We start from the raw sequence: 51,797 nt of genomic DNA on the forward strand, positions 1-51,797 counted from the left end.
CAACCGCTCGCGGCGCCAGCGCCCCGTCAGGGGACGGCTCCGGCCCGGCGCGGTTCCACCGGAGGGCAGACCGCCGGTCTCCCTGGGGGTGGTGGTCGCCATCGGCCTGCTGCTGGCTGGCGTGCCGCTGCTGCTCTTCAACCAGCAGCACTCCGGCGATCAGCTGAAGATCCGCCGCGAACTTCGCAAGTTCTGAGCCCAACGCCCCGTGACCCTCTCCCGCAGCCGCCGCTGGTTCCTGCTCCTGCTGGGGGGCCTGCTCGCCACCACCCTGCTGGCCGCCATGGCGGGCTGGGCGGGCACCACCGCCCGCCCGGCCGATCCGCTGCCCTCCTGGAATCCGGGGGCGGCCCGCGACGGCATCGTCCGCTTCGTCCGCCAGACCACGGACCCCGCCAGCCCCGGCTTCGTGCCCCCTGCCGAGCGCATCGCCACCTTCGACCAGGACGGCACCCTGTGGGTGGAGCAGCCGGTCTACCCGCAGGTGCGCTTCATCCTGGAGAAGGTGCCCGGGGCGGTGACCACCCGCCAGGAGCTGGAGCGGCTGGCCGCCACGGCCCTCAGCGGCATGCCCCTGGACACCTTCAAGGCCGATGTGCGCCAGTGGCTGGCTACGGCCCGCCACCCCCGCTGGCAGCGCCCCTACACCGCGCTCACCTACCAGCCGATGCAGGAGCTGCTCCGCTACCTGCGCGCCAATGGCTACAAGACCTACATCGTCACCGGCGGCGGCCAGGACTTCGTGCGCGTCTATGCGGAGGAGGTGTATGGCATCCCGCCGGAGCAGGTGATCGGCAGTGCCGGCGCCACCCGCTACGGCTACGACAGCTCGGGCCGGCCCTTCCTGACCAAGGAGCCACGGCTGCTGCTCAATGACAACGACGCCGGCAAGCCCGAAGGCATCCAGCTGATGATCGGCCGGCGGCCCATCGCCGCCTTCGGCAACTCCACCGGCGACCGGCAGATGCTGGAGTACACCAAGGCCGGCGACGGCGCGCGCCTGGCGATGCTGGTGTTGCACGATGACGCCCGCCGCGAGTATGCCTACGGTCCGGCCCTGGGGCTGCCGGACACCAAGGTGGGGCCGTTCACCCAGGGCCTCCATGACGAGGCGGGACGGCAGGGGTGGATCGTGATCAGCATGAAGAACGACTGGAAGCGGATCTTTTCCTTCGAGCGTTGACGGGCGAACCTTGATGGCCGAGATCCCCACTGCGCTCTAGGGTCGAAGTCAGTCGATCCGCCGCCATGAAAGTCCTGGCCGTTTCCCTGCTCAGCGCCTCGCTCGCCCTCGGTGCCGGCTCCGCCGCCCAGGCCCAGCAGCGCTGCACTTTCCTGCAGCCGATCGGTGGCGATGGCACCTCCCCGATCGTTTCCAAGCGGGTCGGGGCTGCCAAGCTGCTTGGCAAGGAGAACTGGAACACCGACTTCATCGTCAACCAGCCCTACAGCAGCTTCAAGTTCTTCTTCACGGCCAACTCCTCCGACGCCAACGCCAAGTACCCGGTGAGTGGCTTCATGAAGTTCAGCGATGGCAGCAATCTGCAGGTGATCAACGAGGTCATGAACCCGCCGATCGGCACCGGTCGCATGTTCGGTCCCTTCCCTGCCATTCCGGGCAAGCAGGCCAGCCAGATGAACTTCAAGGTGGGAGCCAGCAGCGACCCCGGCGCCCTGGGCTTCAGCTACCGGATCTCGGTCCAGGGCTGCCTGTAGGTCCCATTCCGATGCTGCTCCCCCTGCTGCTGGCCCTCTCACCGGCTCCCGGCCCGGTGATCACCAACGGGCCTGTGGTGGCCGTGCTGGAGAACCGTCGCCAGCCCAAGCCGGATGGCATGGATGAGGTCCAGCCGGTGGCCACCGTCCGGGTGGAGGGGAAGGTGGTCGGTCAGCTGATGGGGGCCCTGCGGATCGGCCCCGGCAGCATCGATTCGGTGCTGCAGGTGGTGGAGATGGATCCCTCCAATCCCTACCCGGAGGTGCTGCTCTCCTCGTTCACGGGCGGCGCCCACTGCTGCAACGACACCCGCGTGCTCACCAGCAGCCCCGATGGCCGCCGCTGGTTTGAGGTGCGCCGCGACCCGGTCAACGGTGGGCCCAACGGCGCCAGCGACCCGCTCGGCAACGGCCGCTACCTGCTGGTGGACGTGGACAACCGCTTTCTCTACCAGTTCGCCAGCTACGCCGGCAGCAGCGCCCCCAGCCAGATCTGGCAGCTGAACGGACCCCGCTTCGTCGACATCAGCCATCGCCCCCAGGTGCTGCCGTTGCACCGGCGCCGGCTGCAGGAGATGGAGAGTTGGTTCAAGCAGCCGGCCGATCAACGCACCGAGGCCAATGGTTTCCTGGCCGCCTGGGTGGCCACCAAGGCGCTGGTGGGGGAATTCGACAGCGGCTGGAAACGGATGCTGGGCCTCTACGACCGCAGCTCCGACTGGGGGCTGACCTCCTGCGAGGCCGGCTACAACGACAAGGGGGAGTGCCGGCAACCGGAACGGCGCTATGCCAGTTACCCCGAGGCGCTGCGGGCCTTCCTGCGCCGCACCGGTTACCTGCCGGCGGCGCCCTGACTCAGCCCAGGAAGGTCATGGTCAGGCTCACCAGGGCCAGGCCGGTGAGGCCGGTGGCGGTCAGCAGTCCGATGGATCGGTGCACGGGCGTCTCCCTCATGGGCAGAAATCTAGAGCAATCCTTAAGACGCGCAATCGCTCCGTCCTGGCTCGCAGCAATCCGTCATGGAACCGAGCCTCGCGGTGGCTCCCCCGCCCCTGCCAGGCTGACCGTCCCGGCGACGCACCATGGCGGGCGGCCCCACCATCGCCCTGGCCCTGGAGGGCCAGCTGCGCCTCGATGACCAGCCCGCCCTGCACAGGGCCTTGGCGCTGGCGCGCCAGCGCGGCGGGCGCCTGCTGGTGCTGGCCTGCCGGCCGCAAGCCCAGCGGCTGAGGGGCCCCCACCAGCGGCGCCTGGAGGCCCAGGCCCTCGCCGCACTGCACGCCCGCCTGGCGGCGGCGGGGATCCCCCTGCTGGCCTTTCCGCAGCACACCACCGCGGCCGCCCTCGCCGAGCTCCGTCCCCTGGTGCAACCCGAAGCGGTGCTGCAGGCGGAGGAGAGCCGCCTGTTCGACACCTGGCCGGTGGCGGCCGAGCGTTTTCCCTTGGTGTTCAGCCCGTTCCGGCGCGGCCTCGAGCGCGACCCGGAACCGCCACTGCCCCCACCGGATCTCGCCGGGCTAGGGAACGCCTGGGACGAGCTCCCCCGGTCCTGGCTGGCCCCGCCGGTGGCGCCCGGGGCCGGGAGCGATGACCGCAGCGCCTTCCCCTTCCCCGGTGATGAACCCACGGCCCTGGCCCGGTTGCAGCACTACCTGTTCGGCTCCAGCGGGCTGCGCGATTACAAGGCCACCCGCAATGGGCTGGTGGGGACGGAGTTCTCCGCCAAGTTTTCCCCCTTCCTGGGGGTGGGCGCCCTCTCGGTGCGGCGGATCTGGCAGGAGGTGCTGCGCTACCAGGCGCTCCACGGCGCCGATGAAGGCTCGGAATGGATGAAGCAGGAACTGCTCTGGCGGGAGTTCTTCCTCTGGTCGGAGCAGAAGCACGGCGCTGCCTTCCACGCCCCCGGCGGCCTTCAGCAGCGCCCGCCGGACTGGGTGGAAGACCGGGAGCGCTTCGTCCGCTGGACCCGTGGCGACGCCGGCCATCCCCTGGTCGACGCCCAGCTGAGCGAACTGCTGGCCACCGGCTACCTCTCCAACCGCGGCCGCCAGTGGGTGGCCTCCCACTTCGTCAACGAGCTGCGGCTGCCCTGGATCTGGGGCGCCCGCTTCTTCGAGTGGGCCCTGATCGATGCCCACCCGGCCCTGAACACGGGCAACTGGGCCTACCTGGCCGGCGTCGGCTCCGACCCGCGCAGCTTCGGCGGCGCCCCCCGCCGCTTCGACCTGGAGCGCCAGGTGGGCCTTTACGACCCTGAGCGGCAGCACCTTCGCCTCTGGGGCCGATCGTCCCTGGAGCCGGCCGCACCAGCGTTGCCATGACCCTGACCCTGATCCTCGGCGACCAGCTCCATCCCGACTGGCTGAGCCCCTCCCCCCTGCAGCTTGCCCCCGGCCAGCGGGTGCTGATGATCGAGGACCTGGCCGTGGCCTCCACCTGGCGCTACCACCGTCTGCGGCTGCTGCACACCTTCGTGGCCATGCGCAGCTTCCGCGATGCGCTGGTCGCCCGCGGGGTGTTGGTGAGCTATTTCGAGCTGCCTTCCTCCCAGGAGATGCCGTTCTGGCAGCGGCTGGCGGCTGAGCTGGAGGGCGACCCCGCCAGCCGCGAGCTCCGTGTGGCCGAGGTGGCCGACCGCGGCTTCGAGTCGCGGCTGCAGCGCTTCTGCGCCGAGCAGGGCGTGCGGCTCAGCGTGCTGCCCTCACCGGCGTTCCTGGAATCGGTGGCCGAGAGCCGCAGCTGGTTCGAGGGCCGCCGCCGCCCGTTCATGAAGACCTTCTACGAGCGCCAGCGCCGCCGCCTCGGCCTGCTGCTGGAGCCCGATGGCAGCCCCACCGGCGGCCGCTGGAGCTTCGATGTGGAGAACCGCCGCAAGCTGCCTAAGGGTTACGTGGAGCCCACCCTGCTGGCGGTGCCGGTCAGCCCCCACGAGCCGGCGGTGCGGGCCCTGATCAGCCGCCATTTCCAGGACCACCCCGGCGCGCTGGGGCCCCTGTGGATCCCCTTCGATCAGGCCGGGGCCGAGGCCTGGTTGCAGCGCTTCCTGGCGGAGCGGCTCGACGGGTTCGGGCCGTATGAGGACGCCCTCAGCCAGCGGCACGCCACCCTGCACCACTCCCTGCTCTCGCCCCTGCTCAACATCGGGCTGCTCACCCCGGCGGCGGTGATCGCCGCCACCCTGGAGCACGCCCGGCGCCGCCAGGAGAGCGGCCAGCCGGTGCCGATTGCCTCGCTGGAGGGGTTCCTGCGCCAGGTGATCGGCTGGCGCGAGTTCGTGCGCGGCATCGACCGGGTGCATGGCGAGCGCCAGGCCGCCGCCAACTTCTGGAACCACCACCGCCGCCTTGCCCCCTGCTGGGACGACGGCAGCAGTGGCCTGCCGCCCCTGGATGCGGCGATCGAGCGGGTGAACCGCCTGGGCTACAACCACCACATCGAGCGGCTGATGGTGATCAGCAACCTGATGCTGCTGTGTGAGATCCACCCCGGCGAGGTGCACCGCTGGTTCATGGAGCGCTACCTGGATTCCTACGAGTGGGTGATGGGCCCGAACGTCCACGGCATGGGCCAGATGAGCGACGGCGGCCTGTTCGCCACCAAGCCCTACATCGGCGGCTCCAACTACATCCTCAAGATGGGCGACTACAAAAAGGGCCCCTGGTGCGAGATCTGGGACGGCCTTTACTGGCGCTTCATCGATCGCCACCGGGCCTTCTTCCAGGCCAACCCCCGCCTCTCGATGATGGTGAAACTGCTGGAGAAGATGGACCCCAAGCGGCGCGAGGCCCTGGAGGCCGCCGCCGAGGGGTTCCTGGCGCGGGCCACCCGCTAAGGGGCCTTGGGAACGACGACGCGGGGCGCCAGGTTGAGGTGGCGGATGCGCTGGGCGAAGCCGCGGTCGTCGAAAGAGGCGAGCGTGTCGCAGCCACGGCAGCTGGCGTGGTGCAGGGCATCGGCGAAGTCGAGCCCGGCGCGCAGCCCGGCGACGGCCTGCTCGAGGGCCGGGCGATCTTCCGCGTTCAGGCCAGGGTGGGCCAGCAGGTGATCGAACACCAGCAGCACCTGCTCGGCCCGGAAGCCGTAGTAGCCCCGCAGCACCCACTCCAGCTCCAGGGCCACGGTCTTGGGCAGGAACAGGGCCTGCCCCGATTCGATCAGCTGCCGGGCCGCCTGGCGCTGGCATTCGGTCGCGGCATCGGCCCCGTCCTCTGCGACGAAGTAGCGGGCCAGCACGTTGGTGTCGAGGCCGATCACGGCGTCAGCAGGCTGGCGGGGTCGAAGTCCGCCGGCACCGGCGGACGGGGGCTCCTGAGCAGGCCGAAGCCACTGGCCGGCAGTGGCTGCTCTGGCTTGCAGGAGCGCACTTCGATGTGATCGCCCACCAGCTGGAAACTGACCCGACCGCCCCGGGCCAGGCCGAGCTGCTGCCGCAGGGCCTTGGGGATGGTGACCTGTCCCTTGCTGGTGATCGAGCTGGTGGCGGCGTCTTCGGCTGGCATCGTCACCGCCTCCTTAAGCTGGGTCTTACCTGGTAAGGATACGTCGATCAGCGCCGATGGATGAGCATGGTCGCGCCCTGACCCACCCCTGCCCGTGACCGCCTCCGCCGCCGCCGCTGCCACCCGGCCGCCCGCCCCCGCCCTGCTGCTGGAGCGCCTGGCGGCGGTGGAGGGCATGGGGCCCGGCCGGCGGCGGCTGGTGGTGCTGCTCAGCCAGCTGGGCGACTTCGACAGCCTCGAGTACGCCCAGGCGCTGGCACCGGTGCTGCCGAAGCTGGAGGCCGCCGGCATCGCCGTGCTGGCGATCGGCATCGGCGACGCGGCCGGCCGCGAGCGCTTCTGCGCTTTCACCGGCTTCCCGCCCGATTGGCTGCTGGTGGACGCCGAACCCCATCTGCACCGCGACCTGGGGCTCTACGAGGGGCTGAAGCAGGCCGGCGGGCCCTGGCCCAACCTGCTGCTGATGTGCGCCGGCCTCGGTTCCCCCGGCACCCTGGCCGAGGTGCTGCGCGGCTACACCGGCGATCGCAGCGCCCCCCAGCGCATCGCCGACGACGAGACCATCCTGGCGGGCCCGCTGCCGCCGATCAAAGGGTCGTTCTTCGCACGGGCCGGCGGCCGCGGCTTCCAGCGCCCCTTCGAGCTGGCCACCGTGCGGCTGCGCAACATGGCCGAGGTGCTGGGCCATTGGCGCACCTACGTCCCCCGCGACGACTTCCTCACCCAGCGCGGCGGCACCTACCTGCTGGAGGTCGACGACACGCTGCTCTACAGCCACCGCGACCGGGGCATCCTCGGCTTCTCGGCCACCATGGCCCGGCCGCTGAGTTTCCTGGATCCGTATCTGGGCTGAGGGGGGCGCCGCAGGCAGAGACTTAGTCCATGACTAAGCTAAGCAAGAGTCCCGACCCGGCCCTGTGGAACGTCCAGCACCGGCACCCCGTCTGGTGAATGTGCACCAGGCCAAAACCCAGCTCTCGCGGTTGATCGATGACGCCCACGCCGGGGAGACCATCGTGCTGGCCAAGGCCGGCAAGCCCTGGGCACGGTTGATGCCCCTGGAGGCACCGGCTCCCCAGCGGCTCCCCGGTCGCCTGCGCCACCTGGGTCCCCTCAGCCGGCCCGACGCCCTGCTGGAGCCCATGGCGCCCGATCAGCTCGCCGACTGGGAAGCCAGCCCCCTGGTTCCGGCGTCAGCCCTGCCGTGACCTGCACCTCCGCCTACCTGCTCGACAGCCATGCCCTGTTGTGGTGGTGGTTCGATCCGGAGCGGCTTTCGGGTGCCGTCCTGGACCTTCTGGTGGATCCCACCAGCCGGATCCTGGTGAGTGCTGCATCGGTCTGGGAACTCAGCCTCAAGCACCATCAGGGCAAGCTGCCCGAGCTGGCTACAGCCATTGCTGATCTTCCTGGCCTGCTACAGGCCGATGGCTTCCTCCCCCTGCCGATCTCGCTGGCCCATGGCCTCAGGGCAGGCGGCTACAGCCAGCCCCACCGCGATCCCCTTGATCGGATGCTGGCGGCCCAGGCCGAGCTGGAGCGGCTGGTGCTGCTCACCGCTGATCCGCAGCTTTCCGCCTTTCCCTGTCAGACGTTCTGGTGAGAAGCGGGGCCGGCCAGAAGAGGCCAGCCAGAGCTACAGCCCCTCCAGCAGGGGGCGCAGCGCCTCGGCCGGTCCGCGTCCGGGCTCGAACAGGGGGCCATCGCCCTCGATGACCTGGCCGCCTGTCAGGACGATCCGGAAGAGGGCGTCACCCATGGAATCCACCACGATGCACTGGCGGGCCCGCTCGCTGACGATCGGCAGGAAGCCGGCGAGCCACTCCATGGTGCCTCTGATCCGGCGGGCGTCCCGTTCGTTGTCGTCGTCGAACCCCCCGTAGGCCAGCCGCAGGAACAGGCTGCCCCAGGGCTCGCGGCGCTGGTAGTAGAAGGCGTGGCTGTTGAGGCCATGGCCCCAGAAACCCACGCAGAAGGTGCCGAGGGGAGCGGCGCTCAGGAAGGCATCGATCGTGCTCTGCAGCAGGTAAAGCGGCTCCGTGCCCCGGGCCGTGCCGAACAGGGTCTGCCCCTGCCAGTGCAGCGGCCGATCGGGAGGCAGCAGGCTGAGGGGGAAGGGCCCACCGATCCGCTCGGCGTAGAAGGTCAGAAGGCTGTCGAGCGTTGGCTCCATCGGCGGGTCTGCGGCGGGATCCATCCTCCCCAGCTCGTCTGGATCGAGGCGATTTTCCCTGCGAAGGACCAGAGATGACGAGGCGCTGCTGGTGTCACAGAGCCCCCAGCCCCGCCTTCAGCCCCTCGGTGACGGCCGCCAGGAACGGCAGATCCAGCGTGTCGATCGTGTCGCTCATCTGGTGGTAATGCGGGTTGCGCATGAATGAGGTGTCGGTCACCATCACGGCGTCGTAGCCCGCATCCCAGAACGGGCTGTGGTCGCTGAGGCGCACGTCGGGAATCGCCCGGCCGGCATCGGGCACCGGCAGAACCTTTGTGATCACGTGCTCCCCCATGAGGCTGGCGAGGCCAGTCAGCATCTCGGCGACACCCTGATTGCCCACCACGGCGATGAAATCGCCCCGATCGCCATAGATCGCCTGCATTGCCGGGACTGGATAGATCTGGGTGGCGGCGGTGTAGGCGAGCATCTCCAGGCTCACCATGAGTTTCAACTTCTGGCCGCTGGCCTTGAGTTCACCGGCCAGGGCGGTGCTGCCGAGCATGCCCCATTCCTCCTGATCGAAGGCCACGATCCACACCGGCCGCCGGGGCGGCTCGGCTGCCCAGTGCTTGCCCAGCTCGATCAGGGCCGCCAAGCCGGAGGCGTTGTCGTCGGCGCCGATCGAGTGCAGGGGGCCGTCGTAGTGGGCCGCCACCAGCAGAGGGTCGAGCTCCGGGCGCTGGCCGGGGAGCTTGAGGATCAGGTTGGTGCCCGCATCGATGCCCTCACGGAAGTGGTGCTCCTCCACCGGCCCCAGGACGCCGAGCTGTTCGATCAGGTAGGCGCGCACCGCCATCAGACCGATGGGATCCCAGCGGGCGTGGCGGGGTCGGGCCAGGTGCTGCAGGTGCTCCAGCAGGGGCGCGGGGTCGGGGTGGTCGATGGCGGGGCGGCCGATGGGGCACGAAGCCTAATCGCTTGACACCTGCACTGCAAGTGTGGATAATTAGGGAATGGTCAAGGTCTTCGCCCCAGCTGACGCTCTCTACGGCCTCGAGGAGCTCCTCCTCGTCGCCGGCAAGCTGCTGGACGAGGAGATCTCGCCGCGCACGGTGCGTCTCTATGCCACCCAGGGGTTGATCGATCGCCCCGGCAAGGAGGGGCGCAGTGCGGTGTACGGCCACCGGCACCTGTTGCAACTGGTGCTTGTGCGCGCCCTGGCCCGGCGCGGCCTCAGTCTCTCCGCCATTGCTCCCTTCTGCGTTCTGGCCGACGCCGATCTGGAGCAACAGCTGGAGCAGCTCGATGGGGAGGGGGTGGCGGCCACCGCTCCCTCCGTCGCCACCGGCAACGAGGCCCTGCGGTACCTGCGGGATCTTTCGGAGCCGGCCGACGATACCGATGCTCCGGCCGACGGTTCTCCGTCCTTCGCACGAAAAGCCGCGGCCATGGGCTCCGTCCTTGGGATGCTCAACAAACCCCTGTCCTCCCGCCCCCGTTCCGACCGCACCCCCACCGGATCCCGCTCCAGCGACAACGGCAGCCGCTGGCTGCGTTTCACCCTCGCCCCAGGCATCGAAGTCCACGTCCGCGACTCCGTTCTGCCTCCTCCTGCCGGCCCTCGGCGCCAGCAATGGCTCCAGCACCTCCTGGACCGGCTCAACGCCCTGCTCGACGACGCCTCCCGCTGAACCATTCCCCCCGTCCCACCGCTTTCCCCAACCATGACCCGTCCCACCCTGCGCTTCCGGCCCCTGCGGCCGGCGGTGGCCTCCGATCGCCCCTCGATCCTCGATCTGCTGCTCACGATCACCCCGCCGCCGGTGGCCGCAGAAGCCAGCCTTCGCGAGCGGCCGCCGCTCAACCTGGCCCTGGTGATCGACCGCTCCGGCTCCATGAGCGGCACCAAGCTCAGCTACGCCCGCAAGGCGGCCCGCTTCCTAGCCGGCGAGCTCACCGGCCGCGATCGGCTCGCCATCGTCAGCTTCGACGACGAGATGAACGTGGTCGTGCCCTCACGGCCCGTGGCCGATCCCCAGCCCTTCATCGCCGCGATCAACACGATCCACAGCGGCGGCTGCACGGCCCTGTTCGATGGCTGGCGAGCCGGGGCCACCCAGGTGGCCGAGCACCTCGACCCCGGGGCGATGAACCGGGTGCTGCTGCTCTCCGATGGCCAGGCCAACGAGGGCCTCACCAACCAGGAGCAGATCGCCGCCAAGGTGGCGGGCCTCACCCAGCGGGGCATCAGCACCAGTGCCTTCGGCCTGGGGGATGACTTCGACGAAGACCTGATGGGGGCGATGGCCGCGGCGGGGGACGGCACCCTGGCCCACATCGAAACCCCCAGCCAGCTGGCCGACCTCTACGCCTCCGAGCTCCAGGGGCTGGCCAGCACCTTTGGGCGGCGCGTGAGCCTCGGGGTGCGCGGCAAGAACGGCGCCGAGGTGGTCGATCTGCTCAACGACCTCAAGTCCACCACCGCCGGCAACCACCAGTTGCCCAACCTGCGCGTCGGCCAGGAGCTCAACGTGGGCCTGCAGCTGAAGCTGCCCGCCTGGATCCCCAACCAGGAGATCCTCAGCGTGCGGCTGGCCTGGGAGGCCCCCGGAAGCAGCGACCGCCAGAGCCTGATCGAGCACCTGCAGTTGCCGGTGATGGAAAGCGAGGAGCTCAAGCAGCTGGAGCCCGATGACGCGGTGGCCGAACAGCTGGCGCTGCTGCGGGCCAACCGGGAACGCCGGCAAGTGATCGCGGATCTGGATCGAGGGGATGTCATCAGCGCCAGCGCCAGCCTGGGCAAGTTGTTCGTCGACCTGTCGGCGATGCCTGCCACCCCGAGGCTCACTCGGGAGCTCGACCTGCTCAGCGAAAAGCTGGCCCTGCTCAAGAGCGATCCCAAGCGCAGCCGCAAGCGCCTGCGCAACGAATCGCAGCGCTCCAGCCTCAACGTGTGGGAGAGCGAAGATGAACCCACCTGATGTGGTGGCGATCGGGGATGTGCACGGCTGCGCCTCCCTGCTGGAGCAGGAACTCACCCCGCATCTGGACACGGGTGCGGAGCTGATCTTCCCGGGGGACCTGATCGATCGGTCCCCCGAAGCCGACGGCGATCGGAGGGTGCTGGAGCGGGTGTGGCAGCTGCAGGAGAACCCCGGCGCCTACGGGCTGGCGGCGGTGACCGTGCTGCGAGGCAACCACGAGCAGATGCTGCTGAAGGCGATGGCACCGAGAGCGCCGGATGAGGACGTGGAGCTGTGGCTGTGCAACGGCGCCAACCCCGACCTCCTGCCCCTGGCCCGCGAGCGCCAGGCCTGGTTCGAGCAGCTGCCGTACACGGCAATCCGCGGCCGCTATCTGTTTGTCCATGCGGGCGTGCGCCCCGACATCCGCCTGGAGCACCAGGCCACAGACGATCTGATCTGGATCCGGCGGCCGTTTGTGAGCCGGCCCCATGGGTTGCCGTACACCGTGGTGCATGGGCACACGTTTCGGCATGACTTCAAGGTGACGCGGCTGCCGCATCGGATCGGGATTGATACGGGGGCTTATTTGAGTGGGGTGTTGACGTGTCTGGCTCTGAACCCAGACTCTGAATGACATTTATGATATAGTAATAATGAGCCCGATGAATTGGCGGCCTCAGTCTCAAAGCTTCTCTGAATCAAGTAAAATCCATATTTCTCAAGGCAAATTCTAGTCCAACTTTTTCTTCGTTCTCCATGACCGTTGATCTCAGTCTGATCACAAAAGTTCGCTACATCAAGCTTGGCAACAAAGGCGATCGAGAGTCGGATTGCATTGCGAAGAACCTTTGCTATATTGGGTTTTGCTCGTCGGACCCAGATTGCTTTCAGCTGATACTAGAAGCTCTGCGACCCAGTAACAATGAGACCAAGAAAGAGGCTTGGAAGAGGGTAAGGCAATTCCATAAAGATAGAGTGTCGGGGACTCCCCAAAAGTGCGAATCGGAAGCGACTAAGCAAGTAAACCAATTGAGAGAATTTTTTGAATCTGGAGAGAAAACACTTTGGGTGACTTTTCACGCGCGCAAGCTCTACTACGCAGTTCTTGATCCCGCTATTCAGCCGAGACGATCTGAGGAAGATGGCGGTAGTTATCGCTCAGTGGTCGACCAGTGGCGCTGTGTCGATATCGAAGGCAACGAGCTGTTGGAAGATAAGCTTTCTGGCCGAATAACTCAAACGAAGTCTTTTCGGGGCACTTCTTGTGCCGTCAAGGATGATGTAATGGATTATCTTAAAAGGAAGATCGGTTGTCAGCCGCACTCCTATCGGCTCGTGATTGACAACGCAATGGCGGCCCTTCAAAATGGTCTCTCCTCCGCCATCAAATCTCTTACGCCTGGCGACTTTGAGCTCCTTGTCGAACTCATCTTTTCGCGAACGCTTCGACGGATCAGCACAACTGGAAAGGTTCTGGAGTTCATTGATATTGCTTTTGAGAATCCCTTGAACGGAGACTTGGTAAGCGTTCAGGTTAAAGCGAGAACCAATCCAAGGGAGTTTAAGCGATACATGCAATCTGCTGATCGTGGTGTCTATGATGCCTTTTATTGGGTCTTCCATTCTTCTGGAAGTACTACCTTGGATGATTTTTATCGTGAGCTTGAGCCTGACGATTCCACTACCACCATTCTTGACATATCTAGAATTGCCTCCATGGCAATTGAGGCAGGCCTTGTCTCCTGGGTCATCGACAAAGCTGGCTGATCTAATCACATCTCGCGTTTATGACCTCTCGCCTGATCACCCCCAGCCAACTCGCCCTCTTCAGCCGCAGCCCGCGGATCGGCGCCTGGTGGGAGGAGCTCAAAGCAAGGGGTCTGTTCACGGGCGAGCAACCACCCCCCTCCAGCCTTGATGAGCAACTGTTCGCCGATGGCCTGCGTCTTGAGCAGGTGTTGCTCGACCAACTGGAAGCTGAGGGCTATAGCTTCGCCCGCCTCTCGGGCCAGCAGCTTGAGGCCGATTACGCCGCCACCAGGGCCGCCATGGCCGAGGGTTTCGACTTCATCCACCAGGCCTCGTTGAACAACGGAGAGATCCGCGGCTCGGCCGATGTCCTGCGCAGGATTCCCCAGCCCTCCGATCTCGGCGACTGGAGCTACATCCCGATCGAATGCAAGTTGGCCAGCAAGCCTCGCACCACCTTTGTGGTCCAGGCCTGTGCCTATTGCGAACTGCTCACTCCCCTGCTGGGACACCGGCCCGATCGCTTCGAGCTGTTTCTCGGTGGTGGCCGCTTCCAGTCTTTCGACACCGATCGTTTCTGGTCCTGGTACCAACAGCTCCGCCACCGCTACCGCGCTTTCCGCGCCGCCTTCGATCCCGCCTCACCGCCGGAGGATGAACCCGGTGATCACGGCAGCTGGGGCGCCTTCATCGAGGAGCGCCTGGCCGCCGAGCGGGATCTGGTGCTGGTGGCCAACCTGCGCCAGAGCCAGCGCCTCAAGCTCAAAGCCGCCGGCATCCACACGATCGAGCAGCTGAGTGCGCTGGCCCCAGGCACCACCATTCCTGGCCTGGCCCACGAGGCACTCCATGAACTGCAGCAACAGGCCGAACTGCAGCTCACACCAGCCGATGCCGCCGGCAGACCGGCCTATCGGGTACGGCCCCTGAGGCCGGGCAAGGGTCTATCCGCTCTCCCCGACGCCGATGCCGGCGACATCTGGTTCGACATGGAGGGGGTGCACGATGCCGTCGCCGCCAGGAAGCTCGAATACCTCTTTGGCGCCTGCTATCGCGATACACCCGGCGGCGCACCCCAGTTCAAAGCCTGGTGGGCGCACGCTCCACTGGAGGAAAAGAAGGCCTTCGAGGGATGGGTCGACTGGGTGGAGGAACGTCGCCGTCAGTTCCCTGGCCTGCGCATCTATCACTACGCCAGCTACGAGAAGACGGCCATGCGCCGGTTGGCCCAGCAGCACTCCATCCGGGAGGCCGTGATCGATGAATGGCTGCGCTCAGGGCTGCTGGTGGATCTGCTGCCGGTGGTCACCAACGCGATTGTGCTGGGCGAGGAGAGCTACTCGATCAAGAAGGTGGAGCACCTCTACATGGAGGCTCGCTCCGCGGAGGTCACCAACGCCGGGGACTCGGTGGTGGCCTACACCAACTGGCAGGCATCGGGAGAACCTCCCCGGCCGGGTCCAGCGCCAGAGGCCAGCCCGCAATTGCAGGCGATCGAGGACTACAACCGGGAGGACTGTGAATCCACCGTCTACCTCCATGACTGGCTGCTCCAGCTGCGCTCCGACCAGGGCCTGCCCGAGCAACCCCTGCAGCTGGAAGACCCAGAAAGGCCCGAGAAAGAACCCTGGCCCCTGGAGGCCCTTGCCGCAGCGCTGATCGCCGAGCTGCCGGAAACGCTCCAGAGCGATCCCGCCGCCGATGCACCAGAAGCACTGCTGCAGGAGCAGGAGCAACGCGGGCCCCGAGGCTTGAGCTGGCGGGTGCAGCGGCTGTTGGCCCAGTTGCTCCCCTTTCACCACCGGGAAGCCAAGGTGGCCTGGTGGGCGTACTTCGATCGCAGGCAGAAAGCGCTGGAGTCCCCAGGGGATCTGGAGAGCGACGGCGAGGCCATCGAAGGGGCCTTGTGGGAATCGATGGAGAGCCGCACCAGCGCCCGCACCGGCGCCGATTACCACAGCTTCCGCTTTGACCCCAGCCAACCGCTCAAGTTGCGCGCCCAACCTGGGCAAAACGGACTCAATCTCGAGATCCCGGAAGCAGGGCTGCAACTGGGGGTGGACGCACTTGATGCGGAGCAGGGTCTGGTGACGCTGAAGTTTCCCTGGAGCAAGCGGGACCGACGTCTGGCCGAGGGGCTCAGTGCAGACCTGCCCCGTACGCCGGTCGGCCTGATCAAGGTGCCCGCCGACATCACTGAAAGTCTGCGCGAGCGTCTCGATGAACAAGCTCAGGGCTGGGTCCACGATCAACAGCCCCTGCCCGAGCCGATCCGTCACCTGTTGGAGCGCGAACCTGTGGCCGAGTTGGTGGCGCTCAACGCATTCGTACGCGCCGAGCCCTCAGCGGTGGTGGAGCAGCTGGCCTCCTTCCTGGAAGCCAGCAGCGGCAAGACCCTCGCCCTGCAGGGTCCCCCCGGCACCGGCAAGACCACGGTCACGGCCCAGGTGATCGCCGAACTGGTGCGCCGTGGTCAGCGCGTCGCGATCAGTTCCAACAGCCATGCGGCCATCAACAACCTGCTGCTCAAGACCCAGGCCGTCATCAGCGAGCAAGGCCTGGCCCGGGCGGTGGTCAAGTGCAGGAGTGACAACGACGACCCAGCCCTGGTGGGCACCCCGATTGCTCTGGTGAAGCCCGACCAGCTCACAGAAGCCATGGCCGTGGTGGGCGGCACCACCTTCATCCTCTGCCGACCAGAAGTGGCAGGCGCCTTTGACCTGCTGGTGGTGGATGAGGCGGGCCAGGTCTCCCTGGCCAATCTGCTGGTGATGGCCCGCTGCGCCCGTTCGATCCTGCTGGTGGGCGACCAGCAGCAACTGGCCCAGCCCTCCCAGGCCGATCACCCTGGGGACAGTGGTGATTCCTGCCTCGCGTACCTGATGCAGGACGCCCATGTCGTCCCTGCCGATCGGGGCGTGTTCCTGGCCACCAGCTGGCGTATGGAGCCCTCACTCACCGCCATGGTCTCGGAGCTGTTCTATGACGGCCGCCTCCAGGCCAGCCCCGCCAACGTCATCAACCGCATCGACTGGCGGGAGCCCTTCACCGCCAGCCATGGCGGGGTCCTGCCCGGCCAGGGGTTGGTGTTCGAGGCGGTGGAGCACTCCGGCCGCAGTGTCAGCTCAGAGGAGGAGATCGAGCGCATCGCCCAGCTGGTGGAGATGCTGCTGGGCTCCAGCTACCACCATGCCTCCGGCAGCGGCGAACGCAGCGGGGTGTTGACCCCTGACGACATCCTGGTGACCGCTCCCTACAACGTGCAGGTGAACCATCTGCAGCACCGGCTGGGTCATCGTGCGCGGGTCGGAACGGTGGACAAGTTCCAGGGCCAGGAGGCACCGGTGGCCATCCACTCCCTCACCGCCAGCGATGGTGATGCCGCCCCCCGAGGCCTGGGTTTTCTGCTGGAACCCAACCGACTGAATGTGGCGATCAGCCGTGCCCATTGTCTCTCGATCGTGGTGGGCTCGCCCGGCCTGGTGAGCGGGATCGCCAGCACGGTGGCGGAAGCGGAGCAGATCAATCGGTTGTGCCGCTTGGTCCAGGCATCGATGGAAGATGATCGTCGTGATTTCAGCTGAATTGAAAGGAATGCCCTTCTCCATCCATTGAGGAACAGCCCATTCTGATCCATTGTGTCTCGGACGTGACCCCTCGGAGGAACCTATGTCGTTCAACGTCAAGTCTTGGTTGGTCGATGCGGTGGTCGATTCTGTACTGGCCAAGCCATCCGGCTCACGCCACGGAATCACTGGATTCTGGCGCGCATCGCTGGACCGCGTACGCAATGAGCGCATCCTGAGGGTTGGTACGCTCCATGGGCGTCACTTCTTGCTTGCCGCTGAGATTGACCCGATTGCGACGCACGTGATGGACCTGAAGCGTCTTGATGAGTATGTCGAGCACGAGATCCTCAAGCACTCGAACGACAAGGACTCCTATTCCATAGAAGCTGCTCGCGCCCACGTACAGGAATGCGTCGAGAAAGGGCGTATCGTCGTCGCCTTCCGGAATGCTCGTGCCTTCACTGAAGCATTCAAGAGCAATGGGCGTAACTCGGTCTGGTATGAGGAAGATCAGTGATCTTGAAGCCCAACCCAACAGCCCAAGACCTCACACCCCATGTCCGCCTGACATCCATCGGCCCGGATCGCCCTCACCGCCAGCGATCGCGACGCCGCTCCCCGGTCCTGGCGACGGGGATCACCAGCACAGTGGCGGAAGCGGAGCCGAACAATCGGTTGTGCCGGATCAGGCAGGAAAGCCTTCGTGGTAGCGGCCAGTGGATTGGTAGCGAATCCGCTGATTCATGGAGTCCATACTGAAGTCAAACAATTCACCGTCGTTGAGATCGATGAACTGACCGGCAAGGAAGAGGCCGTGTTCGATCGTCTCCACCAGCTGGCCGTAGTCGATTCTGTAGAGGTGTGCGTGGTTTCCATAGGAGTCCTTGATGGCCGCGAACAACGCGGAAAGGTTCTCGCTGAATTCCTCATCCAACAGCTCCTCGGAGGTCACACCCTTCGGCAGGTTGTAGGCCGTGGGGCGCAGCAAGGGAATCCCGTCCGGCACCACGACGTCCTCATCCGGTGCGTAGACCATCGGGCAGCTGCCGCGGGTTTCGAGCATCCATTCCAGAAGCCTGTCCAACCCCTCCGCATCAACGGTCATCAGCGCCACGTCACCGTCCTCGTCCGGCTGGCTCTTCACCCAGTCGATCGCTTCGATGGCGGCCAGGCCCTGGCCACCGTCCATCCAGGGCAGTAGATCCAGCAGGGAACATCCCTGGAATCCCTCCGCCACGAGGCTGTCGATGCTGCGGGTGCTGGTGATGAGCTGATCGAGCCACCGCTGGGCCACTGGAGGGAGATCGGTCATGGGGCGGCCGGGGGAAAGGGGCCGTGGATTCTAACCTGCTTTTACAGTTGCAGTGGCACTGCTGTCTTCTCCGACGGTGAGGGTCGGGCCTTGCGTGGGTCCTCTGCTCGGATACCAATCAGAATCTGTCGTAAGCCTTGCTCCATACATGCCAACACCTTGGGCATGAGCGACTCCGGCCTCCAGAGTTTTTCTGCAGCGATGATGCTTCCCTCCCAGCTGGCCCATGAAGCACGCGGAATGGTGGCTACTGGCGCATCTTCCGCGGCATAAGGGCGTCACGCAGGACCCACGGCAGTCCATCCACACCTGATCAACACCGGACCTGATTTCCTTGGAGAGTCCTTCGCCTTCGAAACCATGGGTCCCTTTGAGTACGGGTTCTTCATCGAGTCCTGCAGCCTCAGCGGTATGCGCGGCAGGATCTGCCCGCCGGTAGACAAGGAGATCAGCTATGCCACCAAAGCCGTACGGGAGTTGCTGTTGGAATCGGGTCTCAGCCCCGACGCAGCGGCCGATCTCCTGTTGCGTATTGCCGACCGTATCCACGCCTTGGAGCCTCAGCTGGCAGCAGATCTGAATGTGACGCGTGGAATTGCAGGTCTGCCGGGCGCGCCGCAAGCGCTCAATGCCCGATCCACAGCTGATCCACACCCCGCTGTTCAACCTGCTCCCCATCACCCTGTCTCCCCTCTCATGACCACCGCTTCCTTCGATGGCCATCTCGTCTTTGTCTACGGCTCCCTCAAGGCTCGCCACGCCAACCATGGCTACCTCGGCGGCGGAGCCTTCCTCGGCCGCCGGCTGCTGATCGGTGCCCACCTCCACAACCTTGGCGCTTACCCGATGGCCGTTCTGAATCAAGACAGCGAAGCCGTGCTCCATGGCGAGCTTTACCGAGTCGACACCGCCGGCCTGGCGCAGCTTGACCGTCTGGAGGGCTATCCCGGCTACTACAACCGCAGCCGCTGCCGTCTCAGCGACGGCACCGTGGCCTGGGTTTTCCACGGGCAGTCAGATCAGGTGTCGCAGGCCCCGCGTCTTTCTAACGGCGACTGGGCCACGACGCCTGTGCTGCACTACGGCTCCAACCTCGATCCCAGCCGGCTGGCACGGCGCTGCCCTGACTGGGACGGCCATGGCCTGGTGGTGGAGCTGGATGGCTGGAGCTGGGCCATCGACAAGCAGGCTCACGGCAGCACCATCCACGGGTATGCAGGGATCAGGCTCCGTCCCGACTCCTCAACCTGGGGCGTGGTGACCCACCTCAGTGGAAGCGACATCGAGGAACTTGATGTCTGCGAGGGGGTGAGCGGGGGGCACTACGTCAAGACGACGGTAACCGTGAAAAGCCGTTGCGGGGCGGCATTTGAGGTGCTCACCTACGTGCCCGGCGATTCCTTCCGCCGTTCCGGACTTGTGGCCGCTGCCGCCTATCGCAACCACATCCTCACGGGCCTGGATCACTGGGAACTGCCAGCCGCCTGGCGCAGCACGTTGGATGCATCCCTCAGCACTACCGCATAAGGGGGCTTGAGCCACCACAACACCTCACCCCGGGTACCGGTGCTGCGAGTGATCACCCTGCGGCCGGGATGATCGGCCAGCTCTGCACTGCTCACCCGTATCCATTGGGGCTGTGAGGCTTCCGGACGGATTAGCCGTTCGTCGTCCCACAGCAGAAAGCGGTCCTGCACCGTCGTGGCGAGCATGGGTGCAGGTGCCGCCTGGCCGAGCACCTGCGCCACACCGATCAGGATCTGGGCCTTGATATTCCCGCCTGCTTCCCTCAGGCGGCTGCCACGCCCGTGTTCACCGGGGAGCGCAACGGTGCTATCGACCAACAGCCAGCCCTCCTGCCGATACTCCTCCAAGTGGGCTTCCGCCAGCCACTCGCTCAGCTCCACCTTCATGGAATTGCGGACTCCCGAATGGATGCAGAGGGTGAGGCCCGTGGTGCCATGGCGCGCCTTGGGGTCGTACAGGAGATTGTGCAGATCAGAGGGACTGCCTTGGCTGAGGAGCAGCAGTTCCAGCAGGCTGGTGGTGGGATCCTGGATCAACACATCCAGGGGCGGCCTCTGACGGCACTCCGCTTGCTCAGCCCTGTGGCAATCGAGAATTTCCACCAGATCGTTCTCCGGGATCCTCCCAAGGTCTCGCCCCCTGCACACAGCAAGGAAGAGCCGAGCTCGGGTCAGATCGCCTTCGCCGGCAAGCACCACATTCAGCAGGGCTTCTGCGAGGACCCACTCTCGGTTGCGCATGGCCACATGGGCGAGCCGGTAGCGGAAGCGATCGAGCACAACTCGTGCCGCTGGGGTCAGACCGTGTCTGGATTCCATCGCCACCGCCGCCAGTTCATCCAGAGACCGGTGGCCGCAGAGGGAGCGGAGGACCTTCGCATCGATCAACTCGACCACCATCGCCTCCAGTTCCCGCTCCGCTTTGCGCCTCTTCTCCGGGCTCCCGGCATCGACCATGGCCGCCAGCACGGCCGACAGGTTCTGGGCATCCAACATGGCGGCGTTCACAAGGGGGACCGTGGCCCAATCGAGCAGCAAGCCTCCCAAGCGGGTTGCCAAGCCATGCCCTGTCAGGCAGACCTTTGCCGAGGGTAGAGGCTGCCTCAGGCTCTCTCGGAGGTCAACGACCTGGGTAAGCCAGAAAGCATTGACTTGATGATTCATCCTGGCCCATGACCCTTCTGGTTGCTGTCCGCCAGCGGTAGCAGCACTCCCGGGCCTCTTGCTGTCTGAAGACAGCAAGCAGCACCGCTGCGAATCATCAGATAGGACCCCTGCTCTGCAGGTGTGGATGCAAGAGCCATGGCACTGATCTGCGCTTCCGGCACCTTCGGGCGGCGGGTGAACCTTGGGGTGCGCGGAACCGGGTCGTGGGAAGCGACCTTCTCAAGGACCTCAAGCTCACCTGAGCCGGCATCAACCAGCTCCCAAAACTGCACGCCGGCCAGAAGCTCAACGTGGGCTTGACACTGGGTGGTCCCCCTACAGAGAGCACACACGTGATCGCCCAGCAGGTTCGTCACCAGCACCTGCCATCTGTCCAGCAACGCCCGCTTGCGACGACCCCCCGGCAGCCGGATGAGGCCGTGCAGGATCTCCGCTTCGTTCATCGCCGTGATGCCCACCTCCGCGGGAACGAGACCATCCGCCCAGGCCAGCACCGCCGGCTCCGGCTGGGGCCGCATCAGCTCGGCAATCACGATTGCGTCAAGAACGATCAGGCCGGCAGTTCCAGCTCCACGCCACCAAGCGCAGCGAAGTGGGCGTGGATGCGACTCCCCAGACATGGGCTGTCAGAGGCAGAGGGCTGGGGAAGCACGGCCTGGCGAAGGATTCTGCGGGCTTCCTCCGCCATCGAGTGACCATGGCGCACGGCCTGCAGACGCAGCTGAACCTTGGTGGTGTCGTCGAGGTTGCGGATCGTGAGGGTGGCCATGTCGACCTCCGAACGGGAGCTGCTGTCAACGCTTGCATCGTTAGCGCTTGCGATCAAGTTCCAGTGGTGGCCCCTGGCAAAACCTGAGCACGCCCCGTTCAGCGCAGCAGGAACACCGCCAGCAGGCCCCAAACCAGGCCGAGCACATGCATGGCGAGGGGGACAGGCTCGTGTGGCGGGTAGGAACTCAGCAGGCGCGTGCGGCAGAGCTCCTGCTGGGCAAGGAACAGGGCACAGACCAGGGACAGGAGGTAGACCAGCAGCACCCCGAGGTGTTCGAGGGTTTCCGCGATGGCGTTCGGCGCCGGCCCGATCAGGTGCTGGACGAGGTGGAAGATCTGGCTGGGCAGCTCGGCGCTGAGCATGAACACGAAGAACAGGGCCACCCCTTGGCGGCCCAGGCGGGCGATCTGCGCGGCTGACGGGTGCGCCATCGTTCCGGAGCAGGGGTTGCTGAAGTCTGACCCTGGCATCAGGTGGAGACGACGATCCAGATGCCGCTGAGAGCGGAAAAGGTATAAAATCAGCTCACAATGGATGTGGAGTTCGACCCGGTCAAGAGCGAGGCCAACCTGGCCAAGCACGGCATCGATTTCGTCGAGGCTCAAGCCCTCTGGAGCGATCCAGCCTTGCTTGAGGTCCCTGCACGCACAACTGGCGAGCCGCGCTTCCTCGTGATTGGCAAGATCCATCGCAAACATTGGTCGGCAGTGATCACCTACCGCGGCTCGACAATCCGCCTCATTTCCGTCCGTCGCTCCCGCCTGGAGGAGGTCCAGCTCTATGAACAGCTCTGAATTCGATCGCCGCTTCGATGCCGGTCAATCCGTGCTGGAGGCGCTCGATCTCAACGGCGCCCGTCGAGCCCCCGTGAAACAGAAGCGGGTCAACGTGGATTTCCCCCTCTGGATGGTCGAGCAACTCGACCGTGAGGCCTCACGCCTCGGCGTGACCCGCCAGTCGATCATCAAGGTCTGGCTCGCGGAGCGACTTGAGCAAGGGCGTCCTGACGCGTCGTCTCCGGCCAGCAGCGGCCACGCGTCATCGCAGGAGAGCCGCTGAATCCGCTTGCCCCCAGCACCTGCAGCCGTCAGGGCTTGGGTCCCAGCAGCTCAGCCAGATAGCTGGAAAGGCGGAACCCGGCCGGATGGGCATAGACGATGTCGGCGATCTTCCAGCTGCCGGCAGGGCCGCGCACCAGCTGATAGCGCAACAGCTGCGGCGCCTCAATGGGGCGGTTGCGCAGGCCTGCCTGCACCGCCACCCGGGCTTCCAGCCCTCCGCCGGGGGCAGCGGTGCAGCCCAGCACCTTGGCGCCGAAGGTCCCCACCTGGGTGCCGCTGAACAGATCGAAGTCGACAAAGCTGCCGCTGTTCGGATCGAGCCCATAGGCACGCCGCAGCTTCTGGTACAGCCCATCGGTGAAGCGGCTTTTCTGGCTCTTGAGCTCGATCGGACCGCTCACGTCCTGCCGAGCCACCTGCCAGCGGTAGAGGCCATCGAGCTGGGCCTTCACGGGAGCGGGGCAAGGGGCGATCGCCACGGCCGCCAACAGCGGCATCAGCTGGGGCAGGGGCATAACGGCGTTGCTGGCGTTGCGTTGAATCCTGGCAGCGGGAGCGGCCAGCTCAGGGCAGTTCCAGCCAACCCCGCAGGGCCAGATCCAGCTCGATCAGTAGCTGGGGCTCCAGTTGCCCCACCACCTTGCCCAGGGAGCTGAGCGGCACCGTGAACAGCTTGTCGACCATCAGCTGGGACGGCTTCTTCAGGCCATTGCGTGCCGTTGGCTGGACGGGAAGCCGGACAAGGGGAGCGTCCACCAGGGTGCTGGTGAGCGGACAGAGGGTGACGCTCGGATGGGCCTGCAACCAGCGATCCGCCTGGACCACCACGGCGGGGCGTGGTTTGCCGGAGTACGCCCCCGGGCTGGCCACGGTCACCACGGTGCCGCGGCGGAGCGCAGGCAGGCTCATGCGGTCCAGTCGCTCCAGTCAGGGAGTTGTTCGCTCCAGTGCTGTTGCGGTTCCCGTTCGGCCAGCCGTTGCGATTGACGGCGGGCTTCCTCGCCATCGCCATGGCGCAGGAGGTACTGGGTGATGGCGTCGCGCACGCAGGCACTGCGGCTCTTGCCGAGCTGGAGGGCCAGCTGATCGAGCCGCCGCTCGAGTTCCGGCTCCACCCGCACCCCGATCGCCATGAATCCTGATGTTGAACGTTTCGTTCTACAGCGTAGGGGGGTGGCGGATCTGGGGGCCTCAGGCGTTCGATCGATGCCCGGCCCTGGCCTTGTCGCCGTGAGACCAGAGCAAGCAGTGGTGGCTACCACTGCTCACTACCGGATCAGGGCCTGCCATGGACACCGCACGTCTGTTCCAGTCGGGCCGCAGCCAGGCGGTGCGGCTGCCGAAGGCGTGCCGCTTCAGCGGCAGCGAGGTGGTGGTGAAGCATTTCGGCAATGGGGTGCTGTTGCTGCCCATCGATGACCCCTGGCAAACCCTGGAGGCCGGGTTGGCCGCCTTCGAGCCGGGCTTTGTGATCACGCGTGGGCAGTCGGAAGAGCAGATCCGGGAAGCGATCAGCCCATGATCCTGCTCGATACCAACATCTGCATCACCATCATCAACGCCAATCCAGCCGCGGTAGTGGGGCGGTTCAAGCGCTACCGGCTCGGAGAGATTGGCCCCTGTAGTGTGGTGGCGGCCGAGCTGCGTACGGACCTGGAGCGCCGGGGCACTCCAAATGGCCCACTCGACACGATGATCGCGGCCCATCCCCTGAGCCTGCAGGTTGAAAACTGGGTGCCGACGGCCTAGGTGTGCTTTCCCACCAGATTGTTCATGCCTGCAGCTGAGCGAGCCGCTGCTGGGGGGTGAGTCCACCCAGGGCCATGGGGCACCTGAGGCTGTTCTAGATCCGCAAGTAGGCCGGCAGCAGGGCTCGATCAAGGCCAGGAAGGCTTCCCAGGGAACCGTGGCCTCCATCTCATCCAAGAAGCGCTGGCGACGCGTCCTCTTTTTGGCGTGAGTTTGCTCGTGGTCCGAAAAGCCCAGCTGAGGGGGACGGTCATCCGTTCCAGCCTCAGTCTTGATCTCGGTTGATTTTAGTACGTTTTTCAGATGTTCCCTAGGGTTCAATGCTGCTGGCTCGCTACAACTGTAATCCGCCGTCATTCGCGCTCAATGGTTCACGCTGAACCTATGGAGCCACCGATGGAGGTCTCTGCGATCCTCCCATCGAATCAGCTAACCATTCACTTTCAACCCATCGTCTCCCTGAAGCAAACCTCCGTGGTGGGCCTGGAGGCCCTCGCGCGCCCGGCGCTCATGGGTGTCGGACAGAAGTTCGCCAAGGCCCGCAAGGCTGGGAAGCTGCTGGAGCTGGATCGCCGCTGCCGCATCCGGGCCATGGAGGCCTACCGGGATCTCAACTTGCCCCGGTCCCTGCGCCCCTTTCTGTTTCTCAACTTTGAAACGTCCTTGATCGACGAGGGAGTTGAAGGCTCGGGAGCCTTGCTCGAGGCCACCGAGGCCACGGGTCTGGAACCCAGCGACATCGTGATCGAGCTCAACGAAACCAAGGTTCAGGACACGATGACCCTGAAACGCTTCGTGGAGCGCCATCGCGAATTGGGTTTCCTGATCGCCATCGACGACTTGGGATCCGGCCACAGCAACCTGCCACGCATCGCCGAATTGCGGCCCCACATCATCAAGCTCGACCGCAGTCTCATCGCCGGAGTCGACCGCGACTTTGTCAAGCAGGAAATGATGAAGTCGCTGATCTTACTTGGAAAGACCATCGGCACTCTGGTGCTGGCTGAAGGGGTGGAAACCAAGGCAGAACTGGACACCTGCGCCGCCCTCGGAGCAGAGTTCTTCCAGGGCTATCACTTTGCGCGCCCCAAGCCAGCGGCCAACCTGCACCTGGCGGCCCTGCACCCAGCGCTGATGGAAGCCGCCCGCCGGCAACGGGTCAAAGCCGTGGCCGCCATCCAGGCCCGCCAGATGGAGGGCCTCGATCTGATCAATCTGGCCCGCGCAGGGTGTGCAGGCCTACGCCACATCCCTGCCCAAATGTTCGACGGCGCCCTTGCCAGCTGGGTAGGCACCAACACCATGATCGAAGCGGCCTACGTGCTCGATGGCGACGGACTGCAGATCAGCAACACGCACCTGGGCCAGGGTCTCCCCCGGTCGAGGAACCGCCTGTTCACACCCGCCACGCGGGGCACCGACCACGCCAACAAGGAGTATTTCTTCAGCCTGATTGACACGGGTCTCCATGAGCACATCACCGACACCTACATCAGCCTGGCCACCGGCCAGCGCTGCCGCACCGTGGCCACGAGGTTGGAGCACGCCAGCGGCGCTTCCTTCGTGCTCTGTATTGATCAGCGCCTCAAACCCTGATCTGATCGCCAGAAAACCACCAGTCCACGGTCCTGCTGATTCAACGGTCGACTCCAGAGCGCGAGGCCGTGATCGAGCGGTACCGGGCCAGCCCCTTGTAGGGGCAGCCCAGGCTGATCCCGGCTTGCGCCGCAAGGGTCTTGAGCTGCACGCCCCCATCGAGATGCCGACGAATCAGGCGTTCCCGACTGATCGGCGTCAGACGGGCCAGTGGGAGGCCATGCATGGGGTGTGAGGTCTTGGGAGGAGCAATGACACCCTGACCTTGGCGACCACTCACCCAATCGTCTGCTGAACAACCTGGTGGGACTACACACCTAGCCCCCTGGTCGGGTGGGTGTTGGCGAAGAACAGAGCCGGGTTCTTGTAGAGCTCTGGTGCAGTGCCCTTGAGCACCTGGCTGAGGTCGGCCGCGAAGTCCTCATCTCGCATACGCCCCTCCAGCACGTCGGACCTTGGCCGGCAGAGCTCGTAGATTGTGGGAGGGCTCATGGAGAGGGTTCGTTCACCAGGGCTGGCTGACCTTTTGCGCAATGCCTCCATTGAGGCATTCGCCCAATGTTGCCTGGTTGAAAGCGGGTCTGCCGAAAACAAGAGCACGCAAGTTGGGTGCCATTGAATGGTTCGCGATGGTTCTTGGCCTTGGGGTGGGTCCCGACCAGATCAGCAGCCTCGATTTTTGCAGTCCCCATGCCCTTCCGCTTCCGCCGCAGCGCCCGCCTCGGCCCCCTGCGGCTCAATTTCGGCAAGAGCGGCCTCAGCTCCATCTCCCTGGGGGGCCGCGGGGCGTCCATCAACATCCCGGTGGCCCGCGCCGGTGGCCCCCGCACCACCGTGGGTTTGCCCGGCACCGGGCTTAGCTGGAGCGTGGAGCACGGCGTCGGGGTGCCCTCGGCGTCGCCGGAGGGCCTGCCCAACAGCCGCCGTTTCCGGCCCGGCCAGCTTGAGGCCTTCCGGCAGGGCTGCCTGGGTGTGCTGCAGGAGCAGCTGTTCGCGCCCGGCTCCCTAGGCCAGCGGCTCTGGGACCACAACCTGATCACCCGGCTGCTGGCCGATCCCGCCATCGGCAGCCGCACCCAGGGGCTGCTGGCCGTGATCGAAACGCCGGAGGCGATGCAGGCCTACCTGCTCCGCGCCCAGAGCCAGGACGACGTGAAGCGCCGGGCCCATCGCTGTGTGGAGGCGGTGCAGGAGGCGCTTCGGCTGGTGAACGCCCGGGGGTGGCTCAGGGACTAGGCCGCCAGGCGGCTCATCCAGGAGGGCCGGCGCTGGTCCGGTGCGCGTGGGTCCGGCAGCCGGGGGCTCTGTCAGGGATGAATGTCTCGGTTGAAATTATGGCCCTGGCATAACCGCCAATAATCTTGAGCGCGGACTTGCGCCGTCGCCGGCTGGCCGCTGAGCTGGCCTGCCGCCGGGTCAATTCCGGCATCGCGATCGGAGACCTGTGAATCGATTCATGACCGGCCCAAGGCCTGTGCTGGCCATCCATCCGTCTCCGGTGCTGTGCTGGAGGTCGTGTCTCTGATCCGATGACCAATAGCGAGCAAGGGGAGCTGAGCCTCCTCCTGCCAGACCCTGAATCGACGCCGGTGGCGTCCGATCCAGCCCAAGCCCCACTGGCCTGCAAAGGCATCCGCTCCACCAGGGATTTCCCCGCCGATCTCAGCGCCCTGAGCCGGGAGCAGATTGAGCACCACTACCAGGCGATGCGCAACAGCCACGCCTCCCTCACCCGCTCGAGGGCCCAGCTGCAACGCCGCTCCAGGGAGCTCACGGTGGCTCGCGAACGGTTTCTGGAGACCCTGCGCAGCTATGAGGGCCGGTTGATGGCCCTGGGCCAGGAGAAGGCGGAGGCCCTCCGCATCGCCCAGGACATGCACCGGGAGTTGGAGGCCTTCGAAGACAAACAACAGGCCCTCGACGGCCTGTTGCAAGAGCTTGATGCCGCCAAGGATGAGGCCGGCTACTGGAGCATCTTCAGCATCACAAGGCTGATCGAGCGCATGCGCCGCCTGCTGCGCGGAGGAAGAGAGGGCTGATGGGGGAACTGAGCGATCGCTTCGGCGAGCTGATGGCGCGCATGGCCAAGGGCGATGCCGATCTGTTCCGCACCGTGGGCCAACAGAACGCCGCGATCCGCCAGCTGGTGGAGGAAATCGCCCCGGCGGAGGCCATCGGTGCCTTGAGTGAGTCCCCCCAGCCCTTGCTGCCGAAGGACCAATGCCATCCAGCAGCGCTCAAGGCCCGCTTCCGCACGGCCGCAGCGGCCCATGCCCATCTGGAGGCCGCCCTGGGACCAGCTCCCACCAAGAAGAAAACCTGGGACCATCTGAGCTCCGTGTTTGCGAATGGCGCTTGGCCCGCCCCTGCACGCTCGCTGTCGGTAGCGGGAGCTGGTCGTGGCGGCGTCAGCGAGGAAGCTCTGGCCCAAACGGAAGCCCGGCTGTTGCGGCGTATCGATCAGCTGGAAGAACGCCTGATTGGTTTGATCGAAACGCTGCTGTCAGGCAAGCCCTGATGACAGCGCAGCCTGAGCCCCGTTCTCAACCACGACGACCAAGGCAAGCGATCCGGCAGCTCAGGATCTGCCGGACAAACTGAGACGCGAGGACGTTCTCCCTGGCCGGAAGGCTCACCCCTTCAGCACCCCCCTCAGAAACCCATCACTCCAAGCCACCGCCGTCGCCCAGTTCTCCGCCTCGCTGAGGCCCGAACTCCGGGTGGGCTTGAAACTGTGGTCCCCACTCGGGATCCAGAGCACCTGCAACGCCGGCGAGAGGTCGTAGGTCTCCACCTCTTCGCGGCGGCCGAACGTGTCCCGTTCCCCCTGCAGGATCAGGGTGGGCGTGTTCAGGGTGGCCAGGTGCTCGGTGCGCAGCTGCAGCGGCTTGCCGGGCGGGTGGAAGGGGTAGCCCAGGCAGAGGCAGCCCCGCACCCCGTCGCTGGCGGCCAGTTCATCCACCAGCAGGCTGGCCACCCGCCCGCCCATCGACTTGCCGCCGATGAACAATGGCCGCTGCGGACTCTCGCCCGTCTCCAGCCGCACCTGCTGGCGGAACGCCTCCTGCAGCACCGGCATCCGCTCGGGCCCCTGGCGCCGGCCCGTTTCCCGCATCCGGGCCATGTAGCCGAACTCGAAGCGCACCACCCGCCAGCCCGCCGCGGCCAGTCCGCCGGCGATCGCCGCCATGAACGGGCTGTCCATCGGTGCCCCGGCCCCGTGGGCCAGCAGCACGGTGGCCGGCGCGTCGTCGGGGCCGTCGATCAGGCGGAGGTCGGAGCTGGTGCCCATACAGTCAGACCATGACACGCCGGATCGGCCACACGCTGCGTCGCGCTGCACGGCTTGGGGCCCTGGGGGCCATCCTGCTGCTGGCGGCCGGATCGGTGACGGCGGCCGGATCGACATGGGCCGATGGGCGCGGACCAAGCCCGGTGCTCCGCCTCGACGGCATCGGCCCGTTGCGTCTCGGCATGGGCCGAGCCGAAGCCGTCGCCACCGGCTGGCTCTCCGATCCGGGCCCCGGCTGCAAGCTCGGCGGCCCGCCCTATCCGATCGTCTACAAGCTGCAGGGGCCCAAGGCGCCGGCAGGCATCGACGGCACCGCCCAGTTCGAACGGGGCACGTTGCGGGTCTTCGCCTTCTCGGCCGGTGTTCGGACGACGTTCGGCGTTGCCATTCCCGGCGGCACCGTGGGCGACCTGCTCAAGCGCGCCCGCGCCGCCGGCCTGTCCGCCACCTCGGTCTACGACGAGACCTTCGCCGGGCGGTTCGTCACGGTGAATCGGGGCGGCAAGCAGGTGCTCGGTGCGTTTGCCGAAAAGAGCGCGATCGCCACGCTCGCGGTGCCCTACGTGCCGGTCTGCGAATAGGGGCGAACCTGCGGGCGGAGGGCAGGGGCGATTGGCGGCTTCAGGGAATCAACAGTTCCCTGTAATCGCCGCTCATGGTGGTCGCAACAGCAGCCCGGATGGCTTGCGTGGCCCGGCGAATCCTTGGCCAGCTGGTGGTGGTCAGGACCAGGATCGCGATGCTGCGGTCCTGGAGGTTCTGCTGATAACGAAGGTTGGTATCGGTCGTGATCAGCAGCTCGTAACCCTCCTGCTCCGCCAGCCGGATCAGTTCGCCATTGGTGACGGTGGACCAGCCCAGCTCGTAGGCCGTGGCCACGACGTGGCCTTCCATATACCTGCGCAGGGGAACCGGTGTCCCCTGATCAAACAGGATCCGCACTCAGACCACCGTCGCCGCCGTGCTCCGGGCAACATGCTCCAGAACCAGCCGGGCCTGCGCGACGCTGACGCCAGGAAAGAGCTCGACGAACTCCTCAAGGGAAACGCCGTCTTCCAGATTTTCGAACAGGGCCGCCACCGGAATCCGGGAGCCGCGAAACACCCAGGCACCACTAACGCGCAGTGGATCGTGCTCCACGGCTGAACAATCCGCCCAGTCCAGATCCGATCCAGTGGCCATGGGTCCAGCCGGCAGCCGACGTCTTCAGGGTAAACAGCTCGCCCGTGGGTGGTCGTGGCGCGGCTGTCTCTTCACGGCAGCTCCAGCCAATCCCGCAGGGTCAGATCCAGAGGGTCATGCCGTCCAGTCGTTCCCCCCTGGCACCAGAATCCGAGAGCCTTCCTTCCAACCATGGGCGCGATCCTGCTCACCGTTCTGACCGTGCTGCTGGGCTATGGCCTCGGCAAGGGCGTCCCCCGGCTGGTGCAGGGCTCGGGCCGTCTGGCGCGCCGCTCCCGCTTCAGCCAGTTGGCCTTCGGCTGCCTGCTGCTGGTCCCCTGGCTGGTGGGGATCGTTCTGGTGGTGCAGATCCCCCTGAACCCAGGGCTGCTGCTGCCGGCCATCGGCTACGCGGCCGGCATGGCCTGGGGGCGCCGCAAGGTGGGGCTGTAGGCGGGCGCCACTGGCCCCTGGCTCAAGCCCATGGCAAGAGGCCATACCATTGTCCTATCGGTTCTTCCCTGCAGGAATGGCCATGCGTGCGGTAAGCGTCAGCGGCCTCAAGAACAATCCGGCCGAGGCGCTGCGGCAGGCCAAGAGCGACATGGTGGTGGTGCTGAACCGCGATCACCCCGATGCCCTGCTGGTGGGCCTCGACCAGGGGGGACTGCTGCAGGCACCCGGTGTCAGGGCCGCCCTGGCCACGGCCCTGTTCCGCGACGGTGAGCTCTCCCTGGCCAGGGCCGCCCGCGTGGCCGACATGGACACCGCCACCTTCATCGCCCATCTCTCGCGCCTCGGCATCGCGGCGATCCGCCTGACGGAAGCCGAAACCCGCGCCGATCTCGACACCCTGGAGCAGTGGCTGCAATCGTCATCAGCGACGCCAGCCCCCTGATCGGCCTGGCCCAGGTCAACGGGATCGGCTGGTTGCGGGAACTGTTCGGAACCGTGCTGCTCCCCGCCACCGTGGCCGATGAGGTGCTCACCGGCAGGTTCACCGATCAGGAAGCCAGGATCACCGCCGCCGTTGAGGCCGGCTGGCTGACGATCACGCCGGACCCCCAGCAGGGTCTGGAGTTGCCCGACCTCGACGAAGGCGAAGCGGCCAGCATCCGCCTGGCCCTCTCCAGACCCGGACCGGTGCTGCTGTTGATCGATGAACGGGCCGGAAGGGCCGTTGCCCACGAGCTCGGCCTGAAGGTTGCCGGCACCGCCGCAGTGATTGGCCTGGCCCGTCTGCGGGGCCTGATTCCATCGGCCCGGGCGGTGTTTGATGCGCTGCACAAAAGTGATTTCCGCATCGCTCCGGCCGTGATCACGACGGTGCTGAAGCGCTGTGGCGAGATCGACGACGACTCCGCCAGCTGAAACCTCACCGCGGCAACTGCGATTCCAGCTCCCGTAGCCGCCCTTCGAGGGCCTCGATCCGCTCCAGGTAGGTGAGGGCCAGGGCCATCCCGGACACGTTGAGGCCGAAGTCGTCGCGCAGGCGGGCGGCGCGGCGGGCCAGGCTCACCGTGTGGACGTGGAAGGTCCACACCGGCGCGTGCTGGGCGCAGCGGAACACCCCGAACTGCACCAGTTCGATCACCTCCTCGTGGCCCAGCCCGGAGGCGGCCAGCAACTCCTCGAGGGCCACGGTGCACCCCTCGTCGTCGTCGGGGATCAGCAGATCGTCAGCCATCGGTGGAGGGTCCTTCGAGGTGGTGGCGGGGGCTAAAGGCGGAGGCTTCGGCGAGTTCGCGGTAAAGCGCCTGCTCCCGTTCGCCGATCTTTTCGGGCAGCACGATCTGAATCACACCGTAGAGATCGCCCGCCCCCTCGCGCCGCTGGGGCAGACCCTTGCCGGCCAGGCGCAGCTTCTGGCCGCTGCGCATCCCCGGCTTAAGGGTCACCGCCACCGGTCCATCGAGGCTGGGCACGCTGATCTCGGCCCCCAGGGCCGCCTCCCAGGGGGCGATCGGCAGCTCCAGGTAGAGGTCGTGGCCCACGGCCTTGAAGCGGGGATGGGGCGCCAGCCGCACCTCCAGATAGAGATCGCCGGGGGCACCGCCGGCGATGCCGTCGCCCCCCTTGCCCGGCACCCGCAGCCGCTCCCCCTCCACCACGCCGCGGGGCACCCGGATCCGGCCGCTGCGGCTCTGTTTCTCCACCCGGCCATCGGCCCCCAGCACCGGAACGCTCAGCGAGAACGACACCTCCGTCCCCCGGGCGGCCTGCTCCAGGCTCAGCTCGGTGGCCACCTCCACGTCCTGGCCGCGGATCGGGAAGTCCGCCCCCTGTCGCCGGGGTCCGCCGGTGCCGCCAGCGAAGCCGCCGAAGCCGCCACCGCCGAAGCCCATCCGCTCGAACAGATCGGCCAGGTCCACCTCCTGCTGGCTGCCGCCGCGCGAGAAGCGGCTGTCCCATTCCGGGGAGGGATGGAACTCTTCGCCGGGGCCATGGCGGCCGAGGTCGTCATAGGCCTGGCGCTTCTCCGGATCCGAAAGCGTCTGATAGGCCTCGCTGATCTCCTTGAAGCGCTCCTCGGCGCCCTCCTCCTTGGCCACATCGGGGTGGTATTTCCGCGCCAGTTTTCGGTAGGCCTTCTTGATCTCCTCGGCGCTGGCCTCGCGCTCCACCCCCAGGCTGGCGTAGTAGTCCTTGAACTTCATCGCAGCGTCCCTGCCCGGTGCCCGGGATCGGGGCCATCCTCCTATGCCCCTGCTGATCGCCCTGGCGGCGGTGGCTTTTCTCTAGGCCTCGGTGGGCCATGCCGGCGCCTCCGGCTACATCGCCGTGCTGGCCCTGGCGGCTGTGCCGGCACCCGAGATCCGCGCCATCGCCCTGGTGCTGAACGTGCTGGTGGCGAGCGTCGGCACGCTGCAGTGCGTCGTCGCCGGTCACTTCCGCCGCGATGTCTTTGTGCCCCTGGCCCTGGCGTCGGTGCCCGCGGCCCTGGTCGGCGGGGCCATCACCCTGCCGGCCGTTCTGCTGCGCCAGCTGATCGGGGCGGTGCTGCTGTTCTCCGCCTGGCGACAGGTCGGCCAGCTGCCCGCCGACCCGGGGGCGATGCGGCCCTGGGCCTGCTGGCGGGGCTCACCGGCACCGGCGGCGGCCGTGTCGGTGGCCTTCATCCTGGTGAACTCGATCGCCGGCCTGGCCGGCCTGGTGCTGCGCCATGGCGTGGCCGCCATGCCGGATCCTGGGGCCCTCGCGCCGCTGGTGGGGGTGGTGCTGGTCGGCGGCACGTTGGGGGCCTACGGCGGCAGCCGGCGCTTTCCATCGCCCTGGATCCGCCGGTTGCTGGCGGTGGTGCTGGTGATCGCCGCCTGGAAACTGCTGGCCTGCTGAGCCTGAGGCGGCCGTTCAGCCGATTGCCCGGGCCGGGAAGCGGCGCCGCAGCCACAGCGACACGTAGACCAGCGCCACCAGCACGGGCACCTCGATCAGGGGCCCGATCACCCCGGCCAGGGCCTGGCGGGAGCTGACCCCCCAGACGCTGATGCTGACGGCGATGGCCAGCTCGAAGTTGTTGCCGGCGGCGGTGAACGCCAGGGTGGCCGTTTTCGGGTAGCTGAGCCCGTTGCGGCGGCCCACCGCGAACGCCACGCTCCACATGATCGCGAAGTAGAGCAGCAGGGGCACGGCCACGGCGGCCACCGTGAGCGGATCGGAGGTGATCGCCTGGCCCTGCAGGGCGAACATCACCACGATCGTGAACAGCAGACCGTAAAGCGCGAACGGGCTGATGAACGGGATGAAGCGCCGCTCGTACCAGCGGGGTCCCTTGAGCCGCAGACCGATGCGGCGGCTGAGGTAGCCCGCGGCCAGAGGCAGCCCCAGGAACACCAGCACCGCCGCGGCGATCTCCGCCATCGAAAAGGCCACGTCCTGGGTGGCCAGCCCCAGCCAGCCGGGCAGGACCTTCAGGTAGAAGCCGCCCAGCAGGGCATAGGCCAGCACCTGGATGATCGCGTTGATCGCCACCAGCAGGGCGGCCGCCTCCCGGTCGCCCCGGGCCAGATCGATCCAGATCAGCACCATGGCGATGCAGGGGGCCAGGCCGATCAGGATCAGGCCGGTGCGGAACTCCGGCTGGCCGGGCAGGAACAGCCAGGCCAGGGCGAACATCAGGGCCGGCCCCAGGCCCCAGACCAGCAGCAACGACAACCGCAGCAGGCGCCGATCCCGCGCCGCCCGCCCCAGCTCCTCGTAGTGCACCTTGGCCAGCACCGGGTACATCATCAGCAGCAGCCCCAGGGCGATCGGCAGGGAGGTGTTGCCGAGGCGCACGGCATCGAGCCAGCCCTGGATGGCCGGGAACCAGCGGCCCAGCAGCAGGCCGCCGGCCATGGCCAGCAGGATCCAGAGCGGCAGGTAGCGGTCGAGCAGCGACAACCGTGCCAGCACGGCCCTGTCCTCGTCCATGCGATGGCCCCGCTGATTAGATCAACGCTACTTGATTAGCCCGTTGGGCCTGGCTCCGCCACCCGCCTGAGCCGCTGTGCGGCATGGGCGACGGGGTGCAGCGAGACGTTCTCCACCGACTGCGCCTGGCTGGCCCCGAACGGGTTGTCGAGATCCGTGATCAGCAGCAGCAGCTTGATCAACAGCAGCGAGATCACCCCGATGAAGAACAGGGATTCGGCGAAGGGCTCGATCCGGGAGAGCACCAGCCCGACGATGAGCACCCCGGTGCCGATGTAGGCGACTCCATAGACGGAGGGGACGAACGTGGTGGAGCGGATCACGTCGATGCGCTGCACGCCGCGGCGGATGTGGGCCAGCTCCAGCAGCAGGCGCGCCTGCAGCGGGGCTGGATTCCAGACGCCCAGCCGTTCAATCGACAGCTGCAGCGTGTCCAGCCGCTCCAGCAGCAGCAGGGTCGGCCCGGCCTCCCGCATCCAGGCCAGCAGCGATTCGCTGAAGTCCGCCAGCCGGGCCAGGGTTCCCTGCACCTCGGCCTCCGGCTGCCGCAGCCCCAGGCCCTGCACCTCGAGGGCGAGGCATTCCAGGGCGGCGGCCAGTTCACCGGGCAGCTTCTCCCCTTCCTTGTAATCCGTCAGCACCCCATTCAGCAGGAAGCCCAGCAGGAACACCTCCGAGGCCACCAGGGCGGAGAACAGGGGATTCGGTGTCAGAACCTCCCAGTGCTCCTGGTGCACCAGCACCCGGCAGGCTTCGATGGCCAGCAGCACCAGGCCCACCCGGCCAAAGAACCAGAGGCGCCGCAGCAGGGGCCTGGGGTCCGGCTTGGTGGCCGGATCCCTGGAACTCGCGCTCATCACGGCAAACCGAACCGATGCCAGTCTCGGCGGCGATACCGGCCTGGATCAGTCCTTGATCTTGGCCACCTCATCCCGGGCCCGCTTCAGCACATCGCCGCTGAGGGGGACGAAGCCCAGCTCGGCCGCCTGCTTCTGGCGCTCTTCCTCCAGGGCCCAGAGCAGGAAGGTGCGCACGGCTTCCGCCTTCTGCTCTCCCTGTCCGCTCTGGTAGGCCAGGATCCAGGTGAAGGCCACGATCGGGTAGCTCTCCGCCCCCTCGGGGTTGCAGTCCTCGCCAGCCAGGCGCTCATCGAGCTTGATGTTGTTGAGGGCCGCCGCTCCGGAGCTGGCGTCCGGCAGAACGAACTTTCCGGCCTTGTTCTGCAGCGCCGCCGGCTTCACGGTGCCCCGCAGGTACGCCTGGTTGACATAGCCGATTGTTCCGGCGGTGTTCTGGATCACACCGGCCACGCCTTCGTTCCCCCGGCCCGCGAGCCCGACGGGCCACTGCACCGCCTTGCCGACGCCCACCTTCTTCTTCCATTCCTCCGAGAAGCAGGCAAGCGCGTTGGTGAAGTTGAAGGTGGTGCCGGAGCCATCGGAGCGGTGCACCACCGCCAGGGGCCGGTCGGGACAGCCCAGGGCACTCCAGTTGGTGATCTTGCCCAGGAAGATGTCGGCCAGCTGGGCCTGGGTCAGCTTGAGACCGGGGCAGTCGGGATTGTTGTAGGCCGGGCTGATCGTGCCGCCCAGCATGGGGATCTGCACGGCGCCGCGCTTGCCGGCCGTGCCGGCCTTGAAGTCTTCGTCGCTGAGCGACTCGTCGGTGGCGCCGAAATCCACCGAGCCGGCCAGGAACGAGCGCACCCCCTGCCCGGACCCCACCGACTGGTAGTTCACCAGCGAGCCTTTGGCGGTCTTGTAGTCGGCGGCCCAGCGCTGGTAGGCGGGCGCCGGGAAGGAGGCTCCGGCCCCGTTCAGCGAGGGCAGACCGCCGCCGCCGGAGCCGCAGGCACTGAGGCCGAGCGCCAGGACGCCGAGCCCCCCCGGGAGGCCGGCGCGACGCAGGCGTGCGAGGGTCCGCTGGTGGGGAAGGGGCACGGGGCTGGCAACGTGTTGTTCCATACATTTACTGCTTACTGGGACGTCGGGCCGGCCCCCTCCGGTGTGTCCTCAGGGGCCTCTACCTCCTGTCCGCGCGGCAGCGGCGGCACGGTCGGCGGCGGCAGCACCTCCAGCTCGGGGGGGTTGGGTGGGGTGTCCGGGCCGATCAGATCCACCGCCGTGCGTTGCATCACCAGCCGGAAGCGCAGCGGTGCCTGGGTTTTGTTGATGAATTCCTGCACGGCGGACACCTGCCCTGCCGTCGGCAGGTCCGGATCGGTCACCCGCACCCGGGCCCGGATCAGCGGTGGGTTCTGCTGCCAGTCGATGCTGAGGCCCACCATGTCGATGGCGGGATCGCCGCCGAGGGTGATCGTGCTGCTGCGCAGTCGTTGCTCGATGGCGGCCTCCAGCTGCTGGGCCTTGTTCTCCTGGCGGGTCTGGTTCACCAGGCGGAAGAAGCTGCTGCCCAGGGGAATCACCAGCAGGGCGGTGAGCGCCACGCTGGTGAGGCCCAGGCGGCTGTGGAACAGCCGGCGCCGGTACACCTTCTCGAGGGTCCCGAGGGACGCCATCGCCCCCACCATGATCCCGAGCAGGTTGGTGGCGAACAGCAGCAGCGCGCCGTAGGCCTGCATCCAGTCGGAGGAGGCCAGCAGGATCCCCACCACGCACATGGGCGGCACCAGGGCCACGGCGATGGCCAGGCCGGCCAGGGCCGAGATGGCGTCCCTGCGCAGCTTGGCGTACATCGCCACCGCCCCGGCCACCAGGGCCACCCCCAGATCCAGCAGGTTGGGGCTGGTGCGGTTCATTACCTCGCTGCCGAAGCTCGGGAACGCCACCAGATGGCCCACCGCCATCGCCAGCAGCACGCAGATCACCACCCCCAGCATCAGAGTGCGCAGGGCCCGCAGGAACATCGGCAGCCGCCCCCGCAGGATCTCGAAGGCCATCGCCTGCAGCGGCATGATCCAGGGGGCCACGACCATGGCGCCGATCACCACCCCGGGGCTGTTGGCCAGCAGGCCGAGGGTGGCGATCAGGGTGGCCCCCACGGTGAGCACCACGAACACCTGGCTGAAGCTGGCGTCGTGCTCGAACTCCTGCTGCAGCGCGGCCAGCCGGTCGTCGGCCGCTGGGGCGGGGGGGGAGGTCATGGCCGTAGCGGGCTATCGCAGCGCACCCCATCCTGATGGCCCGCTGAGATACGTTCCACAGCCACGGCCACCTGCACACGCTTGGATGACACGGCGGAAGCCGGGACCCTTCACCCTCTGGCCGCTGGCCATGGCCCTGCTGGCTCCCTCGGCTGCCCAGGCGAACAGCTGGACCTACCAGCGGCTGGTGGAGGCCTTCGAGCAGCGCGGCTTCAGCGTGCTCGGTAGCCACCCCCGCTGCGCCGAGCGAGGGCTGTACGGGCTCTATCTGCGCGAGAGCCGTCGCATCGTGGTCTGCCCCCGCGGCAACCTCGCCGACACCCTGCTGCACGAGGGGTGGCACGGGGTCCAGTCCCGCTGCCTGCGGGGCGCCCCGTTCCTGGGCGAGGAGGACCTGCGCCGGGGCCTGAGCCGCCGCGACCAGCGCGACCTGGCCCGGCTCTACGACGGGGCCCGCTGGCAGCGCGAGGCCGAGGCCCGGGTGATGGCCCGCCGTGATCCCGCCGCCTATTTCCGCCTCGTGGACGAGCTCTGCGGTTCAGCCGCTCCCCCACCGGCCGTCCCGCCGGCCCCGGCGTCACCGGAGAGCGCGCCTCAGGGCCAGGCGGTGAAGCGCACCGGCTCATAGCGGGCGATCGACACCCGCCAGCCCCGGATCGCCAGGGCGGCCAGTTCCGTATGGAAATCGGCCGTGGCGCCGCCGCCGACCCAGCGGGCCTTGAGCCGGGGCAACGGCTCCTGCAGGGCCTCCAGCGGCAGCTCCACCAGCAGCAGGCTGCCGTCCCCGGCGGCCCGCCGCAGGGCGCCCTCCTCGCTGCGCTGCCAGAGGCGCAGCAGCAGCTCCAGCAACAGGGTGCGGCCGTCGTCGCCGGGTTCCGCCGCTTCAGCCGCCGCCACGGCCAGGGACTTGCCGTTCAAGGGCAGGGCCCGCGTCCCTTCCTGCTCCAGCAGGGCCAGCGCCACCAGATAGGGAGCATCCGCCATGACCATCGCCCGCACAGAGCCCCCAGCCTGCTGGATCGTCTGGAACCGGGGCTGATGCCACCGACAGAAGCCGGGGATGTCCTGTAGGAATGACGTCGAAAGTGATCAGACCATGGGCCCTGGCGACGTCACGGTGGTTGTCGTTCCCCGTGAACGGTTCAGCGATGCGCTGCGATCGCTCGATTCCATCGAACGGAACACCGACCGTCCGTACGAGCTGATCTACATCGACGGGAACTCACCGGCCGACCTGGCCGGGGCACTGCAGCGTCGCGCGGCGCAAGGGAACTTCCGCCTGATTCGCAGCGAGCAGCACCTCTCCCCCAATGCCGCCCGCAACCTGGCCCTGCCCCACATCACGACCCGGTACCTGGTCTTCGTCGACAACGATGTGATCGTCACCCCCGGCTGGCTCGGGACCCTGGTGGCCTGCGCCGAGCGCCACGGCTGCACCGCCGTCTGCCCCCTGACGTTTGAGGATGAGGCCTTCAGCGTCGTCCACCACGCCGGTGGCGAACTCCTGTGGAGGTCCATGGGGCAGGGGCGCCGCTGGCTCACCGAACGGCGCCCCTGGAACCATCTGCCGCTGGCCAAGGTGAACCAGCCCCTGGTGGCCGGTCCCACCGAACTCAATGAGTTCCACTGTGTTCTGGTCCGGACGGACTTCTTCGCGCAGAACGGGCCCCTCGACGAGGCGCTGCTGAGCATGGCCGAGGAGACGGACTTCTCGATCGCCGTGGCGGAAAGCGGTGGCTCGATGGTGTTCGAGCCGGCCAGCCGGGTGAGCTACATCCCCCCCTCCCCCGAGAACCTGCTTCCGTCCGACAGGCCGTTCTTCGAGCTCCGCTGGTCCAGTGACTGGGTCAGGAGAAGCGTTGACCACATGGTGGCCAAGCACAACCTCGACCCGCTGTCGCCGGTGGCCAAGCACTGGCTGCGCTTTGTGTTCCAGCACCGCCATGCCTGTGCCACCGGCTCCAGGACGATGCCGACGCTGGACATCCTGTTCGGCGATTTCGGCTCCACCCTCGGCAAGCGGGAGAAGTGCGACCAGCTGCTGCGCCGGCTCTCGCCAGGCTCAGGCGGCGGCCGCTGAGCGCCGCCACCGTCCCCCTCGCCTGGGGCCCTGTCGACGAGGGCCCTGTCGACAAGCCGGAAAGCTCCGGCGAGCATGGCGGTTCGTGGGCCCGTCCCACGCCACCCGCCCCGGAGCCATGGACAGCGTCGACGGCAAGATCATCGTGGGCAGCGAGGAGTGGTGCAGCTTCCCGGACGCCGGGCTGCCGGCGATCAAGGCCCGGGTGGATTCCGGTGCCGCCACCTCCGCCCTCCACGCCACCAACATCGTGCCCTTCGAGCGCGACGGGTGCCCCTGGGTGAGCTTCGAGGTGCATCCCCTGCAGGGTGATCGGGTCGTGGTGGTGCGCCACGAGGCCCCGGTGGTGGCTCGGCGGGAGGTGCGCAACACCAGCGGCGTCTCAGAGAACCGCTACGTGATCCGGGAGCGGCTGGTGCTCGGCGAGCAGAGCTGGGAGGTGGAGCTGACCCTCGCCAACCGGGATGCCATGGGGTATCGGATGCTTCTCGGTCGCCAGGCGATGGTGGGCCGGATCCTGGTGGACCCGGAAGGCAGCCACCACCTGCGCAGCCTCAGCACCGAGGAGAGCCGGGCCCTCTATGCCCATGTCTGCCCGCGCGATGCCGGCCTGCGGATCGTGCTCCTGGCCAGCGACCCCGATCTCTACAGCAACCGGCGCCTGATCGAGGCGGGCGAGGAACGGGGCCACCACATGCGGTTCCTCAACATCCGTCAGTGCTACATCCGCCTGGATCCCCGCAACCCGGAGGTCCACTACCGCGGCGGTGACGTGCTCGGCGCGGTGGATGCGGTCATCCCCCGCATCCGTCCCAGCGTCACCTTCTACGGCTGCGCCGTGACGCGGCAGTTCGAGTCGATGGGGGTGCCGTCGCTCAACAGTGCCCAGGCGATCACCGCCTCCCGCGACAAGCTCTTTGCGTCCCAGGAATTCGTCCGCGCCGGGCTCAACACCCCCGTCACGGGCTTCGCCGATTCCCCCCTCGACACGGTGGATCTGATCCGCATGGTGGGCGGCGCCCCCCTGATCGTGAAGCTGCTGGAGGGGGCCCAGGGCAAGGGCGTGGTGCTGGCCGAAACCCAGAAGGCGGCCGAGAGCGTCATCAATGCCCTCCAGAGCCTCGACGCCAACCTGCTGGTGCAGGAGTTCATCAAGGAGGCCGGCGGCACGGATCTGCGCTGCTTCGTGGTCGGCGGCAAGGTGGTGGCCGCCATCGAGCGCACGGCCGCCGAGGGCGAGTTCCGGGCCAACCTCCACCAGGGGGGAACGGCCCGGACGGTGCAGCTGGAAGCGGCGGAGAAGCAGATGGCCGTCAAGGCCTGCAAGGCCCTGGGGCTGGATGTGGCCGGCGTCGACATCCTGCGTTCCCACCGCGGCCCCCTGCTGCTGGAGGTGAACTCCAGCCCGGGACTCGAGGGGATCGAGACCGCCACAGGCCTGGACCTGGCCGGCAAGATGATCCGCAAGCTGGAACGCAAGCTCGGCTGGGGACGGCCCCCGGCCGATGGCGCCATGGAGGCCCAGCCCGCGGCCCCGGCATGATCGCTCCGGCATGAGCGCCGCCCCATGAGCACCCCCCCATCGGCCTACCTGGAGCTGGAGGCCGTCGAGGCCTGGCTGGGGCCCCGCCGCGTCTTCGAGGACCTCTCTCTGCGGCTCTACGGCGGCGAGCACACCGTGGTGCTGGGCCCCAACGGCTCCGGCAAGAGCTCCCTGGTCAAGCTGCTCAGCCGCGAGCTCTACCCCGTCGTCAAGCCCGGCTCCTGCCTGCGGATCTTCGGCAGCGAAACGGTGAATCTCTGGCAGCTGCGCGGCCGCATCGGTCTGGTGTCCCAGGATCTTCACGCCGCTTACGTCGGTCGGGTTCCAGCTGACGATGTGGTGCTCTCCGGCTTCTTCGGTTCGGTGGGCATCGGCCGCAGCCAGGTGGCCACCGAAGCCCAGAGGCGGCGCGTGGCAGACCTGATGCAGCAACTGGGGCTGGCCTATCTGGCAGAGCGCCCCTACGGCCAGCTCTCCGAGGGGCAGCGGCGGCGCCTGCTGCTGGCCCGGGCCCTGGTGCACGGCCCCGAGGTGCTGGTGCTGGATGAACCCACCAACGGGCTTGATCTGAAGGCGAAACACCAGCTGCTGGCGATCCTGCGCGAGCTGGCCCGCGGCGGCACCACCCTGCTGCTGGTGACCCACCAGATCGAGGCGGTGCTTCCCGAGATCCGCCGCTGCGTGCTGCTGCGCGAGGGCAAGGTGGTGGGCGACGGCCCCACCGACGCCCTGCTGCAGGACGCCCCCCTCAGCGCCCTGTTCGACACCCCCCTGCGGGTGTGCGAGGCGAACGGTTACCGGCAGGTGTTGCCGGCGGGCTGAGCCGCCATCATGCGGGACATGTGCCGCGGCTTCCGGATGCCCCGTCCGATCCGTCTGCCCCGTCCGGTCCGCCTGCTGCTGGCGTTCCTGATCGCCTGCCTGCTGCCGCTGACGGGCCTTGCGACGGCGGCCTTATCCGCGGGGCCGGGGGCCCCAGCTGCCGCCCAGCTCCGGGCCACCTACGTACCCCTGGAGAGCCAACCGTTCCATGGCCAGCTGCTGGAGCTGAAGCAGCAATGGACCGATGCCCCCCTCAACCAGGTGGTGGGGGACAGCCCGCGGGCCACCCTGCTCAATTTCTACGTGGTGATGGCCCAGGTGAACCGGGACATCGCCCGGATCGAGGCCAAGGCTGAGGCGACACCCGGGCTGTTGTTGTCCAGCGCCTTGCGTCACGAACTGGCGCTGATCAACAGCTACTTCGAGGAGGCGGTGAAGGCCCTGGATGTGTCAGAGATTCCCCAGAGCATCCGGGCGGATTTCGCCGATGAATATGCCCTCAAGCTCAAGGTGATTCTCGATTACGTCTTCACCCACAGCCGCAAGCCTTTCGAGATTCCTGATGCGGCCGGGATGAAGGCCCTGAACGATGGACGGGTGAACCCCAGCGCCAGCTGGACCATCCCGGGCACCTCCATCACCCTGACGGATGAGGAGCCGGAGGATGGGCGTGATCGCGGCTACCGGTTCTCCGCCTTCACGGTGGCCCAGATCCCCAGCCTCTACGAGGAGATCAAGGATCAGCGAGCGCCATCTGCGGGCCCCTCGAGCCTGCTGACGCCAGCCATCTATGACGCCTTCAGCCTCCGGCCCGGCCATCTTCTGCCACCGAAGTGGTATCTGAGCATTCCCCGGAGCCTCCGGCAAACGGTGCTGGAGTCCCATCTCTGGGACCAGACCCTGTTCCAGATCGTGCTGGGTCTGCTGGCGCTGGTGGCCTTCGCCTTCGTTCAGTTCCGTCTGGTGCTGGCCCTGCTGGCCACCTACCGGATGACCGAACGGGCCGCCAGCCAACCACGCACACCGATGCAGATCTGGCAGGTCGACAACATCGCCTGGCAACGGGTGTTGCTGGCGGCCGTGGCCCTGCCCATGGCCCGTGTGGTGGAACTGCTGCTGGACCACTACGTCAACGTCACCGGCCTGCCCCTGCAGGTGTTGATGTACCTGCTCTACACGCTCTACTTCTGCTGGGCGGGGTTGTTCAGTTTCTTCCTGATGGAGGCCCTCGGCCGCAGCCTGGCCGAATGGGTCACGATCCTGCGCGGGCGGCGCAACGCCCTGCAGCTGAGCCGTGTCAGCAATCTGGTGATGCCCGTCTGCCGGGTCATGGGCGCCATCATCGGCGTCTCCCTGATGTACCGGCTGCTGATCCTGCTGGGCCTGCCGGGCTCCACCGTCCTGGCCTTCTCTGCGGTGCCCGGCCTGGCCATCGGCCTCGGGGCCTCCAAGCTGCTGGGCAACCTGTTCGCCGGCCTGTCGATCCAGACCGACCGCCCCCTGCGGGTGGGGGAGTTCTGCCGCATCGGGAGCAATCTCGGCTACGTCACCAAGATCGGCCTGCGCTCCCTGGAGCTGCAGACCCACGAGAGCCGCATCACCATCCCTAATTCGGTCGTCGATGAGGAGACGATCGTCAACTACTCCCTGCGCTCGGATCAGGCGCAGGATGCGGTGCAGCATGTCTTCGAGCTGCACCTGCCCCTGCCGGCCGAGCTCACCCCCGACCAGCTGGACGACCTGGTGCATTACGGCCGCCTGTACCTCACCGATCTGCCGGGATTGTCCGCCGCCCAGGTGTTCCTTGACCAGGCGACAGCCGATGGGGAGCTGCTGCTGCGCTGCTGCGGTCAGATTCACGCCCCCAACTGGACCGACTACCTCACCCTGCGGGAAGCGGTCCTGCTGCGGCTGCGGCAGATCCTCGATCAGGTGATCCGCTCCCGCATGGTGATCGGCGTGGCCTACGACACCAGCCCCGAGCAGCTGCAGCGCATTCCGGAACTGATCGCCTCGCTGTTCGATGCCGAGCCCCTGGCCGCTTTCCGGGCCTGTCGGCTGATGGCCATCAACGACTTCAGCTACGACTTCACCTACGACTACCGCTCCTCCCAGCCCACCTATGCGGCGTTCAAGGATGAGGTGGCCCGCCTCAACCGGGCCCTGCTGGCCCTGTTCGCCGCCGAGGGAATCGAGATCCCCTACCCCACCCAGGCGGAGGTCCAGCTGAATGGCTGAGCTGAGGCTCCAGACCCTGGCGGGCTGCGGCCTGGCGATCGGCGCCTATCCCCGCTTCCGCTACGACGCCCGAGGCGGCGGCGGGCTGGGCGAGCTCACCGCGGCGGATCCCGCCGGTATGGGCATCGGCCCTGGCACCGGCAGCCTCTGCTTCGATCCGGCTGGCCTGAGGATCCCGCCGCTCGACTGGCGCACCACCCGCTTCCTGGGGTTGCCGTTGCCCCCCGGACTGGCGATCACGATCCACCCGGAGCGGCTCGAGGGCCGCATCGACGGCGCCACCGGGGCGATGGCGCTGCACTTCCAGGCCCGCTTCCGCTTCGCCATCGGCTCCCTCTACCGCGCCCCCGACCTGATCGTCGCCACCACCCTCAGCACCGGTCCGGTGCAGGGCCGCCGCCACCGGGCCAGCGGCCAGCCCCTCGACGGCGACGGCCGGGCGCTGCTGGTGGGGGTGGCCACCATCGCCCCCAGCGGCGACCCCTGGCTCGACCGGTTTCTGGGCTTGCCCGACGAGGCCCTCGCCCTGCTGCGCTGCCGCCTGGTGCCCAGGGCAGCAGAAGCCCAGGACTTACCTTGACCCCCTGCCACGCCCGATCCCGCCATGCACCCCCTGCCGCTGCATCTCGGCCCGGGCAGTGATCTGCGAGCCAGCCTCGAGCAGCTGGCGATCGAAGCCGGCGCCTCCGGCTTCGTGCTCGGCGTCGTCGGGGACCTCTCCCAGGCGGCCTTCCAGTGCCCGGGGCTGGAGGAGCCCACCGTGCTGCAGGGCCACCTGGAGATCATCACCCTGCAGGGCACCGTGGCGCCCCAGGGGGTGCACCTGCACCTGAGCCTCTCCGACGGCGACTGCCAGGTGTGGGGCGGCCACCTCGAGCACGGCAGCGTCGTGCTGCGGGGCGCCGACCTGCTGGTGGGCTTCCTGCCGCAGCCCGGAGCACCCCAGGATCCGGCGCAGGCCGCCGTGGCGACCGCAGCGGCCCGGCCCACCGTGCCCGCATCCCCGGCCCAGCCCCGGGTGGAGATCGCCGTGCGCAGCGGCTGCCCCTATTCGGCCCGAGCCCTGCGCATGCTGCGCACCCTCGGCATCCCCCATGGGGTGCAGCTCGCCGACGACGACGCGGCGCGGGCGGCGGTCGCCGAGCGCAGCGGCCTGACCTCCATGCCCCAGGTGTTCATCGATGGCCAGCCCATCGGCGGCTACGACGCCCTGGCCGATCTCCACGGCCGCGGCGAGCTCGACCACCTGCGCTGAAGGGGCCCCCTAGCGGGACAGCTCTGGAAACTGCTCCTTCAGCCGGGCCAGCTTCGGCTGGTCATGGGCGACCACGTAGGGATGGGTCGGGTTGCGGGCGACGAAGTCCTGGTGGTAGGCCTCGGCCGGGGTGAAGCCCCGCCAGACCTCCACCGTGGTGGCGATCGGCCGGGGCAGCGCGCCGGAGCGATCCAGCTGGGCGATGGTGGCCTCAGCCACCCGGCGCTGTTCCGGGTCGGTGGGGAAGATCGCTGAGCGGTACTGGGGGCCCACATCCGGACCCTGGCGGTTGAGCTCGGTGGGATCGTGGGCCACGGAGAAGAACACCTTCAGCAGCTCCCCGTAGCTCACCCGGGCTGGGTCGTAGGTGATGCGGATGCCCTCGGCGTGGCCGGTGTCGCCACCGCTCACCCGTTCGTAGGCGGCGGTGGCCGGGCTGCCGCCGGCGTACCCGGTCACCACCTCGGTGACGCCCCGCACCTGTTCGAACACCGCTTCCATGCCCCAGAAGCACCCTCCTGCCAGCACCGCCGTGGCGCGTGGCGGTACGGCCGCAGACAGCGGCAAGGCCAGCAGGCCGGCAGCCACAGCACCGATGGCGGCGGCTGAGGTGAGGTGTGGTGGCAGTCGCATCCTTCGGTACCCGGTGGCTGGAAGGATTACCGGCCGGGGCCCTTGACGGATTTACCCGTAAGGTCGATCAGAGCGAAGGAACCTCCATGGCTGCCCGCCTCGCCATCGGCCCGGTGGACGTGAGTCCGGAGGTGCGCGAGTGGGTGGATGCCGAGACCCTGCAGCGGCTGGTGGCTCGACACCGCCGGGGCGACTGGGGCGTGGTGGATTCCCGCGATGCCCGCGACAACACCATCGCCGCCTACCGGCAGCAGGGGTCGCTGCGCAGCGTCTTCGATCTCGGCCAGGGGCTGCAGGTGTGGATCCTCACCCATGACCTCGGCACCGATCGGCTGCACACCCTGGTGCTGCTGCCCAGCGACGAGTAGCCCGCTGGTGGGCTGTCGGTCCCGTACGAATGTCGCCGCTGCCCCGTGGCCTTGCCTTCACAATTTCTTTCGTCAGCTTGTGTTGCCTCCCCTCTGGACGTTGCGGCTGGATGATGTACAAGGGTGGATAGGTCGTGGGAAGAATGGTGACGATCGAGCTCCCGCAGCCCAGGCGTCAGGCCCGCTCCTCCGGCGAGGTGCGCTCTTCCGCTGAGGGCTGGTCTCCGGCTGACGAACTGGCCGCCCTTGAAACCGTCTGGGCCAGCCTCTGCCAGGACGCGGCGAGCCCCGCCCCCTCCCTCCAGCTGCCGGTGATTTCCCGCTCCAACCCCAGCCTTGCGGCTGATGGTCGGCCCCAGCGCCAACGCCAGCCTCGCCGAATTGATTCCGAGCGGATCGCCTCCTGAAGAGCTTGTTGCTCTTTCGCAATCTTTTTCTTTCGCAATCATTCGGGCGAAGGTGCAAACCTTCGTGGTGAAGGAATGTATGGATCCTTTTCCAGGCACTGAGCGCTGTAACGATTCTGTTTGTTTTCCCAGGAATCGGCTGAGAATCGCTGCTTGACATCGCCGGCGGGCAAGGCCTTCCGGGGAATCCCTTTCCGTTGGTCTCCCGCACCGGTACCTGCCTGAATCCGCCAGGCGGGCCGCCCGCGGCGATGCTCCTCCCTCTGCCCTTTGCGTTGTTTCCACCATGGCCCTGGTCCAAGCCCCTTCCCTTGGTATCGAGCGTTTCGCGGATGACCGCAACAAGGAGAACTGGTCAAAAGCCTCCCAGCAGGATCGCGATGGCATCATCCGTCTGGTGTATCAGCAGGTGCTGGGCCAGCAGTATGTGATGCAGAACGAGCGCCTGGTCGGTGCTGAATCTCTCTTCCGAAACGGTTATCTCACCGTGCAGGAATTCGTGCGCACCCTTGCCAGGAGTGGTCTGTATCGCTCCCGTTTCTTCGAGTCCTGCAATCCCTACCGCTTCATCGAGCTCAACCACAAGCATCTCCTCGGCCGGGCTCCCCACAACAAGGCCGAGATGCTGCACCACTTCACGATCCTGCAGGAACAGGGCTACGACGCCGAGATCGATTCCTACATCGACAGCCCCGAGTACCAGGAGCGCTTCGGTTCCGACGTGGTGCCCTATCTGCACGGCTGGGACTATTCCGCCGGCCACCAGGGGCAGCAGTTCTCCTGGCTGATGCAGCTGGCCGGTGGGGCGGCGGCGTCGGTGAAGGGAGACAGCGCCGGCACCCGCTTCAAGCTGGGTCGGGCCCTGCACCAGGACCGGGCCGTGACGGTGACGGTCCTCCGTCCCCGCTTCAGCGGTGAATCCTTCTTCCAGGCCAACCTGGCCCAGGGCGGCGCCAGCGTTGATGGTCCGGTCTCCCGCAGCGGTCAGCCCACCGATCCTTCCCGCGGCCATCGGGAGGAGGCCCTGGTGGTGTCGGCCGGGGTGCGCGGCACCAGCTCCCCCAGTGGCCGGGTGGCCACCATCACCGCCACCGGGCTGGTGAACAACGCCGTGGTGCGCAGCGGTGCCTACGTGATGCGGGTGCCCTACAGCCGCATGAACGAGGCCCTGCAGCGGGTGCAGCGTCTGGGCGGCCGGGTGGTGCGCGTCAGCGTCAACTGAGCTGACGCTTCGGGGGGTCAGGGCCGCAGGTCCACCCCCCGCCCGGCCAGCAGCTGGCGGCAGGCCATCAGGGCCGAAAGGCTCACCCCGGCGGTCCCCTCGCCGGGGTGGATGGCATCGCCGCACAACCACAGACCCGCCAGGGGGCTGCGGCTGGCCAGGCCGAAGGGCCCGAAGCGGCTGGGGTGCTGGCCCAGGCCGCCCACATAGCCCCAGGGTCTGCCGGTCCAGCCGGCAAAGCCCCGGGGGGTGGCCAGCTCACCGTGCAGCCAGTCGGCCGGTCCCACCCCCAGCAGCCGCTCCAGGCCCCGCTGGATGGCGGCCATCGCCTGCTGCTTCTGGGCCTGGTACTCGGCCTCGTCCCCGCCGAACCAGGGGCGGGCCGGGGTGAACACGCTGGCGATCACCGTGGCGCGCCCGGCGGGGGCCCGGCCGTCCCCCTCCTGGCTCACCGAGACGAACAGGGAGCCTGGGTCAGGGGCCTCCAGCTGCAGGTGGCTGGGGCACCCAGGCGGCAGCCTCTCCCTCTCGACGGCCCCGTAGAACACCAGGGCGCCGCTGGGTTCGCTCAGGGTCTCAAGCCGCCTGCGGTAGCCGCCGGCCAGGGCCTCCCCCAGCAGGGCCGGCAGGGTCTGGGGGGGCAGGCTGACCACCACGTCCGGGGCGCTCAGGTGGAACGCCTCCCCTAGTGGTCGCCTGTCACCTGGCGGAGCCCCGCCGCGATGGCCCGTGATCCGCCAGTCGCCCCCGGGCTGCTCCGGTGGCTGCAGCCGCTCCACCCGGTGCCGCAGCCGCAGCCGGCCGCCGTGCTTGCTGAGGGCGCTCTCCAGGGCCTCGCTGAGGGCCTGCATCGACCCCTCCAGGTGCCAGAGCCCAAGCGGTTCCTGCACCATCGCCAGCACCGTGGCCCCGTAGAGGGCGGCGGTGCGATCCGCCGGTTCCTGGGAATAGAGCCTCAGCTGCAGATCCAGGAAACGCCGCAGCCGCCCGTCGGCGGCGCAGCCGGTGAGCCGCAGCAGGTCGGCGATGGTGGCGGTGGTGAGCAGGCCGCTGGCCAGAGTCCCTGCCCCCAGGGCCCCCAGCAGCTGGGCCACATCCCACCAGGAGCGCGGCGGCAGCACCGGATCCCGCGACGCGAAGGCCCAGTTGCTCCGGTGCAGGGCATCGCAGAGGGCCCAGAAGCGTTCACTGCCTGGGAACTGGCGCAACCGTTCCTGCCGCCAGCGCTGCGGATCGCGCCAGATCGCCACCGGCTCGAGGCCATCGGCCAGGTCCACCACACAGCCCGGATCCAGGGGCACAGCCGCCGGCGGCGCCACCCCCAGATGGCGGAACAGCCGGGCATGGATGCCGGCGGGGGCGCCGTCGCCCTCCTCCAGCCCCGCCACCTGGGTGGCCCCCACATCGAACACGTACGGACCGCGCCGGAAGGTGCCGGCGCAGCCGCCGCTCTGGTGATGGGCTTCGAGCAACTCCACCCGCAGCCCCTGTTTCGCCAGCAGGGCCGCCGCCGTCAGGCCGGCGATGCCGGCGCCCACCACCACCACGTCCACCTGGTCTCTTCCGCTGGGAGGCAACGCTGCACAGATGGTTCAAACGGGATGCTGGCAGATCGGAGCTGGACGCCGGCCGGATCGATCAAGACCGGGGCTCCGATGCAGTTGTGGTGCGGATGTACATCACAAGAGCAGCGATCCAATGTTGGCACTTATGAATTTCTTGACCGCCCTGTAATCGCAAAGGGCTCAGAGGAGGCGAAATCCCCTCCTTTCGAGGTGATGGTCCTCGCCACTGCGACCATCGCATCCTCTATGAACCCTTGTGCGGCAGTGGGTCTGCCTTGAAATCCATGCGCTTAGCACGCCATTGAATGCATCAGCACTGTCTGCCCTGAATTGTTCCCTGCCCAAGGGCTGGTGGTGATTTGGCCTAAGTCAGACCGTGATACGGTGAATAGTGGTTGAATGTCACATTGGTCCTCGTTCCGTATACAGCCATGAAAATTCCGCCCATCGCCTTACGTGCATTTGCACGCGATGATCAGCGATTGATCCTGTCGAAGTCGCTTTTCGGCGCTGCGGTTGTTGCGGCCGCTGTCACTGGTCTGTCTGCCGGTTCGGCGGAGGCCGTGCAAACAACCACTTGTGGATTAGCCGGTAACTTGACATTCGGCGATAAGACCGTCAGCAACATCGTATGTACTGGTGTGGGTGCTGATACAGAAATCCGATTCAATAACTTCGATCTTGCCTATGACTTCGGCAGTGTTATTGATCCTCCAACCCAGGCTGGAAAAATCTCCTACACCATCTCGATCACTGATCCAGCGTTCGAATTCGCTGCAGTTGGACTTGACTCCGGCTGCATCTTCCCGGCCCTTGGAGGCTGTACGGTGACGAAGAACTTGAGCTGGAGCGGTGGGTCCACTTCCTTGGTTTCCAGTAACGGGAACCCTGCCCCTGTGGATTATCTGTTCGCTGCTGGAGTCACATCGCTCAACGTTGAAGATATCTTCCTGGCGACGGGCAACTCCGCGGTTTCGACGGCGAACAACTTCTTCAGCCAGAGGCCCGGGGGTGGTCCTGAGCCTGTTCCCGGCCCCCTTCCCATTCTTGGTGCTGGCATGGCCTTCGGCTTGAGCCGTCGGTTGAGGTCCCGGATCAAGGCATCTTCGACTGCAGTCTGAACTGGATTGGAGCTTCCTGGTTGAGGCCAGAGCTGTCCTTCTCAATCCCTGGCCCTGGCCAGGGATTTTTTCTTGGCTGGTCTCGATGAGCAAGGTTGTCTGGAGGATGGGTCGGCTGGCTATCTCCGGCATCCGATGGCCAGCACACGTTCAGAAGCACGACGTTGATCGGCCGTTGTCCTGCCCTGGTGGTGGATTTTCTGCGGTGGCACCTTGATTGTGCCCCGTCGCCGTCGAAACGATTAGGTCTGCCGATGCCGCTTTGCACCTGAGGTAGGTCTGTTGCTATCGGCTATGGATGTGATCCTTTTCAACCTCGATCCACTCTTGATCAATCACACCATCAAAATGATGGCGCCTGTGCAAATGACCTTTCCCCATCTTTCCTTGACGGCGGCCGAGGAGACTCTGCAACAGAGTGGCGTGATAGGGGGATCGGCGACCGATGGCGGCAAAGCCCAGGCAAAGGATCAGCATCCTCAGCGTGTTCCCAAAAGCCAGTCCCAGAGAGCGTTGCCACACGCTGGACATGTTGTTGCCGAACTCATATTCGGCGCGTTTGGTGTTGGCGCTGATGGCTTCCGCCAGGCGCTCCCTGATCACGGGGAAGGGTTGGGGAAACGACTCAGGAAGTGGCGCCTTGTTACCCGGGACCTGGGCGTAGGCCCGGCGTAGCTCCGCGGGTGTTTCGGCTTTTCTGATCGCCTCGACGGCTCTCGATGCCTGGGTGAGGA

66 protein-coding genes and 1 pseudogene (2 of these 67 cut by a window edge) are annotated in these 51,797 nt (G+C 67.1%); 40 read left to right on the forward strand and 27 right to left on the reverse strand.

Translation table 11 applies throughout. The annotated features are described in order from the left end of the window. The 6 genes from CJZ86_RS16500 to CJZ86_RS05495 form a co-directional block, all read left to right on the forward strand. Positions 1 to 196, forward strand: partial view of a hypothetical protein gene (locus CJZ86_RS16500; RefSeq protein WP_143594043.1) — the 3' portion only. 11 nt of this gene lie to the left of the window's left edge; the window shows 196 of its 207 coding nt (coding positions 12-207); its start codon lies beyond the left edge, outside the window; the stop codon is at positions 194 to 196. Between the two features lie 12 nt (positions 197 to 208). Next, complete coding sequence (locus CJZ86_RS05475; RefSeq protein ID WP_094584954.1) at positions 209 to 1,183, forward strand: HAD family hydrolase; 975 nt, start codon at positions 209 to 211, stop codon at positions 1,181 to 1,183. Positions 1,184 to 1,248: 65 nt separating this feature from the next. Continuing rightward, positions 1,249 to 1,716 carry a hypothetical protein gene (locus CJZ86_RS05480; RefSeq protein WP_094584955.1) on the forward strand — a complete coding sequence of 156 codons (468 nt, stop codon included), beginning with the start codon at positions 1,249 to 1,251 and terminating at the stop codon, positions 1,714 to 1,716. An 11-nt stretch (positions 1,717 to 1,727) separates the two neighbouring features. Further along, on the forward strand, positions 1,728 to 2,570 hold the full coding sequence (locus tag CJZ86_RS05485) for a hypothetical protein (protein ID WP_094584956.1): 843 nt from the start codon (positions 1,728 to 1,730) through the stop codon (positions 2,568 to 2,570). A gap of 228 nt (positions 2,571 to 2,798) precedes the next feature. Then, positions 2,799 to 4,037 carry an FAD-binding domain-containing protein gene (locus tag CJZ86_RS05490; protein WP_094584957.1) on the forward strand — a complete coding sequence of 413 codons (1,239 nt, stop codon included), beginning with the start codon at positions 2,799 to 2,801 and terminating at the stop codon, positions 4,035 to 4,037. Then, positions 4,034 to 5,548, forward strand: coding sequence for a cryptochrome/photolyase family protein (locus CJZ86_RS05495; protein WP_094584958.1), 1,515 nt, complete (start codon positions 4,034 to 4,036; stop codon positions 5,546 to 5,548). Before CJZ86_RS05490 ends, CJZ86_RS05495 begins: the two co-directional genes overlap by 4 nt. On the opposite strand, the gene CJZ86_RS05500 is transcribed toward CJZ86_RS05495, so the two are convergent. Continuing rightward, a complete protein-coding gene (locus CJZ86_RS05500; RefSeq protein WP_158219510.1) occupies positions 5,545 to 5,970 on the reverse strand; it encodes a type II toxin-antitoxin system VapC family toxin in 426 nt (141 codons plus the stop codon). The genes CJZ86_RS05495 and CJZ86_RS05500 overlap by 4 nt on opposite strands. Continuing rightward, the gene (locus tag CJZ86_RS05505; protein WP_094584960.1) at positions 5,967 to 6,215 is read right to left on the reverse strand and encodes an AbrB/MazE/SpoVT family DNA-binding domain-containing protein; all 249 of its coding nucleotides are present in this window, start codon (positions 6,213 to 6,215) and stop codon (positions 5,967 to 5,969) included. Before CJZ86_RS05505 ends, CJZ86_RS05500 begins: the two co-directional genes overlap by 4 nt. A 175-nt stretch (positions 6,216 to 6,390) precedes the next feature. Here CJZ86_RS05505 and CJZ86_RS05510 point away from each other — a divergent pair, with 175 nt between their 5' ends. From CJZ86_RS05510 to CJZ86_RS05520, 3 genes are all read left to right on the forward strand, one after another. Then, positions 6,391 to 7,068, forward strand: a complete 678-nt coding sequence (locus CJZ86_RS05510) for a peroxiredoxin-like family protein (protein WP_094585072.1) — start codon at positions 6,391 to 6,393, stop codon at positions 7,066 to 7,068. A gap of 64 nt (positions 7,069 to 7,132) precedes the next feature. After that, positions 7,133 to 7,423 (forward strand): type II toxin-antitoxin system Phd/YefM family antitoxin, encoded by a 291-nt coding sequence (locus tag CJZ86_RS05515; protein WP_233133863.1) that lies wholly within the window; start codon positions 7,133 to 7,135, stop codon positions 7,421 to 7,423. Next, positions 7,420 to 7,818 (forward strand): type II toxin-antitoxin system VapC family toxin, encoded by a 399-nt coding sequence (locus tag CJZ86_RS05520; protein ID WP_094584961.1) that lies wholly within the window; start codon positions 7,420 to 7,422, stop codon positions 7,816 to 7,818. The genes CJZ86_RS05515 and CJZ86_RS05520 overlap by 4 nt, the downstream gene beginning before the upstream one ends. A 33-nt stretch (positions 7,819 to 7,851) precedes the next feature. Here the strand turns inward: CJZ86_RS05520 and CJZ86_RS05525 are convergent, their stop codons facing one another. After that, positions 7,852 to 8,388 carry a hypothetical protein gene (locus CJZ86_RS05525; RefSeq protein WP_094584962.1) on the reverse strand — a complete coding sequence of 179 codons (537 nt, stop codon included), beginning with the start codon at positions 8,386 to 8,388 and terminating at the stop codon, positions 7,852 to 7,854. 94 nt (positions 8,389 to 8,482) lie between these two features. Further along, a complete protein-coding gene (locus CJZ86_RS05530) occupies positions 8,483 to 9,229 on the reverse strand; it encodes a M20/M25/M40 family metallo-hydrolase (protein WP_094584963.1) in 747 nt (248 codons plus the stop codon). A gap of 157 nt (positions 9,230 to 9,386) precedes the next feature. Between CJZ86_RS05530 and CJZ86_RS05535 the strand changes: the two genes are divergently transcribed. The 6 genes from CJZ86_RS05535 (at position 9,387) to CJZ86_RS05555 (ending at position 17,174) form a co-directional block, all read left to right on the forward strand. Further along, positions 9,387 to 10,064: a MerR family transcriptional regulator gene (locus CJZ86_RS05535; RefSeq protein WP_094584964.1), complete on the forward strand. Its 678-nt coding sequence runs from the start codon at positions 9,387 to 9,389 to the stop codon at positions 10,062 to 10,064. A 33-nt stretch (positions 10,065 to 10,097) separates the two neighbouring features. Further along, positions 10,098 to 11,354: a vWA domain-containing protein gene (locus tag CJZ86_RS05540; protein ID WP_094584965.1), complete on the forward strand. Its 1,257-nt coding sequence runs from the start codon at positions 10,098 to 10,100 to the stop codon at positions 11,352 to 11,354. Positions 11,355 to 11,358: 4 nt separating this feature from the next. After that, a complete protein-coding gene (locus CJZ86_RS05545; RefSeq protein ID WP_158219511.1) occupies positions 11,359 to 11,973 on the forward strand; it encodes a metallophosphoesterase in 615 nt (204 codons plus the stop codon). Between the two features lie 122 nt (positions 11,974 to 12,095). After that, entirely contained in the window at positions 12,096 to 13,106 is a 1,011-nt protein-coding gene (locus CJZ86_RS16505) for a PDDEXK family nuclease (RefSeq protein ID WP_143594045.1), read from the forward strand. Positions 13,107 to 13,126: 20 nt separating this feature from the next. Continuing rightward, positions 13,127 to 16,672 carry a TM0106 family RecB-like putative nuclease gene (locus CJZ86_RS05550; RefSeq protein ID WP_094584967.1) on the forward strand — a complete coding sequence of 1,182 codons (3,546 nt, stop codon included), beginning with the start codon at positions 13,127 to 13,129 and terminating at the stop codon, positions 16,670 to 16,672. 85 nt (positions 16,673 to 16,757) lie between these two features. Further along, positions 16,758 to 17,174: a hypothetical protein gene (locus CJZ86_RS05555; protein WP_094584968.1), complete on the forward strand. Its 417-nt coding sequence runs from the start codon at positions 16,758 to 16,760 to the stop codon at positions 17,172 to 17,174. A 168-nt stretch (positions 17,175 to 17,342) separates the two neighbouring features. On the opposite strand, the gene CJZ86_RS05560 is transcribed toward CJZ86_RS05555, so the two are convergent. Further along, positions 17,343 to 17,969, reverse strand: coding sequence for a hypothetical protein (locus tag CJZ86_RS05560; RefSeq protein WP_094584969.1), 627 nt, complete (start codon positions 17,967 to 17,969; stop codon positions 17,343 to 17,345). 360 nt (positions 17,970 to 18,329) lie between these two features. Between CJZ86_RS05560 and CJZ86_RS05565 the strand changes: the two genes are divergently transcribed. Next, on the forward strand, positions 18,330 to 19,496 hold the full coding sequence (locus CJZ86_RS05565) for a gamma-glutamylcyclotransferase family protein (protein WP_143594046.1): 1,167 nt from the start codon (positions 18,330 to 18,332) through the stop codon (positions 19,494 to 19,496). Here the strand turns inward: CJZ86_RS05565 and CJZ86_RS16510 are convergent. The 4 genes from CJZ86_RS16510 to CJZ86_RS05585 form a co-directional block, all read right to left on the reverse strand. After that, positions 19,433 to 20,533, reverse strand: coding sequence for a hypothetical protein (locus tag CJZ86_RS16510; RefSeq protein ID WP_190611570.1), 1,101 nt, complete (start codon positions 20,531 to 20,533; stop codon positions 19,433 to 19,435). The genes CJZ86_RS05565 and CJZ86_RS16510 overlap by 64 nt on opposite strands. Positions 20,534 to 20,655: 122 nt before the next feature. Further along, a complete protein-coding gene (locus CJZ86_RS17095) occupies positions 20,656 to 21,195 on the reverse strand; it encodes a PIN domain-containing protein (RefSeq protein WP_190611571.1) in 540 nt (179 codons plus the stop codon). A 17-nt stretch (positions 21,196 to 21,212) separates the two neighbouring features. Further along, positions 21,213 to 21,431, reverse strand: coding sequence for a FitA-like ribbon-helix-helix domain-containing protein (locus CJZ86_RS05580; protein ID WP_094585074.1), 219 nt, complete (start codon positions 21,429 to 21,431; stop codon positions 21,213 to 21,215). Between the two features lie 98 nt (positions 21,432 to 21,529). Further along, positions 21,530 to 21,865: a hypothetical protein gene (locus CJZ86_RS05585; protein ID WP_094584972.1), complete on the reverse strand. Its 336-nt coding sequence runs from the start codon at positions 21,863 to 21,865 to the stop codon at positions 21,530 to 21,532. A 99-nt stretch (positions 21,866 to 21,964) separates the two neighbouring features. On the opposite strand from CJZ86_RS05585, the gene CJZ86_RS05590 reads away from it, so the two are divergent. Both CJZ86_RS05590 and brnA read left to right on the forward strand, forming a co-directional pair. After that, positions 21,965 to 22,228: a BrnT family toxin gene (locus CJZ86_RS05590; protein ID WP_094584973.1), complete on the forward strand. Its 264-nt coding sequence runs from the start codon at positions 21,965 to 21,967 to the stop codon at positions 22,226 to 22,228. Next, positions 22,215 to 22,493 carry a type II toxin-antitoxin system BrnA family antitoxin gene (gene brnA / locus CJZ86_RS05595; protein ID WP_219904301.1) on the forward strand — a complete coding sequence of 93 codons (279 nt, stop codon included), beginning with the start codon at positions 22,215 to 22,217 and terminating at the stop codon, positions 22,491 to 22,493. Before CJZ86_RS05590 ends, brnA begins: the two co-directional genes overlap by 14 nt. Before the next feature lie 28 nt (positions 22,494 to 22,521). Here brnA and CJZ86_RS05600 read toward each other — a convergent pair whose 3' ends face one another. Genes CJZ86_RS05600 through CJZ86_RS05610 form a run of 3 tightly spaced genes read right to left on the reverse strand, consistent with a single transcriptional unit; the run spans position 22,522 to position 23,628 of the window. Beyond that, complete coding sequence (locus CJZ86_RS05600; RefSeq protein WP_094584974.1) at positions 22,522 to 23,010, reverse strand: hypothetical protein; 489 nt, start codon at positions 23,008 to 23,010, stop codon at positions 22,522 to 22,524. Positions 23,011 to 23,059: 49 nt separating this feature from the next. After that, positions 23,060 to 23,404, reverse strand: coding sequence for a type II toxin-antitoxin system PemK/MazF family toxin (locus CJZ86_RS05605; RefSeq protein WP_190611572.1), 345 nt, complete (start codon positions 23,402 to 23,404; stop codon positions 23,060 to 23,062). Next, positions 23,401 to 23,628 (reverse strand): ribbon-helix-helix protein, CopG family, encoded by a 228-nt coding sequence (locus CJZ86_RS05610; protein WP_094584975.1) that lies wholly within the window; start codon positions 23,626 to 23,628, stop codon positions 23,401 to 23,403. Before CJZ86_RS05610 ends, CJZ86_RS05605 begins: the two co-directional genes overlap by 4 nt. Positions 23,629 to 23,783: 155 nt before the next feature. Between CJZ86_RS05610 and CJZ86_RS05615 the strand changes: the two genes are divergently transcribed. Then, on the forward strand, positions 23,784 to 24,017 hold the full coding sequence (locus tag CJZ86_RS05615) for an antitoxin (RefSeq protein ID WP_094584976.1): 234 nt from the start codon (positions 23,784 to 23,786) through the stop codon (positions 24,015 to 24,017). Beyond that, positions 24,014 to 24,244, forward strand: a complete 231-nt coding sequence (locus CJZ86_RS05620; protein WP_094584977.1) for a PIN domain-containing protein — start codon at positions 24,014 to 24,016, stop codon at positions 24,242 to 24,244. Before CJZ86_RS05615 ends, CJZ86_RS05620 begins: the two co-directional genes overlap by 4 nt. A 120-nt stretch (positions 24,245 to 24,364) precedes the next feature. Here CJZ86_RS05620 and CJZ86_RS17270 read toward each other — a convergent pair. Next, positions 24,365 to 24,481 (reverse strand): annotated as a pseudogene (locus CJZ86_RS17270) (IS5/IS1182 family transposase); the annotation flags it as partial. 159 nt (positions 24,482 to 24,640) lie between these two features. Between CJZ86_RS17270 and CJZ86_RS05625 the strand changes: the two are divergent. Continuing rightward, positions 24,641 to 25,840 (forward strand): sensor domain-containing phosphodiesterase, encoded by a 1,200-nt coding sequence (locus tag CJZ86_RS05625; RefSeq protein WP_158219512.1) that lies wholly within the window; start codon positions 24,641 to 24,643, stop codon positions 25,838 to 25,840. A gap of 309 nt (positions 25,841 to 26,149) precedes the next feature. Here CJZ86_RS05625 and CJZ86_RS16515 read toward each other — a convergent pair whose 3' ends face one another. After that, positions 26,150 to 26,332 (reverse strand): DUF499 family protein, encoded by a 183-nt coding sequence (locus tag CJZ86_RS16515; protein WP_143594048.1) that lies wholly within the window; start codon positions 26,330 to 26,332, stop codon positions 26,150 to 26,152. 198 nt (positions 26,333 to 26,530) lie between these two features. On the opposite strand from CJZ86_RS16515, the gene CJZ86_RS05635 reads away from it, so the two are divergent. From CJZ86_RS05635 to CJZ86_RS05645, 3 genes are all read left to right on the forward strand, one after another. Continuing rightward, complete coding sequence (locus tag CJZ86_RS05635; RefSeq protein ID WP_094584979.1) at positions 26,531 to 27,076, forward strand: DUF4236 domain-containing protein; 546 nt, start codon at positions 26,531 to 26,533, stop codon at positions 27,074 to 27,076. Positions 27,077 to 27,429: 353 nt separating this feature from the next. Further along, positions 27,430 to 27,879, forward strand: a complete 450-nt coding sequence (locus CJZ86_RS05640) for a hypothetical protein (RefSeq protein WP_094584980.1) — start codon at positions 27,430 to 27,432, stop codon at positions 27,877 to 27,879. After that, entirely contained in the window at positions 27,879 to 28,358 is a 480-nt protein-coding gene (locus CJZ86_RS05645) for a hypothetical protein (protein WP_094584981.1), read from the forward strand. The genes CJZ86_RS05640 and CJZ86_RS05645 overlap by 1 nt, the downstream gene beginning before the upstream one ends. Positions 28,359 to 28,472: 114 nt before the next feature. Here the strand turns inward: CJZ86_RS05645 and CJZ86_RS05650 are convergent, their stop codons facing one another. Continuing rightward, on the reverse strand, positions 28,473 to 29,132 hold the full coding sequence (locus CJZ86_RS05650; protein ID WP_094584982.1) for an alpha/beta family hydrolase: 660 nt from the start codon (positions 29,130 to 29,132) through the stop codon (positions 28,473 to 28,475). 11 nt (positions 29,133 to 29,143) lie between these two features. On the opposite strand from CJZ86_RS05650, the gene CJZ86_RS05655 reads away from it, so the two are divergent. Beyond that, positions 29,144 to 29,713 carry a hypothetical protein gene (locus CJZ86_RS05655; protein WP_094584983.1) on the forward strand — a complete coding sequence of 190 codons (570 nt, stop codon included), beginning with the start codon at positions 29,144 to 29,146 and terminating at the stop codon, positions 29,711 to 29,713. 40 nt (positions 29,714 to 29,753) lie between these two features. On the opposite strand, the gene CJZ86_RS05660 is transcribed toward CJZ86_RS05655, so the two are convergent. Beyond that, positions 29,754 to 30,074 (reverse strand): hypothetical protein, encoded by a 321-nt coding sequence (locus CJZ86_RS05660; protein WP_094584984.1) that lies wholly within the window; start codon positions 30,072 to 30,074, stop codon positions 29,754 to 29,756. Continuing rightward, the gene (locus CJZ86_RS05665; protein ID WP_094584985.1) at positions 30,075 to 30,314 is read right to left on the reverse strand and encodes a DUF433 domain-containing protein; all 240 of its coding nucleotides are present in this window, start codon (positions 30,312 to 30,314) and stop codon (positions 30,075 to 30,077) included. Positions 30,315 to 30,485: 171 nt separating this feature from the next. On the opposite strand from CJZ86_RS05665, the gene CJZ86_RS05670 reads away from it, so the two are divergent. From CJZ86_RS05670 to CJZ86_RS05680, 3 genes are all read left to right on the forward strand, one after another. Next, the gene (locus CJZ86_RS05670) at positions 30,486 to 30,746 is read left to right on the forward strand and encodes a hypothetical protein (RefSeq protein ID WP_094584986.1); all 261 of its coding nucleotides are present in this window, start codon (positions 30,486 to 30,488) and stop codon (positions 30,744 to 30,746) included. A gap of 82 nt (positions 30,747 to 30,828) precedes the next feature. After that, positions 30,829 to 31,191, forward strand: coding sequence for a UPF0175 family protein (locus CJZ86_RS05675; RefSeq protein WP_094585076.1), 363 nt, complete (start codon positions 30,829 to 30,831; stop codon positions 31,189 to 31,191). Further along, positions 31,155 to 31,664 (forward strand): PIN domain-containing protein, encoded by a 510-nt coding sequence (locus tag CJZ86_RS05680; protein WP_094584987.1) that lies wholly within the window; start codon positions 31,155 to 31,157, stop codon positions 31,662 to 31,664. Before CJZ86_RS05675 ends, CJZ86_RS05680 begins: the two co-directional genes overlap by 37 nt. Before the next feature lie 4 nt (positions 31,665 to 31,668). On the opposite strand, the gene CJZ86_RS05685 is transcribed toward CJZ86_RS05680, so the two are convergent. After that, positions 31,669 to 31,980, reverse strand: coding sequence for a chaperone modulator CbpM (locus CJZ86_RS05685; RefSeq protein WP_015109294.1), 312 nt, complete (start codon positions 31,978 to 31,980; stop codon positions 31,669 to 31,671). Further along, positions 31,973 to 32,950, reverse strand: a complete 978-nt coding sequence (locus tag CJZ86_RS05690; RefSeq protein ID WP_094584988.1) for a DnaJ C-terminal domain-containing protein — start codon at positions 32,948 to 32,950, stop codon at positions 31,973 to 31,975. Before CJZ86_RS05690 ends, CJZ86_RS05685 begins: the two co-directional genes overlap by 8 nt. Before the next feature lie 91 nt (positions 32,951 to 33,041). Between CJZ86_RS05690 and CJZ86_RS05695 the strand changes: the two genes are divergently transcribed. Beyond that, the gene (locus tag CJZ86_RS05695; RefSeq protein WP_094584989.1) at positions 33,042 to 33,629 is read left to right on the forward strand and encodes a hypothetical protein; all 588 of its coding nucleotides are present in this window, start codon (positions 33,042 to 33,044) and stop codon (positions 33,627 to 33,629) included. Positions 33,630 to 33,644: 15 nt separating this feature from the next. Here the strand turns inward: CJZ86_RS05695 and arsB are convergent, their stop codons facing one another. The 4 genes from arsB to CJZ86_RS05715 are packed head-to-tail and all read right to left on the reverse strand — an operon-like array spanning position 33,645 to position 37,809. Continuing rightward, the gene (gene arsB / locus CJZ86_RS05700) at positions 33,645 to 34,706 is read right to left on the reverse strand and encodes an ACR3 family arsenite efflux transporter (protein ID WP_094584990.1); all 1,062 of its coding nucleotides are present in this window, start codon (positions 34,704 to 34,706) and stop codon (positions 33,645 to 33,647) included. Positions 34,707 to 34,741: 35 nt separating this feature from the next. Beyond that, entirely contained in the window at positions 34,742 to 35,563 is an 822-nt protein-coding gene (locus tag CJZ86_RS05705) for a hypothetical protein (protein ID WP_094584991.1), read from the reverse strand. Positions 35,564 to 35,611: 48 nt separating this feature from the next. Then, positions 35,612 to 36,646, reverse strand: coding sequence for a phosphate ABC transporter substrate-binding protein PstS (pstS, locus tag CJZ86_RS05710; RefSeq protein WP_094584992.1), 1,035 nt, complete (start codon positions 36,644 to 36,646; stop codon positions 35,612 to 35,614). 35 nt (positions 36,647 to 36,681) lie between these two features. Next, entirely contained in the window at positions 36,682 to 37,809 is a 1,128-nt protein-coding gene (locus tag CJZ86_RS05715; protein ID WP_094584993.1) for a DUF389 domain-containing protein, read from the reverse strand. Positions 37,810 to 37,894: 85 nt separating this feature from the next. On the opposite strand from CJZ86_RS05715, the gene CJZ86_RS05720 reads away from it, so the two are divergent. After that, positions 37,895 to 38,437 carry a hypothetical protein gene (locus CJZ86_RS05720; RefSeq protein ID WP_094584994.1) on the forward strand — a complete coding sequence of 181 codons (543 nt, stop codon included), beginning with the start codon at positions 37,895 to 37,897 and terminating at the stop codon, positions 38,435 to 38,437. On the opposite strand, the gene CJZ86_RS05725 is transcribed toward CJZ86_RS05720, so the two are convergent. Then, positions 38,404 to 38,793 (reverse strand): DUF8680 family protein, encoded by a 390-nt coding sequence (locus CJZ86_RS05725; protein ID WP_094585077.1) that lies wholly within the window; start codon positions 38,791 to 38,793, stop codon positions 38,404 to 38,406. The two genes, CJZ86_RS05720 and CJZ86_RS05725, sit on opposite strands and share 34 nt — an antisense overlap. A 112-nt stretch (positions 38,794 to 38,905) precedes the next feature. Here CJZ86_RS05725 and CJZ86_RS05730 point away from each other — a divergent pair, with 112 nt between their 5' ends. From CJZ86_RS05730 to CJZ86_RS05755, 6 genes are all read left to right on the forward strand, one after another. Then, positions 38,906 to 39,889, forward strand: a complete 984-nt coding sequence (locus CJZ86_RS05730) for a glycosyltransferase family 2 protein (RefSeq protein ID WP_158219513.1) — start codon at positions 38,906 to 38,908, stop codon at positions 39,887 to 39,889. A gap of 118 nt (positions 39,890 to 40,007) precedes the next feature. After that, entirely contained in the window at positions 40,008 to 41,432 is a 1,425-nt protein-coding gene (rimK, locus tag CJZ86_RS05735) for a 30S ribosomal protein S6--L-glutamate ligase (RefSeq protein ID WP_094584996.1), read from the forward strand. A 24-nt stretch (positions 41,433 to 41,456) separates the two neighbouring features. Next, complete coding sequence (locus CJZ86_RS05740; protein ID WP_094584997.1) at positions 41,457 to 42,254, forward strand: ABC transporter ATP-binding protein; 798 nt, start codon at positions 41,457 to 41,459, stop codon at positions 42,252 to 42,254. Between the two features lie 36 nt (positions 42,255 to 42,290). Further along, positions 42,291 to 44,492 carry a mechanosensitive ion channel family protein gene (locus tag CJZ86_RS05745; protein WP_158219514.1) on the forward strand — a complete coding sequence of 734 codons (2,202 nt, stop codon included), beginning with the start codon at positions 42,291 to 42,293 and terminating at the stop codon, positions 44,490 to 44,492. Next, positions 44,485 to 45,072, forward strand: a complete 588-nt coding sequence (locus CJZ86_RS05750) for a hypothetical protein (protein ID WP_094584999.1) — start codon at positions 44,485 to 44,487, stop codon at positions 45,070 to 45,072. The genes CJZ86_RS05745 and CJZ86_RS05750 overlap by 8 nt, the downstream gene beginning before the upstream one ends. Positions 45,073 to 45,096: 24 nt before the next feature. Further along, positions 45,097 to 45,747: a PCC domain-containing protein gene (locus CJZ86_RS05755; RefSeq protein ID WP_094585000.1), complete on the forward strand. Its 651-nt coding sequence runs from the start codon at positions 45,097 to 45,099 to the stop codon at positions 45,745 to 45,747. A 9-nt stretch (positions 45,748 to 45,756) separates the two neighbouring features. Here the strand turns inward: CJZ86_RS05755 and msrA are convergent, their stop codons facing one another. Beyond that, a complete protein-coding gene (gene msrA / locus CJZ86_RS05760; protein ID WP_094585001.1) occupies positions 45,757 to 46,380 on the reverse strand; it encodes a peptide-methionine (S)-S-oxide reductase MsrA in 624 nt (207 codons plus the stop codon). 86 nt (positions 46,381 to 46,466) lie between these two features. Between msrA and CJZ86_RS05765 the strand changes: the two genes are divergently transcribed. The 3 genes from CJZ86_RS05765 to CJZ86_RS05775 all read left to right on the forward strand — a co-directional run bounded on the left by CJZ86_RS05765 (position 46,467) and on the right by CJZ86_RS05775 (position 48,377). Continuing rightward, a complete protein-coding gene (locus tag CJZ86_RS05765; protein ID WP_094585002.1) occupies positions 46,467 to 46,748 on the forward strand; it encodes a hypothetical protein in 282 nt (93 codons plus the stop codon). Between the two features lie 336 nt (positions 46,749 to 47,084). Continuing rightward, positions 47,085 to 47,312 (forward strand): hypothetical protein, encoded by a 228-nt coding sequence (locus CJZ86_RS16520; RefSeq protein ID WP_233133865.1) that lies wholly within the window; start codon positions 47,085 to 47,087, stop codon positions 47,310 to 47,312. Positions 47,313 to 47,441: 129 nt separating this feature from the next. Beyond that, positions 47,442 to 48,377: a phycobilisome rod-core linker polypeptide gene (locus CJZ86_RS05775; RefSeq protein ID WP_094585004.1), complete on the forward strand. Its 936-nt coding sequence runs from the start codon at positions 47,442 to 47,444 to the stop codon at positions 48,375 to 48,377. 17 nt (positions 48,378 to 48,394) lie between these two features. Here CJZ86_RS05775 and crtD read toward each other — a convergent pair whose 3' ends face one another. Further along, complete coding sequence (crtD, locus tag CJZ86_RS05780) at positions 48,395 to 49,954, reverse strand: C-3',4' desaturase CrtD (RefSeq protein ID WP_094585005.1); 1,560 nt, start codon at positions 49,952 to 49,954, stop codon at positions 48,395 to 48,397. Positions 49,955 to 50,373: 419 nt separating this feature from the next. On the opposite strand from crtD, the gene CJZ86_RS16525 reads away from it, so the two are divergent. Next, positions 50,374 to 51,063, forward strand: coding sequence for a hypothetical protein (locus CJZ86_RS16525; RefSeq protein ID WP_143594050.1), 690 nt, complete (start codon positions 50,374 to 50,376; stop codon positions 51,061 to 51,063). Between the two features lie 285 nt (positions 51,064 to 51,348). On the opposite strand, the gene CJZ86_RS05785 is transcribed toward CJZ86_RS16525, so the two are convergent. Continuing rightward, positions 51,349 to 51,797 carry the 3' portion of a hypothetical protein gene (locus CJZ86_RS05785; protein WP_233133866.1) on the reverse strand. Its footprint extends 394 nt past the window's final position, so only the last 449 of its 843 coding nucleotides appear in the window; its start codon lies off the right edge, out of view; it ends in the stop codon at positions 51,349 to 51,351.

Source organism: Synechococcus sp. BO 8801 (assembly GCF_002252675.1).
Classification (GTDB): domain Bacteria; phylum Cyanobacteriota; class Cyanobacteriia; order PCC-6307; family Cyanobiaceae; genus Cyanobium.

Coding starts and splice junctions, on each gene's coding strand:
- CJZ86_RS05655 (WP_094584983.1), top strand. CDS start 29,144: ATGACACGCCGGATCGGCCACACGCTGCGTCGCGCTGCACGGCTTGGG.
- CJZ86_RS05485 (WP_094584956.1), top strand. CDS start 1,728: ATGCTGCTCCCCCTGCTGCTGGCCCTCTCACCGGCTCCCGGCCCGGTG.
- brnA (WP_219904301.1), top strand. CDS start 22,215: ATGAACAGCTCTGAATTCGATCGCCGCTTCGATGCCGGTCAATCCGTG.
- CJZ86_RS05675 (WP_094585076.1), top strand. CDS start 30,829: ATGCGTGCGGTAAGCGTCAGCGGCCTCAAGAACAATCCGGCCGAGGCG.
- CJZ86_RS05550 (WP_094584967.1), top strand. CDS start 13,127: ATGACCTCTCGCCTGATCACCCCCAGCCAACTCGCCCTCTTCAGCCGC.
- CJZ86_RS05580 (WP_094585074.1), bottom strand. CDS start 21,431: ATGGCCACCCTCACGATCCGCAACCTCGACGACACCACCAAGGTTCAG.
- CJZ86_RS05715 (WP_094584993.1), bottom strand. CDS start 37,809: ATGACCTCCCCCCCCGCCCCAGCGGCCGACGACCGGCTGGCCGCGCTG.
- CJZ86_RS05725 (WP_094585077.1), bottom strand. CDS start 38,793: ATGGCGGATGCTCCCTATCTGGTGGCGCTGGCCCTGCTGGAGCAGGAA.
- CJZ86_RS05670 (WP_094584986.1), top strand. CDS start 30,486: ATGGGCGCGATCCTGCTCACCGTTCTGACCGTGCTGCTGGGCTATGGC.
- CJZ86_RS05705 (WP_094584991.1), bottom strand. CDS start 35,563: ATGAGCGCGAGTTCCAGGGATCCGGCCACCAAGCCGGACCCCAGGCCC.
- msrA (WP_094585001.1), bottom strand. CDS start 46,380: ATGCGACTGCCACCACACCTCACCTCAGCCGCCGCCATCGGTGCTGTG.
- CJZ86_RS05620 (WP_094584977.1), top strand. CDS start 24,014: ATGATCCTGCTCGATACCAACATCTGCATCACCATCATCAACGCCAAT.
- rimK (WP_094584996.1), top strand. CDS start 40,008: ATGGACAGCGTCGACGGCAAGATCATCGTGGGCAGCGAGGAGTGGTGC.
- CJZ86_RS05510 (WP_094585072.1), top strand. CDS start 6,391: ATGGGGCCCGGCCGGCGGCGGCTGGTGGTGCTGCTCAGCCAGCTGGGC.
- CJZ86_RS05540 (WP_094584965.1), top strand. CDS start 10,098: ATGACCCGTCCCACCCTGCGCTTCCGGCCCCTGCGGCCGGCGGTGGCC.
- CJZ86_RS05590 (WP_094584973.1), top strand. CDS start 21,965: ATGGATGTGGAGTTCGACCCGGTCAAGAGCGAGGCCAACCTGGCCAAG.
- CJZ86_RS05525 (WP_094584962.1), bottom strand. CDS start 8,388: ATGGAGCCAACGCTCGACAGCCTTCTGACCTTCTACGCCGAGCGGATC.
- CJZ86_RS05615 (WP_094584976.1), top strand. CDS start 23,784: ATGGACACCGCACGTCTGTTCCAGTCGGGCCGCAGCCAGGCGGTGCGG.
- CJZ86_RS05530 (WP_094584963.1), bottom strand. CDS start 9,229: ATGGCGGTGCGCGCCTACCTGATCGAACAGCTCGGCGTCCTGGGGCCG.
- CJZ86_RS05765 (WP_094585002.1), top strand. CDS start 46,467: ATGGCTGCCCGCCTCGCCATCGGCCCGGTGGACGTGAGTCCGGAGGTG.
- CJZ86_RS16525 (WP_143594050.1), top strand. CDS start 50,374: ATGAAAATTCCGCCCATCGCCTTACGTGCATTTGCACGCGATGATCAG.
- arsB (WP_094584990.1), bottom strand. CDS start 34,706: ATGGACGAGGACAGGGCCGTGCTGGCACGGTTGTCGCTGCTCGACCGC.
- CJZ86_RS16515 (WP_143594048.1), bottom strand. CDS start 26,332: ATGAGCCCTCCCACAATCTACGAGCTCTGCCGGCCAAGGTCCGACGTG.
- CJZ86_RS05605 (WP_190611572.1), bottom strand. CDS start 23,404: ATGAGCCTGCCTGCGCTCCGCCGCGGCACCGTGGTGACCGTGGCCAGC.
- CJZ86_RS16505 (WP_143594045.1), top strand. CDS start 12,096: ATGACCGTTGATCTCAGTCTGATCACAAAAGTTCGCTACATCAAGCTT.
- CJZ86_RS05555 (WP_094584968.1), top strand. CDS start 16,758: ATGTCGTTCAACGTCAAGTCTTGGTTGGTCGATGCGGTGGTCGATTCT.
- CJZ86_RS05720 (WP_094584994.1), top strand. CDS start 37,895: ATGACACGGCGGAAGCCGGGACCCTTCACCCTCTGGCCGCTGGCCATG.
- CJZ86_RS05505 (WP_094584960.1), bottom strand. CDS start 6,215: ATGCCAGCCGAAGACGCCGCCACCAGCTCGATCACCAGCAAGGGACAG.
- CJZ86_RS05600 (WP_094584974.1), bottom strand. CDS start 23,010: ATGCCCCTGCCCCAGCTGATGCCGCTGTTGGCGGCCGTGGCGATCGCC.
- CJZ86_RS05690 (WP_094584988.1), bottom strand. CDS start 32,950: ATGAAGTTCAAGGACTACTACGCCAGCCTGGGGGTGGAGCGCGAGGCC.
- CJZ86_RS05495 (WP_094584958.1), top strand. CDS start 4,034: ATGACCCTGACCCTGATCCTCGGCGACCAGCTCCATCCCGACTGGCTG.
- CJZ86_RS05740 (WP_094584997.1), top strand. CDS start 41,457: ATGAGCACCCCCCCATCGGCCTACCTGGAGCTGGAGGCCGTCGAGGCC.
- CJZ86_RS05755 (WP_094585000.1), top strand. CDS start 45,097: ATGCACCCCCTGCCGCTGCATCTCGGCCCGGGCAGTGATCTGCGAGCC.
- CJZ86_RS05650 (WP_094584982.1), bottom strand. CDS start 29,132: ATGGGCACCAGCTCCGACCTCCGCCTGATCGACGGCCCCGACGACGCG.
- CJZ86_RS05610 (WP_094584975.1), bottom strand. CDS start 23,628: ATGGCGATCGGGGTGCGGGTGGAGCCGGAACTCGAGCGGCGGCTCGAT.
- CJZ86_RS05685 (WP_015109294.1), bottom strand. CDS start 31,980: ATGGCTGACGATCTGCTGATCCCCGACGACGACGAGGGGTGCACCGTG.
- CJZ86_RS05560 (WP_094584969.1), bottom strand. CDS start 17,969: ATGACCGATCTCCCTCCAGTGGCCCAGCGGTGGCTCGATCAGCTCATC.
- CJZ86_RS05775 (WP_094585004.1), top strand. CDS start 47,442: ATGGCCCTGGTCCAAGCCCCTTCCCTTGGTATCGAGCGTTTCGCGGAT.
- CJZ86_RS05480 (WP_094584955.1), top strand. CDS start 1,249: ATGAAAGTCCTGGCCGTTTCCCTGCTCAGCGCCTCGCTCGCCCTCGGT.
- CJZ86_RS05565 (WP_143594046.1), top strand. CDS start 18,330: ATGGGTCCCTTTGAGTACGGGTTCTTCATCGAGTCCTGCAGCCTCAGC.
- CJZ86_RS05750 (WP_094584999.1), top strand. CDS start 44,485: ATGGCTGAGCTGAGGCTCCAGACCCTGGCGGGCTGCGGCCTGGCGATC.
- CJZ86_RS05635 (WP_094584979.1), top strand. CDS start 26,531: ATGCCCTTCCGCTTCCGCCGCAGCGCCCGCCTCGGCCCCCTGCGGCTC.
- CJZ86_RS05745 (WP_158219514.1), top strand. CDS start 42,291: ATGCCCCGTCCGATCCGTCTGCCCCGTCCGGTCCGCCTGCTGCTGGCG.
- CJZ86_RS05585 (WP_094584972.1), bottom strand. CDS start 21,865: ATGGCGCACCCGTCAGCCGCGCAGATCGCCCGCCTGGGCCGCCAAGGG.
- CJZ86_RS05665 (WP_094584985.1), bottom strand. CDS start 30,314: ATGGCCACTGGATCGGATCTGGACTGGGCGGATTGTTCAGCCGTGGAG.
- CJZ86_RS05535 (WP_094584964.1), top strand. CDS start 9,387: ATGGTCAAGGTCTTCGCCCCAGCTGACGCTCTCTACGGCCTCGAGGAG.
- CJZ86_RS05730 (WP_158219513.1), top strand. CDS start 38,906: ATGGGCCCTGGCGACGTCACGGTGGTTGTCGTTCCCCGTGAACGGTTC.
- CJZ86_RS05625 (WP_158219512.1), top strand. CDS start 24,641: ATGGAGGTCTCTGCGATCCTCCCATCGAATCAGCTAACCATTCACTTT.
- CJZ86_RS05645 (WP_094584981.1), top strand. CDS start 27,879: ATGGGGGAACTGAGCGATCGCTTCGGCGAGCTGATGGCGCGCATGGCC.
- CJZ86_RS05490 (WP_094584957.1), top strand. CDS start 2,799: ATGGCGGGCGGCCCCACCATCGCCCTGGCCCTGGAGGGCCAGCTGCGC.